Genomic DNA, 57,671 nt, shown 5'->3' with positions numbered 1-57,671 from the left:
CCTTTCGACGATTTACTCGATCTGGGTGATTATTGCCGGGACTGCTGATATCAAAACTTTTACTTTTGGAGTCATCCTGTTAGGTAGCGGAATTATTTTTTACGGAAAAGTAGCACCACAAAGATGGAAGATAAAAAAAGAAGCAACTGAATAAAACGGGGAACCTGCCAGTGTGCAGGTTCTTCTTTTTTTAAAAATTTTTGCTTCCTCTATTAACCTGTACCCCTCCTGTTCTTTTTCCTTTACAATAATAGTAATAGATTCACATGAAGGATGATGAGAGTGGACGTTACGATGAAAAAAGTTGTCGAGGCAAGTTATTTAACAGCTGATTCAGCTGCACATTACCGAACGATCTTACGTTATTTTTACCATCAGCATGAAAGAATGAGGGATTTCATTTCCCCTGAGGAACTTCTAGATTACCTTCGGACTATTCCAATGTTTGGCGATTATCAGGAAGAACAGCTGCATCAGCAGCTAGCCCAGCTTGTAAAATGGAACAACTTAATCGCACGGCAGGATATGACGAATGCAAAGACGGTTGAGGAATATAAGAAGAAGCGGTTTCGTTACCAATCAACACCTTATACAATTGAAATTGAGCGGATGCTGATTGTGCTTGAGAAGAAGGTAGGAGATACCTTCCAGGGATCGTTGGAACGGTCGCAGTTTGATCGATTGTTGCAGTCATTAGCAAACTTGCAGAAGGAATTAACAGGTGATCTGTCAAAAAAACCAGAAGAGTACCTCAGAATTTGGGAGGATGTATTCCGCTATTTCCAGACGATCCGAACAAGTACAGCCGACTATATCGCATACATTAATAGCGAACAAACAGACCAACGGATGCAAACAGAGGCTTTTCTGGTCTATAAAAATCAATTCACGACTTATTTACGGGATTTTATTGTTTCCTTACAAAATACCGCTTTGCAAATCAGGGAAAGACTGGATGAGCTGACTCTAGATAAAATGTCTGTCTTTTTCGAAAAGCTGATTGAACATCGACAATCCATTCCGAGGTTGGAGGATGTTCGTTCATCGGTTGAGGAATGGCGAATGGAGTATCTCGAATATTGGGATTCCTTAAGACAATGGTTCCTTGGATCAAGCTTACAGCAAAGTGAGTTAGATGTATTGCAATGGCAGACAAATGAAATGATCAGAAGAATGACTCGTTATGTACAGCGTATTGGCGAAAGACAGCAGCATTTCCGCAGCCGAAAAAATGATTATCTGCACTTGGCTAAGTGGTTCGTTAGCACGGACACGATAGCAGAGGCTCACAAATTATCTTCCGTTGTATTTGGTGCGATGACGATCAAGCATCTTCAGCTGGAAGAAGTTAGTACCGATAATATACATAGTGAAACATGGGAAGAAGATCCGGTGTTACTCCCACTCAAACCGCGGACGAATCGTTATCGAGAAAGGACGAAGCCGGGTTCGATGGTATCAAATACAGAGAGAAAACGTCAGCAAAGAGAGCAGTATTTAGCTGAGAGAAAACAAGAGAGGCTATTAATTGAAAGACATATCGACGAAGGCGTCATCAGGCTTTCAACGTTAGCTACAGTCGAGCCTTTTGTTAGAAAAGTGCTGTTAAGCTGGATTGGAAAATCGATGGCCAGCAAGGATGGAAGAGTAAAGACCGATTATGGCATGATCGTCAAGGTGTCGATTGATCGTGAAAAATCGATTCACCTTCATGCGGAAGACGGAACTTTACGGATGCCTGATGCGTTGTTCACCTTTGAAGGGGAAGGAGGATCCGGAGCATGAAGCCTGAGCAAACACTCGATTTCGATGAAAAAGCTATTCTTGGAATGGATCTTTTATTCCATCATTATTGGATCCTTCGCAGCGAACAGCCCGAATGGTATCAGCTTATCCGGGAACGTGAGAAGGTGCTGCGCCGTTATATCAATGAAAAATTCGGCTTGAGGCTGATCGTGCATCAGCATTTCATCAAATTAGAAAAGATCCCGGTTGAACCCGAAAGATGGATGGGGGTTACAGAATTTCAGGAACCGATGGATTATGCCATTTTCTGCTGTGCGCTTTCGTTTCTTGAAGGCAAATCGGTCGATGAGCAATTTCTGTTATCGGAATTGAGCCAGGAAATTCAAGCTGACTACCCGGGGGATCTTTCCCTTGACTGGACGATGTTCATACATCGTAAATCTTTGATTAGAGCAATCAAGGTGCTAATTGATTTCCAGCTGATCAGGACAATTGATGGCGACATCAGCAGGTATGATCATAATGAGGAGCAGGAGGTCTTATATGAAGCAACGGTTTATAGCCGTTATTTTATGAGAACCTATCCTGATGATTTTACCAGCTATCAGCACTGGGAAGAGCTTTTGCATGAAGATTGGCGGCTCAACCAGGAGGATGAACGGAGAAAACGAGTGTATCGGAAATTATTCTTTTCCCCTGGACTTCACCGGTTGGATCAGCAAGATCCTGATTTCCTCTACATCCGGAATTTCCGTAATAGGCTCTCAGAAGATATTGAGAATCATAGTGATTATAAACTGCATGTATACAAAAACACTGCATTTCTTTCGACTGATGCCTTAAGACAATACCGGCAGTTATATCCTGATTCCAAAGCTTCGACCGATTTGATCCTCCAAATCTCCAAACATCTTCATGATCATCCGGAGAAGTATAAGCCGCGAGAAAATGGGGAAATCATTTTGACGGAGGGGGAAATGGATGCGATCATCCTTGAACTGCGCGATCAATATGAGCGGGGATGGTCTAAATACTTTCGTGAAAAAGGCAATAGCAGTATTCGTGCGGAACTGGTCGAGGCTATGAAAGATTGGATGATGGCTGAGGTAGAAACAGAAAGTTCATTGATAAAAATAAAACCACTGCTGGGTGTTCTTGCTGGAACATTCCCGAGCGATTTTGAAGGGAGCGAGAAGGAATGAACAATACAAGGTGGATGATGAACCGAGCGGGATTGTTGAATTTTTGGTATTACGATGAAGAAGTATTCCATTTTGAAAAAGGCAAACTATTATTGCGTGGCTCGAATGGTTCTGGAAAATCGGTTACGATGCAAAGTTTTTTGCCTGTCTTGCTAGACGGAAAAAAATCTCCTGATCGGCTGGATCCATTTGGTTCCAAAGCGAGACGGATGGAGGATTATCTACTCGGAGAAAAGGAAGTCGTTGACCGAGATGAGCGAACTGGTTATTTGTTTATGGAATACAAAAAACAAGGTACGGAACAGTATATCACTACCGGGATTGGCATGCAGGCGAAGCGCAATAAGGGAATCAAGTCATGGTATTTTTTGTTGACCGATAATCGCAGAATTGGACATGATTTTCAGCTTGCCCAACAGCATACTGGTGAAAAAATCCCATTATCTGCAAAGGAATTAGAAAACCGGATTGGGCAGGGAGGGTACGTTGTTCATTCTCAGCGGGAGTATATGGAACTGGTCAATAAATATGTATTCGGATTCCAGTCAATCGATGCATATGAGGACTTGATCAAGCTTTTGATTCAGTTGCGAAGCCCAAAATTATCAAAGGACTTTAAACCGACGGTCATATATGAAATTCTCGAATCAGCTTTGCCGCCATTAACGGATGATGAGCTGCGCCACCTATCTGATACGATTGAAAGTATGGACCAGACTCAACAGCAGCTGGAGCAACTGCAAAGGGAAGCGGAATCCATCACAAGGCTGGAATCGGCGTATGACACCTATAATAAGTATATTTTGGCTGAACGGACACTGCAATGGGAGAAGGCTTTGCAAAAAAGCAAGAATGCAGAAGCCAAAATGAATGAGTACAATACACAGAAACAACAGCTAGAGCAGGACATAGTCAGACTAAGGGTAGAGCTTGGAAGAAGTCAACAGCAGAAGCAGGTGGCCGAACAAGAAAGTCACTCCCTTCAGCAGCATGAAGTCTGGTCGCTGGAAAGAAAGCGAACAGAGAAAGTAGAAGAATCTTCAGCAGCAGAAAAAGAAATTCTTAGTTTGACTAAGCGTATAGAAGACGTGAACCGGAAACTTCGTGACGAGTTACAGAAGAAGCAGGCCGCCGAAGATGAACTTTTTCGATATGCTGAAAAAGAAAAGGAACTATTAGGTGAACTTTTAATAGATAGCGATGCTAGTGGTTTTCTTCAGCACAATGTCAATGTGGCAGACTTCAACAGGACGAAGGAAAACGGATTTGATTTCACGGTTTGGCAAAAAGAAGCGAAAGGTCATCTGGCATTGATTGCTGAACTCGAAAAGCTGGCTGTTGAATCTGAAAGGTTAGGTCAAGAGCAAAACCGGCTGCAAAGGAATTCATCGGAAAAGAAGAAGGAATTGGACAGCCTGCAAAAGGACCTTGACCATTACCAAAACTGGTTTGAAGAAGAGCATCAAAAGCTCGAAAATGATGTGTTTCTTTGGATCGAAAATCACCCTAAACTATCTTATCCAAATGAGCTGCGTCAAGAAATTGCTCGTGCACTTCAAGGGTTATATGATAACAACCGCTTTGAAGTTGTTCGGTCCCAACTTTTTACTGCCATCCAAGCTTATGAAGCAGAGGTGAGGAAGGATGAAGCACTGACAAAGGACAGGATCGAGCAAAAAGAAAAAGCGATAACCGAGGCAGAGGCAGAACTTATCCGGATTAAGACCCAAAAGATGGTCGAACCCGCAAGATCTTCAGGAACGATGGAACAACGTGGCAAACTTAGCGAGGAAGGAGTTCGTTTCCTTCCGTTTTATAGCGCAATTGAATTCCAGGAGCATGTAACGGAACAGGAAAAAGAACGGCTTGAGGCTGCATTAATGAGAACAGGGATTTTAGACAGTCTGCTTACGGATGAACCAGTTTCTCCAAGGGAAGATGCTATTTTGATGCCTGAACCGCGATTAATGGGCTATACGCTAGCAGACTACTTGGTTCCTGACCTGGAGGATGATAGTTCCTTAACACCAGAGTTTGTTGACCAGGTGCTGCGTTCCATTCCCCTGCAAGCTGATGGGTCTGGCTTCCATATTGATGCTGACGGAACCTACTCCATTGGCTGTTTAGTAGGGCACGCTCCGATTGAGGGGCCTTCAAAATATATCGGCAGGACATCGAGGAAACGGCATCAGCGGGAGCTTATCCAACAGTGGATGGAAACGATTCAGGAGTTGAATGAGGAACTTGCGGACTTAAAGCAAGAGCTAGCAATCCTCGGGTCGGAACTAGTTTCGATTGAAATGTGGAAGCGAGAAATGCCAGAAGATGCGGTTTTGATGGATCTCCATGAGCAAATCTTAAATAAGCAGCATCAATTAAAGAATGAAAGAATCATGCTGAGCCGGATTGATGAAGAATGGAAGCTTGTGTATGACAAGTACACAGAAGTGAAGCGCACGATACGGGATAAGGGCATGCAGTTAAATATTTCCATGACATTGGAAGATCTAGGTGATGCACTTACTTCAGCACAAAGCTATATCGATTTTTTACATGAATTAAAAAATAATGATGTTAAGGTATTCGCAGCCAAAAAACATTTGCAAACGAATGTCCAACGGATTGCCGAGTTGGAAGAAGATCTTGATGTGTTAAATGGAGAACGGGGCCGAAAGGAAAGCCAGCGTGAAAAGATACTAGCGCTAATGGAATCGATCGACCTGCAGCTGCAATTGAAGGGGATCGATGAAGTAAGAAACAGGATACGTGAAGTCCAGAGGGTATTGAATGAAACGGAAGAAGCAATCGACCGAGTGCGGAGTGCTTTGCCTCAAAAAGAGTCAGACCTAGAACGCAACGAGGAAAAGCTCGCAGACAGCCAAAAAGATTTATTCTTTTGGAAGCAGATGAGTGAAGAATGGGGCAAAATGGTCGAAGAAGAAAAAAGAAGAAACTTCTTTCCGTTTGATGAAACAGCGGAATTCGGAAATATTTTGGAAAAGCATGAGCGATCTAAATTATCCGAATTGCTTACGAAGGTATTTATTAACGAGCAAGTACACTTAACGGAATACAGAATGTTTGAATATACCGAAGATGCTGAAATGCCGCTGTGGTTTGCTGAACCACAGGCCGATAAGTATGAGCCATTCATCAATGAGTGGCAGCAGCTAAAAGGCCGACGTCTGATTCAAATGGAATACCGCGGCCAGCGTGTCAGTCCTTATTATGTTTCTGCTGAGCTGAAAAAGGAGCTGGAGGAACAGCAGGGCTGGCTGGATGAACAGGATCGCAAATTGTATGAGGATATCATTTTAAACAGTGTCGGCATTATTTTAAGAAATCGGATTCAACGCGCACAGCAATGGGTGAAGGAAATGGATAAAATCATGGCAGATCGTGATAATTCTTCCGGACTGATCTTTTCCATTGCATGGAAGCCCCTGACGGCTGAATCTGAACAGGAATTGGATACAAAGGATTTGGTACAACTTTTACAGCGGAACAGCAAGTTTTTGAATGAAGAAGATCTCCAAAGAATTACGAAACACTTCCAATCACGAATCGGCAAAGCCAAGGAATTGATCCAGCTCAGAAATGAAGGTTCCACGCTGCATCAAGTTTTAAAAGAAGTACTCGACTACCGAAAATGGTTCACATTTGTGCTCTCGTTTAGCCGAGTGAATGAACCAAAGCGTGAGCTGTCAAATAATGCTTTCTTCAAGTTCAGTGGCGGTGAAAAAGCGATGGCAATGTACATTCCGTTATTTACCGCGGCTTACTCCCGATACAAGGAAGCAGGCGATATGGCTCCTTTCATCATCTCACTTGATGAAGCATTTGCTGGTGTGGATGAGAATAATATCCGTGACATGTTCGAGGTCGTCGAACAGCTTGGTTTCAATTACATCATGAATTCTCAAGCGTTATGGGGGGATTATGACACCATTTCCAGCCTGGCAATTTGCGAATTGGTACGGCCGAAAAATGCTGATTATGTCACGGTCATCCGCTATCAATGGGACGGAAAACAAAAGTCACTAGTCTTTGAGGAATCTATTGAGGAAATGATGATAAATGAATAGCAGATTTCGCGTTTTTAAGGAAGAACCGGGATTTATGAAGCTGTTCAGCTTGTTTCGTGACAAATACCGATCATTAGGCCGAAGTGGTGGATTCGTTAGCTTGAAAGGATTTGAGGAACCGGAGATCGAATCGATCGCCGGTTTCCTTGGCCTATCAGCTGCCGTCCTTCATGAAAAAGGCAGGATTGGTCTTGCCCAATTTGAAAATGAATTAGCGAACACCGGGTATTCTGATGTTAAGCTCATTGATCTGCTAGAAGCAATATTTGAAGAGCCACTGTTGTCTAAAAAAGAAGCAGCTGAAAAAATCCGGGGGCGGGAGAATGATTTTTTGGATTCTTTAAAAGAGGTTATGCCTAATGCAGATTGGTGGATTTCATGGCTCGGATCGAGAAGTTCCGATTCAAGATGGATTTGGTCTCTTTTTCATCAAAATGAACAGCAGCTTGCTGAAACAATGAAAAAAGTATTCTTTGCGTTTCAGTCATTGCCTGGTGAGGGACAATTCGAAAGGTTGCCGTTCTTTTCACAGAGGTCAACAGGCAATCCTCATTATTTTGATATCGCTAATATTGGCGGCAGATTACTGATTCATACACTTTCGGTCTATAAGAAAATAGCCGATCCAGAATTTCCCTTTCCAAAAAGCACGGAAGAAATCAATGATTTGCTTGCAGACTTTGGCTTACTAAGGGATGATCTTTGGAATTTTGTAACGGTAAACGGGTTCGTGGCATGGACACAGAAGGGGGTTCATCCTGTCTGGGAGGCAGCTGTCCAAACAGAAACAGTGTTAAATGTCCCAATGAAAGAACTCGGAAAGCTGGAAAAAATCCAACCTGCTTCCGGCAGCGCCGTTTGGATTGTCGAAAATTCCAGTGTTGCCTCGACGATAATGGATGCAGTACCCTACGCTCCCGTAGTATGCACACATGGACAGCTGCGTGCAGCAGGCTGGAGGCTTCTCGATAAATTGACCGCGGTCAATTGTACGTTGTTTTATTCCGGTGACCTTGATCCTGAAGGTATACTGATTGCCGACCGTTTAAAAAAAAGATACCAAAACCAGCTTGTATTGTGGAGAATGGACGCTACGGATTATGAAAAAAGTATTTCAGAAGAGGATGTTACCGAACGTATTTCAAAACTAGCAAGTGTTGATCCGCAAATTTGGAAGGAAATGATTCCTCTATTAACGGAAAAGAAAAAAGCGGGCTATCAGGAAGCGTTGGTGGATTTGCTGATCGGTGATATAAAGAAATACAGGGAATAAGCTTTGCTGTCGAAATCGTCCGAACTAGAGCCAAATTCGGACTGGTTTTGTCGGAAAAAGGGGAAAAGCTGTCCGAACTAGAGCAACTTCGGACAGTTTTTAACAAAAAAGCTTGCAAATAATGTTGATAGACTTTGTATTTTTCCTTTAATACCGACCATATAATAGGACTAACTTTCTGTAATAAGAGGTTTTTCGTTTATTGTAGGCGGATCTTGAGAGGTGGACCTCTTATTTATAGCTAATAAAAATATCATTCCGATGATACAAAGGGCACCTAGCCATTGAAAAATTCCAAATGGTTCTTTTAACCAAAAGACTGTCGTCAGTACGGCGGCTAGTGGTTCCATGCTGCCTAAGAGGCTTGATTCTTTCGGCTGCAGGCTTTGCAGGCTTTCGATATAGAACCAAAATGCAACCATTGTACCGAATAGGATGACGAAGATTAAATAAAGATAAGCTTCCAAATCTAGTGTTTCAATGTCTATTTGCCACGGTGGATGGATGAAGCCTAATGCAAAACCACCGATGATCATAGCCCATCCGACAACTACAAGCGAATCGTATTGTTTCAGTAACGGAACGGCATAAAGAGTATAAAATGCTAGTGCTATTCCAGATAAAACACCCCAAACAATAGCAGTTGCAGGCACTGATAATTGTGAAACGGACCCGTTCGTCAATAAAAAAAAGCTTCCCAAAAGCGCCAGAGTGACTGTCCACATGTCTGTTCGTGTGAAAACTGTCAGTTTGCGAAGAAGTAAGTATACAATGATCATAACTGGCGCCAGATACTGTAAGAGTGTCGCTACAGCAGCGTTTCCATGTTCAATGGAGGCCATATAGGTGTATTGAACGGATAACATACCAACTAAACCGAAGATGATAAAATGGAAGACAGTCTGGCGATTTTTCCAGACATCAAATATTTGGGAACGGTCCGCTCTAAAAAATTGAATTGCCAGTAGTAAAAAGCCCGCTATCAGCAGTCGGGTTGTAACCAACCAATTTACATCAATCTGATATTCGTCAAACAGCTTTTTTGCCACTGTTCCGCCGATCCCCCAAAATATCGCTCCCGTTATGACGAGGAAGATTCCCTTTCGCCTGTTCATCGATTCCCCCCCTTTTTCATGACAATAATTATAGTATATGACAGTTTCTATGATAAGTAGAGAAACTCACAAATAATACCTGAAAAAAAATACTATCTCAGAGAACCAATATTGCTTTTTACCCTCTACTATGAAAAAAGGATCAAAATTTGAGTTTCTTCAACATCTTTTGTATAATAGTAACAATGCGTATTTCGATCCTTTTATGTGACCCTCATGAAAACACGCCTTTTTGATTGATTTGATAACCCCTTATTATATCAAAAAGTCAGTTTTCGTGCTGGTTTCCCTTACCATTTTGTCTCTCTCTAAGAGGCTCTTTTATTGAATTATCAAGGATGTCACTTGGTGGTTCCCCCTTTATTTGCCTTTTCTAAACTTCCTGGCAATAAAATTCAATTAATGGTAAACCTATTTGTATGGACAATTTTACAAGAAAGAAGTGACTGGATGAATCCGATAGTAGAAGTGAGGAATGTTTCCAAGATTTTTGGGAAATCTCCTAAAGCATCAATTGATCTATTGAAGCAAGGAAAATCGAAAAAGGAAATTTTGAAACAGACAGGACAGACAGTTGGCGTTAATAATGTCAACTTCGAAATATACCCTGGAGAAATTTTTGTGATTATGGGTTTATCTGGAAGTGGGAAATCTACCTTAATCCGAATGTTCAACAGGCTTATTGATCCGACGATTGGGGAGATTTTTATTAACAATGAAGATATCGTCAAGATGAACAGTGCTCGATTAAGGGAAATCAGACAGAAGAAAATGAGCATGGTTTTTCAAAATTTCGCCTTGTTCCCACATAAAACGATTCGGGAGAATGCAGAGTATGGTCTAGAAATCAAGAAAGTACCCGTGGAAGAACGGCGAGAAAAAGCGATGAAAGCTTTGGAGAGTGTAGGCTTAAAAGGCTATGAAAACCAGCTTCCATCCCAGCTGAGCGGCGGCATGCAGCAGAGGGTTGGTCTTGCACGGGCGCTTGCCAGTGATACCGATATCATCTTAATGGATGAAGCCTTTAGCGCTCTTGACCCTTTAATCCGAAAAGACATGCAGGATGAATTGATTGAAATTCAAGAACAATACAAGAAAACCATTATTTTCATTACACATGACTTGGATGAGGCATTGCGGATCGGGGATCGAATTGCATTGATGAAGGACGGGAGCATCATTCAGCTTGGAACACCAGAACAAATTATGATGCAGCCTGCTAATGAATTTGTCGAAAAATTCGTTGAGGATGTTGATTTATCCAAAGTTTTAACAGCTTCACATGTTATGAAACGGGCGGAAAGAATCAGTGTTGACAGAGGTCCGCGGGTTGCTCTTGAAATTATGCGGAACCAAGGGTATTCCAGCATATTTGTTGTCGACCGCCATCGAAAACTGCTTGGGGCTTTGACCGCAGAGCAAGCCCGGCAGGCCATCGACCAGAACCTATCAATTTCTGCCGTAATGACAACTGAAATTCCAACGGTTACGGAGGATACATTATTGGCCGATCTTATGGATACGATGGCAACATCAAGTTTTCCAATCTCTGTAATTGATGAAGAAAAAAGAATGAAAGGAATCATCATCAGAGGTGCAGTCATAGGTGCTTTAGCCGGCAATAAAGATTCACTGAACGAAATGGAGGGAGACTTGACATGAATTTACCCAAAATCCCTCTTGGAAGTTGGATCGATTCCTTTGTGGAATGGATTACTATAGCATTTGCTGGTTTATTTTCCTTTATTACTGCGACAATCGATGGGTTATTGAACCTTATCGTTAATGTAGTAGGCGCAGGACCCCCGATTGTTTTCATCATCGTTCTTGCCTTATTGTTGGCCTATACAAGCAGATGGCAATTGGGAATCTTTACGTTTGTCAGCTTGTTATTGATAAATAATTTGGGATACTGGGAATCAGCGTTACAAACACTGGCGATTGTTCTGGTGTCGGGATTTCTGACAATCCTAATTGGGATCCCATTAGGAATTTGGAGTGCTCAAAATAAAACAGTGCAAAGAATTGTTATGCCGATTCTGGACTTCATGCAAACAATGCCTGCATTCGTATATTTGATTCCCTCCATTCTGTTTTTTGGAATCGGAGTTGTGCCGGGGATTATTGCTTCGTTTATTTTCGCAATTGCTCCAACCATCCGCATGACCAATCTTGGGATTCGCGAAGTTCCTAATGATCTGATTGAGGCGTCGGATGCCTTTGGTTCGACAAGCAGCCAAAAATTGTTCAAAGTCCAAATGCCATTGGCCACTCCAACCATTTTAGCTGGGGTTAACCAGAGCATCATGCTCGCTTTGTCGATGGTCGTTACGGCGTCGTTAGTTGGAGCACCTGGTCTTGGTGCAGATGTTTACCGGGCCGTCAGCCAAATAAACGTTGGTCAAGGGTTTGAAGCAGGGATATCGATTGTCTTTATTGCAATCATCCTCGATCGCCTGACGCAAAATCTGCGCAAGCCGGCATACGGCCATATCATTAAAGGGAAGTATGTTTTTTCTATTATCGTCGCACTTATCGTTGGAACCCTTGTTGTACAAGGCCTTGCCACTGAAAAGGATTTACCGGGAGATCCAAAGGCAATCGGTGGACAAACCAATTATGAAATAATCGGGATTGAACCTGGAGCAGGAATCATGAAACAGGCGAACAGCTCGATAACGGAATATGGACTGGATAATTGGAAGCTTGTAGAAGGATCTTCAGCAGCGATGATTGCAGAATTAAAGAAAGCCTATGAAAACAAGCAGCCAATCATCATCACCGGCTGGTCACCTCATTGGATGTTTTCAAAGTTTGATCTAAAGTATCTTGATGACCCGAAAGGTGTATTTGGCGGGGCCGAAGAAATCCATACTATCGTCAGGAAAGGCCTTGAACAAGATGCTCCAGGTGCTTATAAAATCCTTGATCAATTTTCCTGGGAGACGGGCGATATGGAAGCAGTGATGGTCTATATCGAAGAAGGAATGTCTCCAAGTGAAGCTGCTGAAAAATGGATTGCTGAAAATCAAGAGAAAGTATCTAAATGGACAAATGGTGCCGACAAGGGAAATGGCAAAAAAATGAACCTTGTCTATGTGGCTTGGGATACAGAAATCGCCAGTACGAACGTCATCGGCAAGGTTCTTGAACAGTATGGCTACGATGTCTCCCTCAGCCAGGTTGAAGTTGGTCCGATGTATGCCGGTGTTGCGAACGGCAGTTCCGATGCACTCGTTGGAGCTTGGCTGCCAAGTACCCATGAAGAATATTTTAATACCTACAAGAACGATTTCGTCGATCTCGGACTCAATCTAAAAGGAACAAAAAATGGCTTAGTCGTTCCAAAATATGTAGAAATTAATTCCATTGAAGAGTTAAAATAGCCTTGCAAGCAGGGGACAGTTCTAATTGACTGTCCTCTTTTTTATTGGTTTAAGGGGGCAATCAATCGCGAATTTATTTGCTTATACGGAAATAGAAGGAAAATGTCGAAATTTATTCCAAAAGTTTTATGATAATGATTGACAAAATCAGACAGAAAACTCAAAATAAAATTAGAGTAAAATTTTGGAGTTTTCGAACTTACCTCATGTGAAGCAGAAGGAACACACTTAGACCAAGGGTGACCTCTGCTTTTTTCATTTTCTAACGGAGGGATTATATGAATTTTATCGCTCACATTCGTGAAAGTGACAAAACGATTCAAACTGTTGAAGAACATTTGTTGGCAGCTAAAGAGTTAGCAGAAACATATGGAGAAAAGCTAGGGGTAAAGCATTTAACTGGTTTAGCTGGAATGCTGCATGACCTTGGTAAATACTCGAATGAATTTAGAGAATACATATTACAAGCAGTTAATAATCCTGCAGCACCTCCTAAACGTGGAAGCGTTGACCACTCAACGGCAGGAGGGAAATTATTATACGAATTGTTTCACAAAGATAATATTTCAAGATATAAGGGAGTTGTTGCTGAGATTGTCGGTAATGCCATCCTGTCGCATCACTCGTATTTGCAAGATTTTTTGAATCCGGAATTGGAATCTAATTATTTAAGTAGAGTACGCGATAAGGATTTAAAAGACTTTGAAATAACAAAGAAACTATTTTTTGAAAACGTTATCAGTGAGCAAGATTTTCATCATTTTGTGAATAAAGCAGCAATTGAATTAGAAGCGTTTTTGGCAAAAGAAAGTTCGGAAAACACTGAAAAACAATTAATGTTTTTAACAAAATTTATTTTTAGTTCGTTGATTGATGCAGACCGTACGAATACGAGACAATTTGAGGGAAATCGAACCAATGAAAAAACCATTGATCATGAAAAACTATTTTCTGTGTATTACGAGAAAGTTATCAATAAAATCAATACGTTCAAAAACGACTCTAACGCTGATCACCCTATTAATGTTTTAAGAACTGAGATGTCAGACCAATGTGATGTATTTGCGGAGAAACCATCAGGGATTTATACATTATCAATACCAACAGGCGGGGGAAAAACATTAGCAAGTTTACGTTATGCACTAAAACACGCCAAACTTTTCAATAAAAAAAGGATTATTTACATTGTTCCCTACACCACTATTATTGAACAAAATGCGCAAGAAGTTCGAGATATTTTACATGATTCAGGAAATATATTGGAACATCATTCCAATATAATTGAAAACGAAAATGAGAACGATGAATTGCAAGACGGGTTTATGAGTGTTCAGCAAAAATTAAAAATCGCAAAAGATAATTGGGATTCTCCCATTATTTTTACTACGATGGTTCAATTTTTGAATGTTTTTTATGCAAAAGGAAGCAGAAACATAAGGAGGTTACACAATTTAGCTGAATCGGTAATTATTTTTGACGAGGTACAGAAAGTTCCAATATCCTGTGTTTCTTTATTTAATCAGGCTTTGAATTTTTTAAAAACATATGCACAGTCTAGTATTGTTTTATGTACTGCAACTCAACCAGCGTTGGATTTTGTGGAAAATAAGTTAGAAATAAATCCGGATGCTGAGATTATTGGTCATCTTGATCAAGTAATTGAAGCTTTTAGGCGAGTAGAGATTATCGACTTGGCAACAAATCAAACCTTTACTAATGAAAAATTAGCAGATTTTATTGAGGCTAAAATGGAAGACGTCCAAAGTGTTTTAATTATATTAAATACAAAGACTGTCGTTAAAAACTTATACACAATTTTAAAGGAAAGGAATATCCAGGCTTCTGCTTATCATTTAAGTACTTCCATGTGTGCAGCACATCGAAATAATATATTAATTAAAGTTAAAGATGACCTTCTTTCCAAGAATAAAATCATTTGTATCAGTACCCAGCTAATTGAAGCTGGAGTCGATGTGAGTTTTGAATGTGTCATTCGCTCCTTAGCTGGTTTGGATTCTATTGCCCAAGCTGCTGGACGATGCAATCGACATGGAGAAAAAGATATTCAAAATGTTTATGTTATTGATCATGAGGAGGAAAACTTAAAACATTTAAAGGAAATTAGCGTGGGCAAACAGATATCAAAAAAAATTTTAGTCGATCTAAACCAAGATGCTTCAAATCATGGCGGACATATTCTATCAAAGCTCGCAATGGAAAGGTATTTTAAAGAATTTTACACTAAGTTTTCATCCGACTTAAATTATTTTATTCCTGGTTTGAATAAAACGATGACCGAATTATTGACGGCTAATAAAAATAAAAGCGGATTTTATCAAGCTTACAAGGCGAGGAATGGAGGCGTTCCTCCGTTATTTCTTGTCAACAGCTATAAAACGGCAGCAGAGCATTTTCAAGTTATTGAAGATTTGACAACATCTGTGATTGTACCTTTTGAAGATGGCAAAGAGATCATCGCAAATCTAAACAGTGATGGTTCCATTGATGATCTTACTCGATTACTACGCAAAGCCCAGCATTATACAATCAATCTTTTTAAATATGAACTGGACCAACTATCTAAAAATGATGGATTAGTGAGTTATTTGGATGGGAAAATTTTTGTGTTAAAAGCAGGAGCTTATGACAGAGAATTTGGACTTAATTTAGAAAACGATAGTCAGTTACCTTTGGAATATATTTGAAAAGCCTATCTATAGATAGGCTTTAACAAATAATATACTATATATTTCAATCCGCGCTAAGAAGAAAGCGACAACTTAATTATATCATATTAAAGAAAGTTTACAAAAAGTTCATATAATATATCATTTACATTTTTCTCAAAGAGGAGTATTGTTTAATTATAAAAAATATTTAGAATTTTTGGAGGTGAAATGATGAGAAATATGATTGAATTCGAAGTCTATGGAAAATATGCCTTATTCACAGATCCTTTAACAAAGATGGGGGGAGAAAAACTATCCTATCAAATCCCGACTTACCAGGCACTTAAAGGAATTGTAGAATCAATTTATTGGAAGCCTACGTTACTGATGGTTGTGGATGAAGTAAGGATAATGAATCCGATCCAAATGGAATCTAAAGGTATTCGTCCCATTGAATATGGGGGAGGAAATACACTAGCAAATTATACTTACCTAAAGGATGCTCGTTATCAAGTACGCGCACATTTTATCTTTAATCCATATCGACCAGACATGGCATTTGATCGAAACGAAAACAAACATTTTAATATCCTGAAACGATCTCTCCGAGCTGGAGGGAGAAGAGATGTTTTCTTAGGAACAAGGGAATGTCAAGCATATGTAGAACCTTGTGTTTTTGGCGAGGGGGAAGGTTTCTATGACCAAGGAGAAATCCATTATGGAACGATGATACATGGGATTAACTACCCTGATGAAACGGGAAGAAATGAAATGGAAGTTCGACTGTGGAATCCGGTGATGAAAGAGGGAATTATCAAGTTTCCACATCCAGACCAATGCACTTTAATAAGAAAAATTACAGAAATGCATCCAAAGAATTTCACAACTATCCAATCAGCAGACGAGCTTTTGAGTCAATTAGAGGAGGGAGGGAATAAATGAGTTGGTTATTAAACTTATATGAAACGTACGAATCAAATTTTGATCGAGTAGGAGTAGTTGAAAAGAAATCGAATGATCGAGAATTTACACTTTTGCCAATTTCTCATACAACACAAAATGCACATATTGAGGTAACGATCACAGAAGATGGAACTTTTCATTCCGCAAGGATACTAGATAAAAATGAAATGAACACATTAATTCCATGCACTGAAGGATCCGCAAATCGAGCAGGATCAAAAATTGCTCCTTATCCACTTCATGATAAGTTAAGTTATGTGGCAGGTGATTTTGTTGCATACGGTGGCAAAATAAAAAAAGAGGAACCCTTTACATACTATATCGCACAATTAAAAGAATGGGCAGAATCGCCGTATGCAGTATCAAAAGTGAAAAGTATTTATAACTATGTATCAAAAAGAACTTTAATTAAAGATTTAGTTGATTCGAAGATATTATTTCTCGATGGCAGTGGCTATTTAATCGAAACATGGGATAAAAAGTATGAGTCCACCTACGCAGAAAAGCCAGCTATTTTTTCCGTTGTAACTGGTGGGCAGGAAAGTGCTTTTATTCGATTTACTGTTTATTCTTCTAAAAAACTTTTAACAGAAGTTTGGAAGGATCAAGAAATGTATAATTCGTTCATTCGTTTTTATCAAGATTTATTAGGGGATAAAGATCTTTGTTATATAACAGGAAATTTTTTGCCTAGCACGGATAAACACGCCAATAAAATACGTAATTCGGGTGATAAAGCAAAGCTAATTTCAGCTAACGATACAAGCGGTTTCACATTTAGGGGGCGCTTTAATAAAAGTTCTGAAGTGGCAAGTATCAGTTATGAAGTGTCTCAAAAAGCACATAATGCGTTAAAATGGTTGATTAATCGCCAAGGGAAAGTGATTGATCAGCGGGTATTTCTTGTTTGGGGCAATGATGATCTTTCTATTCCTAATGTCACCGAAGATACTTTTTCAATTGATCCTGTGCCAATAGAAAGAGAAAAGATATCTCATACAAATCAAGAGTTTGCCAGAGAAATCGCGAAAGCTTTCGATGGGCACAAAAATAATTTAACGCTAAAATCAGAGGTTAATGTTTTATTACTTGATTCTGCCACTACAGGTCGATTAGCTGTATTATACTACCGTAATTTACACAAAGAGCTTTATTTAGAGAGGCTGAAAAACTGGCATTCTACTTGTGCTTGGATTCATCGCTACCGTAAAAATGACAATGGTGAATACGTCCATTTTTTTGGAGCACCGGCAACAAAAGACATTGCGTTTGCAGCATACGGACCAAAAGCTAACGAGAAGATTGTGAAAGGATTAATGGAGCGACTGCTACCCTGCATTATTGATAATAAAGTTATTCCATTAGACATTGTTAAAAACGCAATGAATCGGTCCTCCAATCCTGTATCAATGGAGAAATGGGAGTGGGAAAAAACGTTAAGTATTACTTGTGCATTGATTAATAAAATGGAGGGGTACAATGTGACATTGGACAAGGAAAATAAGGAACGGGATTATTTATTTGGTAGGTTGTTAGCGATTGCAGATGTACTAGAAAGAAGAGCTTTAGGGCCTGATGAAAACCGTTCAAGCAATGCAATTCGATATATGAACTCTTTTTCAAAAAGTCCTGCAAGAACATGGAAAACAATTCAAGAAAGTCTGCAGCCATATCAAGCAAGACTAGGTACAAAATCTCGATATTTATCCAGCCTTATAGATGAGGTAGCTTCCCAAATTGATTATGCAGATTTTAATAATAAACCATTATCAGGAAAATATTTATTAGGGTTTTATAGTCAACGGCATGAGTTGTATCAGAAAAAAGAAAATATAGAATAATAAAAAGGAGAATGAAAAAATGACAATTTTAGATCACAAAGTTGATTTTTCTGTAGTTTTGTCTGTAACAAAAGCGAATCCAAATGGAGATCCGCTTAATGGTAACCGTCCACGGCAAAATTATGATGGCCATGGTGAAATTTCAGATGTTGCCATAAAACGAAAAATCAGAAATCGTTTGCAAGACATGGGAGAATCTATTTTTGTACAATCAAATGACCGGTGTGTAGACGATTTTAAAAGCTTAAGAGAAAGAGCTGAATCAAACCCGGAATTATTGAAACTGTTAAAATCAAAAACTTCTACCAATGATGAATTTGCAAAAATTGCTTGCAATGAATGGATTGATGTAAGAAGTTTTGGACAGGTTTTTGCTTTTAAAGCTTCTGGTAGTGGAAGTGCGGTTTCAGTAGGTGTAAGGGGGCCGGTTTCTATCCATACTGCAACCAGTATTGATCCGATTGATATTACTAGTATGCAGATAACGAAAAGTGTCAATTCAGAACCTGGAAAAGAAAAAGGATCAGATACAATGGGTATGAAACATCGGGTGGATTTTGGGTTATATGTTTTTTACGGTAGTATTAACACACAGCTTGCTGAAAAAACGGGTTTTACAAATGAAGATGCAGAAAAAATCAAACAAGCTCTTGTTACACTTTTTGAAAATGATACATCTGCTGCAAGACCGGATGGAAGTATGGAAGTACACAAGCTAATTTGGTGGGAACATAATTCAAAGCTTGGTCAATATTCGTCAGCAAAAGTTCATCGTTCTATAAAAATTGAATCTAAAATGGACGAGCCGAGATCTTTTGATGATTACTCTATCGCAGTTGAGCATTTGGAAGGTTTAGAAGCTGAGATCATCGATGGTTTATGATGAAGAAAATGATTATTTGATGCTGTCAGGAATTCAACATTTTCAATTTTGCAAACGACAATGGGCGCTAATCCATATAGAGCAGCAGTGGGAAGAAAATGTTCGGACGGTAGAAGGACAGCATCTTCATCAAAAAGCGGATCAGCCATTTATTCGAGAAAAACGCGGGGATAAACTTATTGTTCGAGCGATGCCAGTTAGGTCGAACGAGCTAAAGATAACTGGAGTTTGCGATGTTGTTGAATTTATTCGAGATGAAAAAGGCGTTGAAATTAGCGGTTCAGAAGGAAAATATACCGCGTTTCCTATTGAGTACAAACGTGGGAAACCCAAATTGGACGATTCAGATGTCTTGCAGTTAACGGCACAAGCGATTTGTATTGAGGAAATGCTCTGTTGTGAGGTTAATCTGGGCTATATGTTTTATAATGAAATTAAACACAGAGTCAAAGTGCCATTAACGGAAAAATACAAATTGAAAGTAAAGACAATCGCTGCAGAAATGCATGAATATTATGATCGAAGGCATACGCCGAAAGTGAAAACAGGTTCATTTTGTAAAAATTGTTCCCTTCAAAATATTTGTTTACCGAAGTTAATGAATAAACAGTCTGTGAAAAGTTTTATTGATGGGAAGATCAATGAATGAAAAAATTATTAAACACGTTATTTATAACACAACCAGACGTTTACTTATCATTAGATGGGGATAATATTGTTCTTCTTAAAGAAAAAGAACAGTTAGGCAGGCTTCCTCTTCACAATTTAGAGGCAATCAACTCTTTTGGATATACTGGCGCTAGTCCGGCATTAATGGGTTACTGTGCTGAGAAAAACATTTCTATCGTTTTTTTTACGATGAACGGCAGATTTCTTGCAAGAGTCATAGGGAAAAGTAGAGAAAATGTTGTATTAAGAAAGAAACAATACCGAATATCTGATGATGAAGTAGTTTCTGCTAAAGTGGCGCGAAATTTTATTGTTGGGAAAATTTTCAATCATAAATGGATTCTTGAAAGAATAACGAGAGACTATCCGTTGCGAGTAGATGTGTCCCAATTCAAAGAGGTTTCAAAACAGTTGTCGGAGATAATTATTCAAGTTAGAAACTGTGAAGATTTAGAAAGGCTAAGAGGCCTTGAAGGACAAGCAGCCATTAGTTATAACAAAGTATTTAATCAAATGATTTTGCAGCAAAAAGAAGATTTCTCTTTTCAATTCCGTTCTCGTAGGCCACCTACTGATAATGTGAACGCCATGCTATCATTTGCTTATACTTTATTATCAAATGACATGGCGGCTGCTTTAGAAGGTGTAGGACTTGATGCCTATGTTGGTTTTTTACATCGAGACCGTCCGGGTAGAGCTTCTTTAGCATTAGATCTTATGGAAGAGCTTCGCGGTGTCTATGCTGATCGGTTTGTTCTATCATTAATCAATAAAAAAATTGTTAGTAAAGATGATTTTCATCAAAAAGAGAATGGGGCTGTTATAATGACAGACGATGCCAGAAAAAGGTTTTTAGGAGCTTGGCAATCCAGAAAACAGGAAAAAATTACGCATCCCTATCTTGGTGAAAAAATCTCCTGGGGATTAGTACCTCATGTGCAATCATTATTATTAGCCCGTTTTTTACGGGGTGACTTAGATGAGTACCCACCTTTTTTATGGAAGTAGGTGGATATTTTGTTAGTACTAATCACTTATGATGTCAGCACAATTAGTAATACTGGTCAAAAGAGACTACGAAAAGTTTCAAAAATATGTCAAAATTATGGACAACGAGTCCAGAATTCCGTTTTTGAATGTGTTGTCGATTCAACCCAATTCGCAGCTTTAAAAATTGAACTTGCGAATGTTATCGACAAAGAGAAGGATAGTCTTAGGTTTTATCAATTAGGCAATAATTACAAAAATAAAGTGGAACATTTAGGTATAAAAGAGTCGGTGGATGTAGAAGGTCCATTAATTTTTTAAGTGCGAATGGGAAGCGAACATGATTAGCTAAGGGGATTCGCACCTAAAATAACTGTTTGTTCTCCCGTTATTTGTAAAATATGTTTATGTCCTCTAATATTTTGGAGGAAATAGTGTGTTTTTGATCAAAATCCTCCCATAAATTAGGAGTCTATGGCCAAAAATCGCTGTCGCACCCTGTACGGGTGCGTGGATTGAAATTTTCCCTTTAATCATAGCTCCACTTGAAAATGCAGTCGCACCCTGTACGGGTGCGTGGATTGAAATTTGATTATGTGATTACCAGAAGCTCCATTATGTGTCGCACCCTGTACGGGTGCGTGGATTGAAATTCCAATGATATTATTTTGAGCATAACTACCACACTGTCGCACCCTGTACGGGTGCGTGGATTGAAATGGGAAACGTTTCCGTCTTGGCTTCCAATTGCTTCGTCGCACCCTGTACGGGTGCGTGGATTGAAATAATATTGCGTTTGCTTGATTGGCGTATTGGCTTAGTCGCACCCTGTACGGGTGCGTGGATTGAAATTAGTTTAACCGCATCTAATTCGTTTATTGCTGCTGTCGCACCCTGTACGGGTGCGTGGATTGAAATATCCAGTTTTTTGTCAATTGTGTCAACTGGTGCTAAGTCGCACCCTGTACGGGTGCGTGGATTGAAATAAAACAGAAATATCTGGAAATGCTTCTTTAATCGTCGCACCCTGTACGGGTGCGTGGATTGAAATGGTAACATACTAGGCTCTGCATCGAATATGTTCGTCGCACCCTGTACGGGTGCGTGGATTGAAATTTCAAACTCAATCCATACATAGTCGCCTTTCCTCGTCGCACCCTGTACGGGTGCGTGGATTGAAATTTACCAGTAATCTCAACTTTGAAGTTGAAATCACGTCGCACCCTGTACGGGTGCGTGGATTGAAATCCTTTCAGCAGTTTCACCCACGAAATCTTGACGTTGTCGCACCCTGTACGGGTGCGTGGATTGAAATTTCTGCTTGCTATCCGCTAACATAGTATGTAACGCGTCGCACCCTGTACGGGTGCGTGGATTGAAATTTTCCATGCTCTATACTCTGCTTTCAAGTCACGGTCGCACCCTGTACGGGTGCGTGGATTGAAATGGATCACACGAATTTTTAGAATCAATCCTAATCAGTCGCACCCTGTACGGGTGCGTGGATTGAAATCTTCGAACGTCTGGAGAGAGTCGCTGTACCAACGTTGTCGCACCCTGTACGGGTGCGTGGATTGAAATTCGATCTTTTATTTTATTGGCTAAACTATCGTCCGTCGCACCCTGTACGGGTGCGTGGATTGAAATTTAATATTGTTCGTGTGGGTATATCTGTCCCATGTCGCACCCTGTACGGGTGCGTGGATTGAAATCAAAATCCTAATTGATAGCCTGTAGTAAATTCTAGTCGCACCCTGTACGGGTGCGTGGATTGAAATTTTATCTAATATTAGTAATGTTATGGATCACTATTGTCGCACCCTGTACGGGTGCGTGGATTGAAATCCAACAATATGGAATCAGGCTGGAGACCAATAATTGTCGCACCCTGTACGGGTGCGTGGATTGAAATCACCTGATCTGTGATTTGGTATTGTCATTGAACCCGTCGCACCCTGTACGGGTGCGTGGATTGAAATCCATTACCAATTGTCGGTAGATTCATATACCGACATCGCACCCGTATAGAGTGCGAGGATTGAAGTGAAGAATCAGATACTATGGTATCTGATTCCGATGTTTGGCATTGTGTTCGTGTCTTTTGTTCTAGGTGAGGTGCTATTGAATTCTTGACGGTTCCTTATTTATGAAGGCTCACTATTGGTTAATCGCTTGTCGATTGTCAAAGACTTCTATTATTCCGATTAATTAAGTAATTAATGAATTAAAGGTTCTTGCAGGTGTGACTTTTGCTATACTCCATTGAGTAATCTATATGCTATGTTAATAGTGTTAAATACGTCATAAAGGAGTTTTTTTATGAGTTGTGGATGTTCTCAATTGAAGGATGGCAAAGCCATTGTCGACCATGTGAAAAGCAAAGGAAAAGAAAAAAATAAGCCGCGCATTGCCCATCAAATCGCCTGTGAATGCGGTGAAATGTTCACGATGGAAACGGTGATCACTAATTGCCCTAGCTGCGGCATGACATACGGCGTTACCCCGTGCAGTTCCGGGGATATCAATAAAGTGAAAGCAGCAGGAGTTCTGTATGCTTAATCATAACCACCCTTCCAAAGGGTGGTTTGCACAAAGGCTATAAGCCTATATTACCGGCCAGCGTCTAAAGGCGCTGGCTTTCATATAGAGCATTCAAGCCTCATTGCCTTTGCCTCTTTTGCATACCCCTTAAAGGAGTTCTTGTATTACTTGCCACCCTTAAAAGGGTCTTCGTATTCTTTCACACTTAATTTATCGAGAGCAATATCATGCTTTTCTTGCTCCTGTAAATACTTCCTTATTGTGGCCTCATTGAGTCCAACTGTACTAACATAATATCCTTCAGCCCAAAAATGACGATTTCCAAACTTGTATTTTAAATTTGCATGCTTATCAAACATACTTAAGATCTTTGCTATATAATTTGGCAGAAAAATGCAGGCTAAAAACGGTGCCATTTCTCGAATTATTTCTTGGGAAAGCGCAAAATATGACTTTCTTTTCAATCTTTGTCGAGTTTTAGGAATAGAATTTCCTCTGTGGATCTCTTGTGTAAACACCTTCACATGTATTCGCCTTTGGTTCATAGTAACAATGTTGTTTGTACTGTCCTGACCTAGGTTGATCATACCATGTAGGTGGACATGGTGCGTACGGATTGAAATACCAGAGTGCATACTTGGAAGGATGTTGTCTCCAATAATCCAAAGTTTGCTTTGCCAATCTTTTTTCCACACTTCTTGCCCTGTTATAAAAGACATTTCCTTTCTGTACTGCTTCAAACGAATAATTTCCACCCTGGATTTGGAAGATAACAGACGGTATCGTACGTAGATCTGTAAAATCCAGGCAATTGGATAATAATCGATTAACTATTACATTGCCCACCATCATCATTCCCAACTTACCTTCACCCTCGGCTTCTGCCCTCATCATCCTTGCCATCAATGCAACATCACTGTCTGTATACTTAACCCTTGGCATTTTAATCACCTCTACATAAGTATATTTATTACAGCCCGTCATCATGATAAATGAAAAAGTATGGGAGAAAAGGTTACACGGAATGTTTTTGAAAAAACATTTTTCGCTTATACATTAACTAGAGTAAATAAAATGATTTTCATACATGATAGTGATCTCTTTAGTTAAAGAAAAGAAATTTGTGTTTCTATAATATTATCGTTCCGAACTAATCTACTAGAACAATTAATATACAAAAATAGCATCTTATTTTTAATATTAAAAATTTTCTAAAATTAATCTTTACAGAAGTAGGGATTTTGTTATATAGTGTTACCAATATACAGGATCTTACGAAGGGGTGATAGTGTGAACCAAAGTGTCAACAGTTTACAATCAACATTTTTCACGGAAAAAGTGGTACTGGTTACAGGAGCTGCACATGGAATTGGCAAGGGAATCTGCAAAGCGTTTCTAATGCACGGGGCAACTGTGATTGCTACGGATAAATTGAACAAGGAACTTGCGGAAGTAAAAAGAGAACTTAATGATTTTAATAAAAATGAGAACCGTTTCGATACATATTCTTGTGACATCACAGAAGCCAAAAGTGTGAAAGAGTTGGTGGAGAATACAATTCAAAAATATAAAAAGATTGATATTTTAGTAAATAACGCTGGCGGTGTCTGTGGCCAAATTCATCAGCCAGTTGAAGAAGTAACCCCGGATCAGTGGAGAAAGATAGTTGCTGTCAATTTGGATGCTGTTTTTTATATGACAAAGGAAGTTGTTCCCTATATGAAAAAGCGGCATTATGGCCGGATCATTAATATTTCAAGCGGGGCTGGACGCAGTACAAGTCTCACAGGAATTCAAGCCTATGCAAGTGCTAAGGCGGGGCAGATCGGTTTCACGAGACAAATGGCTCAAGAACTTGGCCCATATGGAATCACTGTCAATAACGTAGCACCAGGATTTGTCATTTCAAATCCTTCTACCAAAAAACAGTGGCAAAGAATGACGGAGGAGGAACAGGCAAATCTAATCAAATCCATCTCAGTGAAGCGACTAGGAGAACCTGAAGATATTGCTCATCCGGTGCTGTTTTTTGCATCAGACTTTGCAAGCTATGTGAGCGGTCAAACCATTTCAGCAGATGGCGGTCAACAACTTTTTTAGGAGGTGTCTAATGGAAATCACAGTGATTGGTGCAGGCGCTATTGGCGGTGTACTAGGAGCCCATCTTATCAAGGCAGGCAATAAAGTAACATTTTGCGAAAAAGATCAGGAACATGTTTATGAAATGAATAGCAGCGGTCTACGAATCGAGGGACCGGATGAAACATTTACAGTAGAATGTGATGCTTATACTCCACAACAACTAGCAAAAGGAAACAACATTCTTGATACAGTTTTCCTTTGTGTTAAAGCACAGCATACAAAAGAAGCACTTGAGCCATTTTTACATCTTATTAAAGAAGAAACCATAGTCGTTTCTTTCCAAAATGGGCTGTGCGAGACTGAAATTGCCAGATTAATAGGAAAAGAAAAAACGATTGGCTGTTTCGTTAATTTTTCGGCGGACTACTTAGCGCCAGGCAGAATTCTTTATGGTGGAGTCGCAGCCCTCTATCTAGGGGAATTAGATGGAAAAATTAGTCAGCGAGTAATGAATTTGCAAAAAATACTTGAGTGTTGGGGGCCCGCCCAGATTACGGAAAATATTTGGGGTTATCTCTGGGGGAAAATGTCCTACGCTGGACTTTTATACGCGACAGCGTTAGTTGATGAAACTATGGCGGCCGTTGTAAGGAAAATGGACCTTAGGGATACATTGATGGAGCTTTGTTCCGAAATACTGGAGGTTGCCGATAAAGAGGGCGTTAAGTCTATCGGTTTTGATGATTGGGTTCCCGAACTTGTCTACCCCAGAGAGAGTCGCAATCAACAAGTTCTTGACAACCAGCTTGAAAAGCTTGCACAAAGAATGGCGTCAAATAAGAAAACAAAAAGTGGAATCTGGAGAGATCTTGCTGTCCGAAAAAGAAGAACAGAAGTTGATTCTCAATTGGTTCCCATTTTAGAAATAGGAGCAAGCCATCAGATACCTATGCCGTTAACGGAATTATTAGTGAAATTCATCAAAGAAATAGAATCTGGTACGCTCCAAATGGATTGGAGTCATTTATACAAACTTAAAGCCTTATATGAAAGTGGAGAAAAATATGCTGTTAAATCATGAAAATCTTTCTGACCATGTAGCAAAAATCATTAGAAAAATGATTCTAAACGGTTCATTAAAACCTGGAGAGAAAGTGAATCAAGCTCAGCTAGCTGAAAGTCTTAATATTTCAAGGGGACCGATAAGAGAGGCATTGAGATCGTTACAAAATGAAGGTTTGATCAAGCATGAAACGAATAAAGGAACGCACGTTACGACGCTTTCGTCTCAGGATGCATATGAGATTTATACGCTTAGGGCATTGCTTGAAGGCAAAGCAGCAGCGCTTGCAATTCCAAATTTAAACGGCAACGATTACAACAAACTGGAAGTTCTGATCGAAGAATTCAAAAATGCGATGGACGAGAAGGACTTGGAAACGGAAGCCAAATGTGACATCGATTTTCACCGCTTAATTGTCAATGCTTCCAAACATACAAGATTGATTCACATGCATCAGCAGCTGGACACACAAGTGGGAGCTATGTTTTTAACTGTTGCAAATACCCTTCCTATGAGAGCTGCTCTTGTAGTAGAAAACCACAAGAAATTACTGGATGCATTAAAGTCAAAGGATACAGTTAGGGTTAGCAGAGAATTTTCTAATCATTATGTCCACGCACTGAATGAACTAAAAGAAGGATATGACCTTCTGACAATATAAAGGTGGTGTCTTCATGTTACTCGAGCTGAAAAACGTGTCTCTTTCTCTTAAAAGAGATGGAAAATACGTGAAAATCCTAGATGAAATTTCTCTTCAAGTAAATAAAGGAGAAACAGTAGGAATTGTAGGGGAGTCAGGATGTGGAAAAAGTATGACGGCATTATCGATCATGCGCCTATTGCCAGAAAAAGCAAAGCTTGAAGGAGGCATCCTTCTTGAAAAAGAAGAAATATCTTCCTATTCTAAAAGGAAACTGGAAAAAATCAGAGGTGATAAAATGGCAATGATTTTCCAAGATCCTTTGACATCCCTGAATCCCCTTCACACAGTAGGCAGGCAGATTGAAGAAACGCTAATTCTTCATACGGATTTGAACAAGGAGCAACGAAAAAAACGTGTTATTGAGCTTTTAAACGAAGTAGGTTTGCCAAGAGCTGATGAAATTGCTTCGGATTATCCTCATCAATTATCTGGTGGAATGAGACAGAGGATCATGATTGCTGTTGCCATGGCATGCAACCCGAGTCTTTTAATCTGCGATGAACCAACGACTGCACTTGATGTAACTGTCCAAGCACAAATTCTTGATCTTATGAACCATCTTAAAGACGTGAACGAGATGGGAATTATTATGATTACCCATGATCTCGGTGTAGTTGCAGAGGTATGTGACCGCGTCATTGTCATGTACGCCGGAAAAATTGTCGAGCAGGCTGAGATAAAAGAGCTTTTTATAAATCCAAAGCACCCCTATACAAAGGGACTTCTTGATTCCATACCAAAACTTGCGATGAAAAAAACAAAACTTGGATCTATCCCGGGTATGGTTCCTTCTCCAGATAAAATGCCCAAAGGATGTCGCTTTTATGAACGTTGCAGCTCAGCAATGGAGATTTGCCGAGAGAAAACTCCTCCAATGAACTTGGTAGGAGAAGAGCATTTAGCAGCTTGCTGGTTATTTGAAGAAAAGGAGGGAGAAGCAAATGCCTCTTCTAGAAATAAAGGACTTGAAGCAACACTTCATCATTAAAAAAGGATTTCTAGGCGAGAAGAAGAAAGTGAAAGCCGTCAATGGAGTAAGCTTTAAAATGGAGCAAGGTGAAACGTTAGGAATTGTTGGTGAATCCGGGTGTGGAAAATCAAGCCTTGGCCGAACAATCCTCCAGTTAATTAAACCCACCTCCGGCGAAATTATTTTTAGCGGAAAAAATATCACCCACCTTCCAAGGAAGGAAATGAAAGCCTTGCGAAAGGATATGCAAATTGTCTTTCAGGATCCCTATGCTTCACTGAATCCAAGAAATACTGTTCGGACAATCCTTGAAACCCCTCTAATTGTTCATGGTGTAGGAAGCAGACTGGAAAGAGCAAAAATAGTCGAAAGCTTGATCGATAAAATAGGGATTCGTAAAGATCAGCTTGACCGATACCCTCACGAATTCTCTGGAGGACAAAGGCAAAGGATTGGAATTGCCCGTGCGCTCACATTGAACCCCAAATTAATTATAGCAGATGAGCCTGTTTCAGCACTTGATGTATCGGTTCAGTCTCAGGTACTGAATCTAATGGTTGATCTGCAGAAAGAATTTAATTTGAGCTACTTGTTTATCTCTCATGACCTTTCCGTTGTACAGCATATATCTGACAGAGTAGCTGTAATGTATTTAGGTAAAATAGTGGAAATCGCTGATGTAGAAGAGCTCTATCGAAATCCGTTACACCCCTATACAAAGGCTTTGCTGACTGCTGTTCCTCTTCCTGATCCAACAAAAAAGCGTGACAGAATTATTTTGCAAGGAGATCTGCCAAGTCCAACTAACCCTCCAACAGGCTGTGCTTTTCATACACGCTGTCCAGTAGCTACTCCTGAATGCAAAGTAGAAACGCCTGAGCTCAGGGAAAAAGTGATGGGACACTGGGCTTCTTGTATCCATGTACATCCTGAGCAGAGTTCCAAATCAAAAGTGAACATTTCTTAATCTTGAAGGAGGAGAGCTAAATGGATGCATTACGTTATACGCTAAAAAGAATTCTGCTCATGATTCCCATTCTAATCGGAATTAGCATGTTAACGTTCTTTATTTCGAATACTATACCCGGAGATCCAGCCCGTTTGGCTGCTGGTCCATATGCAGATGCAAAAGTAATCGAGGAACTACAGGAAAAAATGGGACTGAATGATCCAGTGTATATTCAATATTTCCGTTACATGAAAAGTTTGTTGCAAGGGGATCTTGGGAATTCTAACTATTCACATCAGCCAGTCATGGAAGATATCAAACAGTATTTCCCGGCAACCCTGGAATTAACTTTCTTCTCAATGTTTATCACAATTTTGATTGGTATTCCTTTAGGTGTAATAAGTGCGAGTAAGAAAGATAAAATTGCGGATCAATTTGCCAGAGTATTGGCACTTATTGGGGTAGCGATGCCGGCATTTTGGTTGGGTATCATCCTTCTATTATTCTTTTACTTAAAGCTAGGGGTATTGCCTGGTTCTGGCCGTCTAGATACAGGTCTAGCTCCCCCTGAAACGATTACAGGTATGTACACCATCGATGCCATTCTCACTGGGAATTGGACAGTTTTTACATCAGCGGTAATTCATTTAATCCTACCGGGCATCACACAAGCAGCTGTTACAATCGGGATGATTACAAGAATGACACGGTCTTCCATGTTAGAAGTTTTAAGGAGCGATTATATCAGAACAGCATTTGCAAAAGGAGGATCAGAAAAGCGGGTGCTGTATGGCCACGCATTAAGGAACGGGATGATGCCGATCATGACACTCCTCGGCATGACTTTTGGCCACTCACTCGGAGGGAGTGTCCTTGTTGAATCGGTATTCTCATGGCCCGGACTAGGAAAGTATGCAGTCAATGCCATTACCTATCTAGACTTTCCAGCTGTTATGGCCGTAACGATTCTTATCGCTGTTCTGTTCATTATTGTAAACCTTGTTATCGATATTCTCTATCAAGTTGTCGATCCTCGACTTAATTATGAGTAAAAGGAGGTAGGAAAAGTGAGCAGACGGATTCTGCAAAGTCCTTTAACAATAGTAGGGATTTTTCTAGTAGCACTAATCATTATATTAGCTATATTCGCACCATGGATTGCTCCAAGGGATCCCCTAGAGGTAAATCTTGGGCAAAAATTGCTGCCTCCTAGTTCAGAGCACTGGTTTGGAACAGACGAAGTTGGAAGAGATATTTTAAGCCGGATTATCTTTGGTACAAGAATCTCATTAAAGATAGGATTAATGGTCGTATTAATATCCTTCCCGATTGGGACCATCCTTGGAGCCGTCGCTGGCTATGTTGGTGGTATAGTAGACCAGATCATTATGAGGCTTACGGATATCTTTCTTAGCTTTCCAGGTATCATCCTATCAATGTCTATCGCCGCAGCTCTTGGACCATCGATTGAAAATGTTCTGCTAGCATTGGCTATCACCTGGTGGCCATGGTATACACGGATTGTTCGCTCGTCTGTCCTATCCATTAGGAGCTCAGAGTTTATTGAATCCGCCAAAGCAATTGGAGCAAATCCACTCAGAATTCTTTTTAAAGAGATCATTCCTAATGCTATTGCTCCAGCTAGTATTCAAGCGAGTCTAGATTTAGGTTTCGTTATTCTTGCAGCAGCAGGACTTAGTTTTATCGGTTTGGGAGCGCAGCCTCCGTCTCCTGAATGGGGAGCCATGTTATCCTCAAGCAGAGAAATTTTACGGGATGCCTGGTGGGCAGCTACATTCCCCGGTTTGGCGATTCTGTTGACTGTCTTAGGATTTAACTTATTGGGTGATGGTATGAGAGATTTGTTTGATCCCAAAAACAGGTAAATATATTAAAGGGTAGAAAGGGGGGATTTTTGCTTTTTGAAGCTTAGCAAGTAGAAAGAAAGTTCACTAAAAAAACTGGGGGGAAACTAATGAAGAGGAAAAGTATTTTATTTAAGGTGATGACCATGGCGTTGATCCTATTGCTTGCGTTGACTGGATGTAACAAATATAACCAGGATTCGACAACACCTGCAGGGGGGGGAAACAAAGATCAGAAGAATGAAACGCCAGCAGAACCTCAGGGTTCAGGAAATCCAGAAGTCTTCAATTTCGCCACCAACCAGGATATACCTCACCTTGACCCACATGGCACTGCTGCTAATACCTCATTTCGTGTTACTTATATGCTTTATGATCGGCTTGTAACTTATGATGGTACAGATACAGAAGTAAAACCTCAAATTGCAGAAAAGTGGGATATATCTGATGATGGATTAACGTATACATTTTACCTGAATAAGGAAGCGAAGTTCCACGACGGATCTCCGGTTACGGCTGAGGCTGTTCAATATTCATTTACCCGGGCAATTGATATCGGGAAATCTGCCGCCGGTCAATTTCACAAGGTTATTTCAAAGGATAGCTTTGAGATCGTTGATGACTACACAATCAAAATCACTTTAGATCAACCTTTTGCACCTTTCTTGAAAACGTTGGGGACCGTTTTTGCCAACATCGTGAATCCAAAGCTTGCTGATAACCACGGCAATGATCTTGGCGAAAGTTATCTTGCTGATAAAGAAATGGGTTCTGGTCCATACGTTCTGGAAAGCTGGGATCGCGGCCAAAAGATAGTTTTAAAAGCAAATGAGGATTACTGGGGAGAAGTACCTAAGTTAAAAACCGTCAATATCATGATTGTCAATGAACCTTCAACCGCAAGATTAATGCTGGAAAAAGGAGAAGTCGATTTACTGGACTACACTATGCTTTCTCCTGATGTTATGAAGCAGATGGAAGGGACAGAAGGAATCGATATTATCACACAACCTGGGTACCAGATTGATGATATTGCAATTAACATGGAGAAGAAACCCCTTGATAATGTTAAGGTACGACAGGCATTGGCATACGCAGTAAACTACGATTCTATTAATAATGATATTCTTCTAGGAGCCGGTAAGCGTATCGGCGGAATCATTCCTGAGGGAATGTTCGGTTATAATCCAGATGTAAAACAATATGATTTTGACCTAGATAAAGCGAAAGCTCTTCTCGAAGAAGCTGGACTTGGAAATGGTTTTGAAACGGAAATCTTGATCTCTGAGAATAATGAGGTGCGTAAGAACATTGCAGTCATGATGCAATCAGACCTAAAAAAGATAGGCATAGACCTTAAAATCAAAACATTGGCATGGCCGACTTTCCTAGAAACCGTTACTTCTGGAGGCCATCAATTAGCACTGGCTGCATGGACACCAGATTATGCTGATCCTGATTATAATCTCTGGTATTTTGCTCATTCTTCCAGCAAGGGTCCCGGCTTTAATCTAGCGTTTTATGAAAACAGTAAAGTCGATCAGTTGCTTGAAGAAGGCAGAAAGACTGTTGATGAAGGTAGACGGGAGGAGGTTTATCAGGAAATCCAAGCTATTATGAGTGAAGAAGTACCGTATATCTTCCCTGCACAGCGATTAGTACAGGCTACACAAAGATCATGGGTAAAAGGGTATGAAATCAACCCGATGAATACATGGTATGTACCGTTCCAGAAGATGACGAAGGAATAAATGATCAACCGACCGCAGAACTTCATCATATGTATGTGGTCGGTTTGTTTCATCAAAGTCAGGAGGGAAAAAACAATGTGGAGTTTTGGAAATTTCGATGTTGATAAAGGAAAGAAAATTAAAGGGTACCTGGAGTTTGAGGATATGGAAGAAAAACTTCCTGTCTTTCTCATTAATGGAGAAAGGGAAGGGCCAACCGTGCTTGTGTTAGGTGGTATACATGGATGCGAATATACTTCCATTGACGCTGCATTGGAACTAGCAAGGGAATTGAAACCTAGTGAAATAAACGGGAAATTAGCAGTTATCCCTATAGCCAACCCAGCAGCGTTTTACTCTAGAAGTATTTATGTACACCCTGAAGACCAAAAAAACCTTAATCGGATGTTCCCTGGAAAAATTGATGGAACAGTCTCCGAGAGATTAGCATATTCCCTAAATAAAACTGCGATTCAAGCAGCTGATTATTTGATTGATCTTCATGGTGGAGACATGATTGAAGCGCTTGTTCCCTTTACTATCTTTCAAGTTACTAATGACAAAGTTTTAACAGAGCAATCAAAAAAATTAGCCTCTTTGTTGGGAATTGAATACGTAGTTGGTTCAACCGGTCAGGTTGGTGGATCTACCTACAGTTCAGCGGCAGAGCAAGGAAAAGTTGCCATTATTGCAGAGGCAGGTCAACAAGGCATACTAGATCATGGTAAATCTAAACTTCTTCAAGATGGGGTGAAAAACGCCTTCCGTTCAATAGGCATGATGAATGGAGATGTATTAGTATCTCAATCGAAACAGTTGCGAACCTTTAACTGGTCATTTGCCGATTACTCAGGTTTATGGTATCCAACAGTCGAGATTGGTCAAAAGGTAAAACAAGGAGATTTGATTGGAAAAATCACCAATGAATTTGGGGATACCGTAAAGGAATATCATGCAGGTGCTGGCGGGATCATCCTTTTTCTCGTCACAGCACTGGCGATTAATAAGAATGATCCATTACTGGCGATTGGTAATGAATAATGAAATGGTCTGAACTATCGATTTTAGAAGTGGCTGATTTATACAGGAAAAAAGAATTGTCTCCGGTTGAATTTGTCGGCAGAACTTTTGAAAAGCTTCATGAACTCGAATCTGGACTGAACAGTTTTATTACGGTCTTGGAATCTGAAGCGATGGAAGCAGCGGAAGAAGCTGAGAATGTATTTTTAAGAAATGAAACGAAACATGTTTTATACGGCATTCCGTACAGCGTGAAGGATCTCTATTATACAAAAGGTGTCAAAACGACATGCGGGTCCCGGATTCTGAAAGATTATATTCCTGATACCACTGCCCCATTGGTATCAAAGTTGAACAATTGCGGTGCAGTTCTCATTGGAAAAACAAATATGTTGGAGTTTGCCTATGGAATTGTTCACCCTGATTATGGCCAGACAAACAATCCGTTTGATGTGTCAAAGACTGCAGGAGGATCCAGCGGTGGATCGGCTGCATCGGTGGCCGCCGGGATAGGGTTATTTTCCCTTGGTTCAGATACAGGAGGATCGATAAGGATTCCCGCTTCTTATTGTGGGATCTCAGGGCTTAAACCTACAAAGGGTATGCTATCGCTCGAAGGAATATTTCCTTTATCACCCTCACTCGACCATGCAGGTCCCATGGCAAGAAGTTCCGAAGATATATTGGTGATAATGGATGCACTTGTGCCGGACTTTCTAGCTGCAAAGTTTCCAAACAATCATCAAAAGATCATTGGAATTCTTCCAGCAGAAAAAATATCAGAAGTTACAGCCGAGGTAGCAAGTATTTATAAAGAGGCATTGGAAAAAGTTCAGAAACTGGGATGGACTTTACAGGAAATCGACTTAAAATATTTAGATTTTACAGAAGAGATGGTTATGAATGTGCTTTTACCTGAAGCGGCTATCATTCATGAAAAATGGATCTCCCGGAAAAACGAATATGCTCCTTTAACCTATAAACAGATTGAAGCTGGTATAGTACATCGATCGCTTGATTACTTAAAAGCGAAAAATGAATTAGTGAATGCCAGGGAGGATGTAGATCGAGTATTGAAAGACGTGGATTTTCTGCTCACTCCTACAGTACCTTATCCTGCCCCTGATGAGGACCCCCCCCTTGAGGGAGATAATGAAATGAAATTTACCGGGCTATTCAATGTAACAGGACATCCAGCTATCACGATTAATGCAGGGTTTACTAACAGCAAGCTTCCGGTTGGACTACAGCTTGTCGGCGGATGTTTCGAGGACAAAAAAATGATTGAAGCAGCAATGGAAATAGAGCATATGCTATCCAATCAATGAAAGGAAACTAGATGCATGTCTGCTATTTTAAAGTATCTTAAAGAGCACAATAACCAAATTACTGACACTTTGTTTCGGTTGACAAAGGCCGAGTCGCCTTCCCACACAAAAGCATTGGTGGATGAGTGTGGTAACATCCTCAGAGAGGAATATGAGAGACTGGTAGGCGGTTCCGTTGAAAAAATCGAAAAAGGAGAAGTAGGCAATCAATACAAATTTACGTATGGAACTGGGGACGAAGAAGGTCAAATTCTAGTAATTGGGCACATGGATACGGTTTGGGACGTGGGGGCACTGCCAATAAAACAGGAAGGAGACCTGCTTTATGGTCCAGGTGTCTTTGATATGAAAGGCGGTCTCACGATTACACTTTGGGCATTAAAGGCTTTGAAAGAAACGGGTGCTCAGCTTAGCAGAAAAATCATCTTTCTGGTTACTAGTGACGAGGAAATAGGAAGTATCCATTCGAAGGAAATCATTCTAGCAGAAGCAAAAAAAAGCTCCGTCGTATTTGTTCCGGAATCAAGTATCGGACCGGATGGGGCAGTAAAAACCGAAAGAAAAGGAGCAGCGCAGTTTCTCATGAAAGTGGAAGGGATTTCCGGGCATGCAGGGATCAATGCGTGGGATGGTGCAAGTGCTATAGAAGAACTGGCTCACCAAATACTAGATTTAAAAAAACTAGCAAATCGTGAAGAAGGAATTTCAGTTAATATCGGTGTTGTGAATGGTGGAACTCGAGGAAATGTCATTGCAAAGGAAGCATTTGCAGAAATTGACGTTCGTATTACGAAAAAGGCACAGGTAGAAAAGATTACAGAAGCAATTTTGAATAGGCCAGTTTTTATTAATGGAACAAATGTCGAGGTGCTTGGAGAAATCGATCGATACCCTCTTGAACGGACAGAAGCAGTGATTCAATTATATGAGGAGCTGAAGGGAATTGCTTCAGCCCATGGATACGATTTGGAGGAAGGAGCATCCGGCGGCGCAAGCGACGGGAATTTCACCTCTGGGATTGGCATCCCAACAATCGATGGACTTGGTCCACTTGGGGATGGAGCCCATTCAGAGCAGGAACATGTCGATTTGTCTAATCTTCCATACAGGTCAGCCCTGCTGGCTGAGATTATCCAAAAATATGCTAACAAATAAGAAGGAAGTGCTGATTAATGTACATGATGGATTTAACTTCAGCGAAATATAAAGAGATAAAAAAGTCTGTGGATACAGTATTACTGCCTATTGGGATGATTGAAATGCATGGGCACCATTGTTCGCTTGGAACGGATGTTTGGATACCACGTGAATTTGTTCGGCGCTTGGACGCGAAAATTGGAGATCGAGTAATGATGGCACCTGAAGTTGCTTACGGTCATTCTTGGAGTCTTGCTCCCTTTGAAGGAACAATAGATATTTCTGCAGAAGCTTTTTCACATTATGTCTTCGAAATTGGAAAAGAGTTCCACCGGAATGGATTTGAACAAATAGTTTTGTTCAATGGGCATGGTGGAAACATTCCAAGTTTGGCTATTGTAACAGAAAAACTTGCTGATTTAGGAATGAACGTATTAACTATTAATTGGTGGGTGGATTATCGTGAACAAATCCTTGAAATTACGAAAGGACCTGGTCACGGAGGGGAAGATGAAACTTCCTTAATTCTGGCCATTGATGAAAAACTTGCTGATCCTACACTTGCTGGTAACAACCAAATAAAGATGAATCCGAAAATTAAGTTCGAGAAATCTGGCCTGAAATTATTTAAAGATGGCTATTTAGGCAATGCTGGAGCAGCAACGGCTGAAAAAGGTGAAAGATTATATGAAATGATGCTTGAACTTGTCATATCCGATCTGGAAGATCTATGGAGGGTAGCATATGAATCGCTCTATTAAGGAGGAAAAAAAGATGTTGAGATGGTCAGATGAAGCAGTTGGAGAAAAAATTGTGAATATCGTTGTCAGTTTGAATGAGCAGGCCCAAAAATTATATAGCCAGGAAGTAGCTACAGCTAGTTATAGTGACGTGAAGCCTTCGCTTTTTAGCTTTGATAAGATTGGTGATGAACTGGATGAGGTAGAAAATGCACTACTATCGAAAGAAGGCCATGAAGGAGAATATATGAGAGCGATGACGAATGGATTCCGTTATTTTGCTCGAAGTCTGCAGGGTGATAATGTCCCATATGACGAACTAATTGCCAACATCCAAGAATTGCCGACCACCTTAATAACCAATCAGCAAATAGAGCATGCAAGAGATCTTGTTGAAAAAGGTTTGTCAGATATTGGATATAAAGGAAACTTATTTGAAAAAACAGCGGCCTGGCGTTCCGATACATTGATTGATCCTGAACAGGTGACAACTGTAGCTGAAAAATTTCGTGAAACTAGTAAGCTAGGAACAATGAAGAGAGTGGTTGAACTGCCAGAAGAAGATGGAATCGATTGGATTAAGTCGACCAGGGGAGTTTTTTGGAGCGGATATTCAAAGTATACAGGTAGCTTCCGAGGGAATTTAACTTTTAATATTGACCGGCCATGGACAGAGCCAATTCTAGCACAAATCATGGCACATGAAGGCTATCCTGGACATCAGGCATTCTACTGTCGGTGGGATTACTTATACCAGCAAGGAAGACTACCACTTGAAGCTTCGTATTACCTAATCAACAGTCCAACCAATGCATTGTTTGAAGGTGGACCTGAAACAGCCTTGAGTTTTCTTGGCTGGGATGATGTAAATGAAGAAACTCCTGGTGTGACAGATGAACAAAAACAACAGTATTTGCTTGCAAGGAATTATCTAGATTACCAAAGGATGTTTACAACTAACGCCTGCTATCTGTATAATCTCGGCCAGGTATCCAAGGAAGAAACGATAGATTATTTAATTAACAGAGGTGGCATTACCGAGATTGAAGCAAACAACGCCTTCCGGTTCTTCTCGGATCCTATACAAAAAACTTATTTCCCTTGCTACTATTATGGCCGCTGGATGGTAGGGAATGCCTATAAAGAAACTCCTAAAGAAAAACGAAAAGAGTATTTCACTATTCTCTATGACACACCACATACAACAAAAACTTTTATCAAAGCCATCAGCAAGCTTCACGGGGAAGAATTTAATGCATTTCATACGATGAAACAATAAAAACGGGAGACTTTTTATTAAGCTCCCTTTCTTTGTAATATTTCTAGTCTGTATGAAAGTATTTTATCCGATAACTAAAAAATCGATGAATATATTGGAATTATCCAGAAATGAATTCCTAGAATCGGAATAAAGGGGTGGAATCTTGGATAAGTTGACGGTAGTGGAAAGAGAAATCCTATCTCTTATAGATTCAAATCAATTGATGGATTATAACAAGGAAATTGCCAAAGAAGTAAGGCTGTCAGGATCTGAGGAAGAGCTCCGCGCTTTCAAGTTTGTTCAAAAGACTTTGAAAAGTTTCGGCTTAGAAACGGAACTTTCTTTTCATGAAGCATATATTTCTCTGCCGGGAAAAGCGAGATGCATGATAGGGGATATCGAACTTCCTTGTATTACTCATTCCATGGCTCCGTCCACTGAAGAAGGTGGGTTAAGAGGCGAGCCTGTTTACATTGGTAAGCTTGAGGAACGTAAACTTCCTCAAATTTACAGGAAAATCCCTGTTATTGAAGGGATTGCAAGTCCGGTTGAAATAGGAAAGCTTTATGAAGCGGGTGCTATTGGAGCTATTTTTATTAATGGACCTTACACACATGAGATGATTGTTTCGACTGTTTGGGGAAGTCCAACTACTGAAAACATCTCTCAATTGCCGAAAATTCCTGTCGTTTCTATTAATGATGACAGTGGGGAAATTCTTTTACAACTCATTAAAGAGGGCAAGGACCAGGTGGAACTACAAACCGTGGTTGAAACAAAATGGACAGCAATACCAACATTGACTGCTGAATTGAAAGGCAAAGAAGAGTCTGACCATTTTGTTTTATTTAGTGGACATATTGATTCGTGGCATTATGGAGCAATGGATAATGGCTCAGCAAATGCTACAATGTTAGAAGTGGCAAGAGTGCTTTCAAACTACCAAGAGCAGATGAAACGGTCGCTACGTTTTGCTTTTTGGTCTGGACATTCACATGGAAGATATGCCGGATCACAGGCATACTGCGACCGTCATTGGGAAGAAATTCACGAAAATTGTGTCATGCATTTTTATATTGATTCTGTAGGAGGAAAGGGAGCTACCATTCTAAGCGAAAGCAATTGCATGAGCGAAACGAAGGATATAGCGTCCCATTATGTGAAAGAGATTTCCGGACAGGATTTTATCGGAAGCAGATATGGAAAATATGCAGACCAATCCTTCTGGGGAGCGGGGGTACCTTCATTGTTCATGGGGATGTCAGAGCAACCGCTATCAAATGATCCGAAATCTCAAAAAGTGTTTCAAGTTTTTGCTGGTAAGGAGGCAGGAGGATTTGGCTGGTGGTGGCATACCGTTGAAGACACAATCGATAAAATAGATCCTGAGAATCTAAAACGAGATTGTGAAATTTACACCCTCTCTATTTTTAAAGTATTAACTGATTCTATACTGCCTATTAATCAGCTGGAAGCAGTAAAAGAAATCAAAAAAACAATGAGAGATTATCATGCTGTTGCAGGGGAGAAGATTGATTTTAGTTTATCGCTAGAACGCTTGAACCAACTAGAGGATACTCTTTCCAAAGCATATACCATTTTGTCGTCATCGGATCTGCCGCCTGAAAAACAGAAAGAAATAAATAAGAGAATTATAGCAATCTCTCGCATTTTGGTGCCTCTTAACTATGTTAAATCCGATATTTTCGAACATGATGCAGCTATAGGTACACGACCAATACCAGCACTTTCTCAAATTTACAAAATTACTGACTACGAAAAGGGAACACAGGACTACCATTTACTGCAGACATCGATAATTAGACAGATTGCGAAAGTGAACTATTATCTAAAAAGATCACTCGTTGAGGCTAGAGATTTATTAACTACAGTATCAAAATCGAATAGGCTATAATAATCAACCTCCAAATAAAACCACCTGCCAGGCGATTATGCACCTGGCAGGTGATTTATTTTTGAACTCCGATGAAAGGTAAACTGGTTTTTTCCAGCTTTTTTAGAAGCATACAGTGCTTTGTCTGCATAACTAATGACAGTAAAGGGATCAAGATCGTGCTCTGGCCAAATTGCGCATCCGATACTGCATCCAACCGTAAGCCGTTCATCCATGATGTGATAAGGTTGGTTTATGTTATGGATGAGTTCGTTCGCAATATTTGCAAGACCAGATTCTCCTGACTCTGATGGTGTATCGAGTATTACAAGGAACTCATCGCCGCCGAGCCTGTAAATCTTATCCGTCTTACCTGTACTTTCTTTCAGTCTATTCGCTACTTCCTGAAGCAATAAATCCCCAGCATGATGTCCATGCGTATCATTGATGTTCTTAAAACCGTCCAGATCCAAGTACATAAAAGACAGAGACTGATTCGTCAATTTTGCTATTTTCATAAAATGATCAAATGCTACACGGTTACCTAATCCGGTTAATTGATCCTGATTGGCGAGGGTTTCCATTTTTCCTAAATTGGACTCGGTCTGGAGCAAAGAGTCTACGAGATCCCGAATAGAACCGGATAGAAGTTCAAGGTCTTTTATTCCTTTTATATAAGGAATGACTGCTTCATTCCCCGTTCTCAGGCTATGGGCTGCTTTTGAAATTTTCTTTAAAGGATTGGTAACGTAACCGGCAAGAAACCAGCCGAAGATTGCAAAGATGACAGCAGAAATCGTGCCTATTATGATAATGTAGGATTTCAGATGATCAACAGGCGAAAACGCATGCTCTGTAGGGATGCGGACAATTACTTTCCAGCCGAGACCAGTATAATCATAATTTCCATCCCCGACGGCAAATCCAGTCAGATATTCTTTACCATCTGGCCATTTTTCCACAAGCCAGCTGTTAGCTCCCTTTTTTGCACGATCAACGCTTTGGATCTCAAGAACTTTTCCCAACATTTCGTCTGGTCCCAACAGAATGGTATCGTCCAAACCGCTCACCACAAACACTTCCGCTCCACTTAGTTCATCTTTTAAAGGTTGGACAACCGCATCCTTTACTTGCTCTAACCATTCCCAGCTTAAATGCGCTGCCAGCACTCCGGTAATATTTCCATTTTTATCAGTCAAAGGCCTGCTGATATCGACGAATTGCAAAGGTTCTTCAGAGGTGCTTGACAGCAGGTTCGTAAGGAGGAAGGCATCATGGACATCCCCCGTATATGTTCCTTTTCTTCCTTCTTGATAAACTGGTCGATTTGATATGTCAGTGCCAACCAGGATTTGGTCTGACGCTGCAACCACCTTACCGGCTGAGTCAGTCATTCCAATCCAGGAAAATACGTGTATGCTTGATTTTAGTTGATCCATTAATGCTTGAGCTGTTTGGAGATCCTCCTGTGATCTAATATCATCTATTTGGCTTAAGACTTCAACCTCTCCAATGCGTGACCACATGAATGAATCAAGCTTATCTGCCATAAGAAAGGCAGTAGTAGACAGACTATTCCCAATTTCTCTTTTGATTGTTTCCCCCGAATGTCTGCTGATCGCTATGCTCAACAGCATGGTAAGCGCAATAATGATGACACCAAAAAATAGAGCCATATAGGCTCGAAGATTGATTTTCATATAAAAATTCCTTTCGTGCACATGCAAAAAATCTCTACTTGTTTATTTCGACATATTTTGCAGATTCTTTAGTAGAGTGTTATGTAAATTTTTAAACGAGTCCCCAGATGGATGGTCATGCCAATTCGGGCATATGGGCTTGTTTTTCCGGTTCTGGGACGAACGAGAGTATGATCATGCCAATGACAAAGAGAATGACGAGGCTGAAAACACCAATGCTTGAATTTCCTGTAAGCTGTGCTGTCAGACCAACCATAAGCGGTCCCATAATCGAAGCGAACTTCCCAAAGATATTATAGAAACCAAAAAATTCATTTGCATTTGCTTTCGGGACCAATTTTGCAAAATAGGAACGGCTTAGTGCTTGGATGCCACCCTGTGAAGTCGCGACAAGCATTGCTAGAATCCAGAAATCAGTCGTGGTTTCAAGGAAGTAGGCGTAAATACAGACAAAAATATAAACGATGATTCCAACATAAAGCATTTTTTTCCCAGTAAACCGTTCGGATAATTTACCAAACAAAATTGCAAACGGCCAGGCAACAACTTGCGTAACGAAAAGGATGATTAATAGGTTGGTAGAACTGATTCCTAGATCCGTTCCATAGGCTGTTGACATCGTAATAATTGTTCCCACACCGTCAATATAAAAGAAATAAGCTAATAAAAATAGAAATAATGCCTTATATTGGCGAATTTCCTTGAAAGTTTTCCCTAAACGTCTAAAGCTTTGCAGAACCAACTGGGGTTCACGCTCGATATAATGCTTCTGCTGGACATTTTTAAACAAAGGAATCGAGAAAAGCCCCCACCATAACGCAGTGATAAGAAAAGACGTCTGGCTTGCCAAGGTCATCGAAACCGGCAATACCTTTGTCTGAGCGAGAATAATGATCGCGATGCTGATGATAAACGGGATCGTACTTCCGATGTAGCCCATTCCATACCCGCGTGCAGACACTCGATTCATCCTTTCATCGGTCGTAACGTCCACGATGAACGCATCGTAAAACACATTGGACCCGGTCGAACCAAGTACTGCTAATGTATAAATCACCAGAAGCATGAGCCAGTTTTCGTTTGGCACAAAAGCTAGTCCAGCAGTAAATACAAGTCCCAATGTGAAGAAAATAGTGAAGAATCGTTTCTTCATTCCTTGGTAATCTGCGATCGTTCCGAGAATCGGTCCAATCAAGGCGAGAATGAAGGTGGCGATGGCAATCGTATATCCAAGATAAGCTGTTGAATTCGACAGGCTAACACCTGCTTCGGTTGCAGAAGCCTTGTAAAACAGTGGGAAAACAGCTGTAGAAATGATGATCGAATAAGCCGAACTAGCCCAGTCATAGCGGATCCAACTGCTTTCTTCCTTCGAAAAACTTTTCATCTTTTTGCCCCCAATACCTTTATATTTTTGAATTGCACGTCCCACTTGAATTCGCCTTTAAATCTGGAATTACCTCTATTTTCATTTTTTACAGATCCAAAAGGTCTTCGATAACCCGGCCGTCTGTATCGCCAAGGTCCAGTCCAAGCAAACGCGCAAAGGTAGGACCTTCGTCCACAAGATGCATGGAACGGACGGAAATTCCGGGGCGAATTCCTTTTCCTGCTGCAAAGAAAACGGTGTGATAATCAGCTTTTTCAGGGGAATAGCCATGACAGGCAAGCGTATATTTTTTGCTCAGGGCATCCTGTTCGCTGACATCTTCTATGTAAGCACCGTCGAGGGCCTCGCTAAAATAGAAGCCTCGGGCCGCTTCAAGCATTTTAAAGACGGTACCATCTGCACCCATCCTATTTGCTTCCTGGCCGGTGATAATTTTTTCGATTCCGTTGGATTGGTCTAGAAGTAGCTTAGACAGCAGTTCTGTTACCGTCTTTTTAGTGTCAATATCGTTCTCCTTATTTACGTAAATATACGCTGATCCGTCACAGCTTTTGCAGTATGCTTTCCATTCTGTCACTTTGCCGGCACCATTAACGTGGATTAGTCCCAGTTCCTTTAATAAAACGTTCAATTTCACGACTTTAGACTCATCAAGGGCACTGTGATCACCGAGTAGAACAAAGGTAGTGTTTTCAAAAATACCGGCTTCCTTGGTGGCATCAAGGATTTTACCCAATCTTTGGTCATGACGGTACAGTGCGTCCTGTGCTTCTTTTGATGAAAAGCCGTGCATATGTCGTTGAGAATCCAGGTCGACAAAGTGGACCAGCATCAGATCAGGCTTCTTCCTTTTAATTGTTTCCACTGTGGCTGCCAGTACAAAATCATCTAACTCTGGCTGACTGAGTCCTTTTCGAATGTGGCCAAATTTAGAATTCATCTCTAGTTGATACAGGGGACTTCCGTTGAATAGAGAAACAGGAATCTGGTGATGCCAACGCCTATTCGCAAAAATTTCGGGCATATTGTAGTCGATGTCGGCTTTTGCCGTGACAGGCCAGAGCAGGGCAGCTGTTTTCATACCTGCCTTTTTCGCCTCATCATAAAGGGTTGTCCCTCTAATATGGCGACGATGCCAATACCAGTCCGGCGAAATTCTCCCCGGCTGGATGAATGTATTGTTCACGATGCCATGACGATTAGGGAAGTTCCCCGTCACAATTGTCGCATGACACGGATAAGTCACAGAAGGATATATTGTTTCTACTTTTGTACAATAGGAACTTTTTTCAATGAATGCTTTGAAATTAGGCAGCTCCCTGAGCAACGGGACATCATGCTCAGAAAGGCAGTCGAATGAAATAACAATTAAATGGTCTGTCAGTTTTGTCATGGAGACCTCCGAATGATGGATATATTCTTAATATATCATCATATAGAAAATGCTGCAGTTCTTTTTAGAACATCCACACAAGGCAGACAGATTAACCAAGACAGCGTGGTCGGCAGCTGCATATCGGAAAAAGACCGAGCGGGTAGTATTATTATAAAAAGTGGTGATCCTTTTGGATTCTCCACTTTTTATAATATGGTATAGAAAGTGATGTTATGTTATTTTGACAGGTTTGGGGAAGTTGAGCGAAAAGTTGTCAAGAAAACCATGTTATTTTGACAGATTCGGCGGGAGCAGGGGCAAAGCTGTCAAATGAAAACCACCAATTCACATTGGTGGTTTTCATTTGTTACCGTTTCTTCTTTTTACCAGGATCCGTAGCTAAGACTGGTTTCGTTTTCGATTCAAGTGCTAGCTGTACATGGAATGTTTTCTCGTCAATTGCCACTACTTTGGTAACTTTCCCTTTCCATCCCTTGATTTTCACATCATCCCCAACAGTCGGAATCTGTTGGCGGAGCTGATTGAGAAGCTCCTTTCTATTTTCAAAAAAATGGACAACATACATAGCAAATCACCTGTTTTCTATAAATTCCTATCACTAATTTATGGACGGGTTGCTAGGTTTAGAACAGATTGGTAGTACGAATTTTAATAGGTGGCAGAAAGTTTTCTGAAACAGTTATAAAAGGAAAAATGAGTGATTTGTCGAATAATACTTTGTTAGGAATTGACGAGGAGGAGTATGAATGTTTTTATACAAAATAGATGACGAATTATCATTAAAGCAGGCAGAATTGAATGACGCAGAACGACTTTTTGAATTAACCGAGAGTGGCCGGGAATATTTAAAAATGTGGCTGCCATGGCTTGATTTTACAGTGACTGTTGATGATACAAGGGAGTTCATCAAGGGCTCGATGTTAGGTTATGCCGAAAACAGAAGCTTAACGACAGTGATTATATATAAAAGCGAAATTGTGGGTACTGCTGGATTTAATAACATCAATTGGTCAAACAAAACAGCGTACATTGGCTATTGGCTAGGGCATGACTATCAGGGAAAAGGAATCATGACCAGAGTGGCTAAGGGATTGACTGACTACGCTTTCCAACTTCTAAAGTTGAATAAAGTAGAAATCAGGGCAGCGGAGGAAAATAAAAAGAGTAGGAGTATTCCCGAACGGTTAGGATTTGTGAAGGAAGGAAGAATCAGGCAGGCAGAATGGTTGTACGATCATTATGTAGATCTCATCGTATACGGTGTTTTAGCTGACGAGTGGGATAAACATCAATAAAATAGAAAAAAAAACATTTTAAAAAATCCGGTCTGGTCAATTTTCCGCCAAGTTGGTTATAAAACAGTTTTTAAGTAACCATAATATTATTATGTAAACTTCTGCACACAAAAAAACCTCAGAGAAACCATACTCTGAGGTTTTTAGTGTTGTTAAAATTGAAAAAGCCAAGAGTCATTTATTTAAGGCAGCAAAAAGATATCATGAAAAGGCGGACTGTCGAGTTTTGACTGTTTTAAATATCCTTCCTCTACTAAAGCATCCAACCCTTTTTGGATTTCCTCTGGTTTGACTCCAAATAGATCTGCAACCTTTACGGTTGAGATGGTCATATACTTTGGTTTTTTGGCTGATGACTGAATCATTGTTTGAACACGTTGCAGCAATTGGTTGGTATCCATGAAATCACCTCATTTTTTTAAAATATTGTCTGATGCTAAATAATTTTCCCTGTAATGTAAATATTATTTAGAGAAATGAAAAGGAGTTGAATGTTCTGTGGCATACCTTCCACCTTACAAAATTGCACAACTGACCGTTGAAAATGGACAGAAAAAAGCGAATCTTCCTTTTTCAAGTGTACTCGTATTAGGTTTTCTCGGCGGAGCTTTCATATCCCTTGGCTACCTGCTTGATATTCGGGTTATTGCCAGTCTGCCAGAGGAATGGGGTTCCCTTAACTCATTGATCGGTGCGGCTGTTTTTCCTGTAGGACTTATTTTGATCATCATTGGTGGCGGGGAGCTGTTGACAGGAAATATGATGGCTGTTTCCATGGCTTATTTGTCAAGACGAATTTCGTTAGGATTACTATTGAAGAATTGGTTTTGGATTACTATATTTAACTTTATTGGAGCCTTGTTTATTGCTTATTTCTTCGGCCAGGTTGCGGAATTGACATCTGCTGGCCCTTACCTTGACAAAACGGTGGCGATTGCCGGCGGGAAACTAGAAGATGGTTTCTTTCCATCACTCGTCTCGGCAATTGGCTGTAATTGGCTAGTTGGCTTAGCTGTTTGGCTTGCATACGGTGCCGAGGATATCGGCGGTAAAATCCTGGCGATCTGGTTTCCAATCATGGCGTTTGTTGCGATTGGTTTCCAGCACGTTGTCGCCAATATGTTCGTCATTCCAGCAGCAATCTTCTCTGGCTATTACAGCTGGATTGATTTTATCAGGAATTTTATTCCGGTATTTCTTGGCAATGCAATAGGGGGCTCTGTATTTGTCTCGATGTTTTATTGGATTGCTTACCGTGGAACTATGGAAACGGAATCCCAGAAGGAATCAAAGCGAAAGCCAAACCATGCGGGAACAAAATGGTTTACCTTCCCGAAAGCAGGATTAAGGAGGCAAGGAAATGAGTAATTCAAAATTTACCATTGAAATCAACGGCAAAGAATACAATGCCGTGGAGGGACAGCGAATTTTAGAAGTCGCAAGGGCGGAAGAGGTATTTGTTCCTGGCGTCTGCTACCATCCAGACTTGGGAACCATCCAGACATGTGATACATGCTATGTGATGGTGGATGGGCAATTGACACGGTCCTGCACGATGAAGGTCGCGCCAGGGATGAAAATCGATACGGTGTCTGATCAAGTGAAGAAAGCCCAGTATGAGGCGATGTCTAGAATTCTTAAAAATCATGAACTGTATTGTACCGTTTGTGATAATAACAACGGCAACTGCACAATCCATAACACAGTAGAAGATATGGGACTAGCCCATCAGAAGTACCCATTTGAAGCAAAACCGTATCCACCTGATAATTCTCATCCTTTTTACCGTTACGAGCCTGATCAGTGCATTCTTTGCGGACGTTGTGTGGAAGCCTGCCAGGATCTTCAGGTGAATGAAACCCTCACGATTGACTGGAGCCGGGAAGTGCCAAGGGTTATATGGGACAATGACGTTCCGATCGACCAATCCTCTTGTGTTTCCTGCGGACATTGTGTGAATGTATGTCCTTGTAACGCTCTCATGGAAAAATCAATGCTTGGCAATGCTGGATTTTTGACGGGGATTGCTCCAAATATACTAGCCCCAATGATCGATATGACCAAAGAAGTGGAACCTGGATATCGTGAAATTTTTGCTGTATCTGAAGTGGAAGCAGCAATGCGAAAGGCTCGAATTAAACGGACAAAGACAGTCTGTACTTATTGCGGAGTCGGATGCAGCTTCGAGGTCTGGACGAAGGACCGGGAAATCTTGAAGATTCAGACGAAAACAGAAGCTCCAGTTAATGGAATCTCAACTTGTGTAAAAGGAAAATTCGGCTGGGATTACGTAAACAGTGAAGAACGGCTAACAAAACCGCTCATTCGGAAAGGGGAAGAATTTGTTGAAGCAACATGGGATGAAGCACTCTCCCTGATTGCCGAAAATCTATCTAAAATTAAAGAAGAGCATGGTCCAGATGCGATTGGCTATATCGCTTCATCCAAATGCTCAAATGAGGAAAACTTCCTGTTTCAAAAGTTTGCCCGTGGAATCATGGGGACCAATAATGTCGACAATTGCTCCAGATACTGTCAGTCTCCAGCGACGACTGGATTGATGCGGACTGTAGGCCTTGGCGGAGATTCAGGAACCATGGAAGATATCATGGCTTCTGATCTTGTCATCGTAGTAGGCGCTAATCCGGCTGAATCACATCCTGTTTTAGCGACTAGAATCAAGCGTGCCCACAAGCTCCATGGACAAAAGCTTGTCGTCGTGGATTTAAGGGAGAATGAACTGGCAGAGCGTGCCGATTTATTTCTTCATCCAAAGCCAGGAACTGACATCATCATGCTGAATGCGATTGCCAAATACTTTCTTGATCAAGGCTGGGAGGATGCAAGTTTTCTTCAAGAGCGTGTCAATGGTTTAGAAGAATACAAGTCGTCGCTTAAAAAATTCTCCCTTGAATATGCGGTGGAAAAAACCGGTCTCACTATGGAACAGCTGCTTCGTCTTGTCAAAATGATCAAGGAAGCAAAATCAGTCTCGATCCTCTGGGCTATGGGTGTTACGCAGCATATGGGGGCATCGGATACTAGCACCGCTATTTCCAATTTGCTGCTGGTAACTGGAAACTATGGGCGGACCGGTACAGGAGCTTATCCATTACGGGGGCATAACAATGTCCAGGGAGCATGTGATTTTGGGACACTTCCACCATGGATGCCTGGGTATGAGCCGGTAAATGATGAGACAGTCCGGGCTAAGTATAAGGCAGCGTGGGGAGTCGATTTGCCTGAAAATCCTGGTTATGACAACCATCATATGGTGGAGGCCATTAGCAAAGGGAAGATGAAAGCACTCTATCTATTTGGCGAGGATATGGCCATAGTGGACGCCAATTCAAACTATGTCCATTCAACTTTTGAAAAACTCGACTTCTTTGTAGTCCAAGATATGTTCTTCAGCAAAACCGCTCAATTTGCGGATGTTGTGTTACCTGCTGCACCAAGTTTAGAAAAGGATGGAACGTTCACGAACACTGAAAGGCGGATTCAGAGGTTCTACAAAGTATTTGAACCACTGGGAGACTCAAAGCCGGACTGGCTTATTTTCCAGGAACTAGCAAACCGACTGGGAGCAGACTGGAACTACCAGCACCCCTCTGAAATTATGGACGAAGCGGCCAAGCTTGCCAATCTATTCGCGGGAGTTAGCTATCAACGACTGGAGGAATGGGAATCGCTTGTATGGCCGGTAAAAGCGGATGGAACGGACACTCCGTTGCTTTATACCGAAAAATTCGCTTTCCCAGATGGAAAGGCAAGGCTCGTGCCTGTTGATTGGACTATACCATTTGACCCTGGCGCGGATTTTGATTTGCATCTCAATAACGGACGCATACTTGAACATTTCCACGAAGGCAATATGACTAACAAAACCGAGGGGATTGTGCACAAAGTACCTGATGTATGGCTCGAGATTTCACCTGAGCTTGCAGCTGAACGAAGTCTCGAGGATGGAGCACTTGTCGGGCTGACTTCGCCGTATGGCCATGTTGAAGTTCGGGTTATTGTAACGGACAGAGTAAAAGGGCATGAATTGTATTTGCCAATGAATACTGCCGATGATAACGAGGCTGTGAACAGGCTGACAAGCAGCTATCACGATATCATTACCCATACTCCTGCCTATAAGGAAATGGGAGTGAAAATGGTGGTGTTAGAACTTTCAGGAGTGCCGCCGCTTCCGAAACATAACCACCGTTATGGCAATCGAATTCCGCAGATCAGCGTGAAGGTAGAGGAAAAATGGCAGCGCTCCGACTATACACCCATTTCAGAAATAGATGACTTAAAGGAGGGATTTTATGGCGAAAGCGATCAGGCTAATTAGTAGACAGGTCCGGAATGAAACGGAAGAACGAGCTCAGGCAGCGGAAGAAATCTTGAAGTCGCTGGCTGACAATAAGGATGCCGTCCTGTCAATGATTGAAATGGCGAAAGAACTTCATGAAATGAAAGTCTTTGAGACAGCAGGAGCATTGTTGAAGCAGCGAAATGAGGTGGGAGTCATTGCCATGCAACAGGTCAATCAGCCTGCCGTGCACAATGTCATTAAAAGCGGTTTCGGATTGTTCCAATTTCTTGGCGGATTGCAGCCAGCCCAGCTTGAGACCCTTTTAAATGGTGTTACGCTTGGGTTGAAGCGAATGTCGCAAACTGGAGAACAAGGCAAGAAGCAAAGCCTCTGGAAAATGAGAATCAGGCTACGAAGTCCAGCAATCCGGGCTGCGATGACCACGATGGTAGATTTTATGGAGGGAATGGGGGAGGCCTTCCTAAGGAGCAGGGAAAAACGCGAATAGGGGGGAGTCACTGTGCAAGAAAAAATTTTCAAAATCAGTAATTTACATTCCGACGAAGATGCTCGTAAATTGACAGGAGCGATGCTTGACGTCTGGGGAATTTCCCAGGCAGAAGCAAGCACGCAGCACAAAACAGTTACCATCAAATTCGACGAAAGAATGTCTTCACAGGAAGACTTTAAACAGGCGGTGCGGGAAGCCGGTTTTGATCTGATTAGTGAATAACTACATTAAAAGAGGTGACAAAGATGAGAATATGCGAAGTTTGCGGGAGAAAAGAAGGCTTTGAAGAATACAAAGAAGATCTGTTCCAAGCTGTGATGCTCCATGTTTGCGACAGCTGCCGTGAGGATCGGAAAACTCAGCCGTTAGGAGATTGGGCATATTGATCGCGGAAGCAATTGCGGGTAATAGGTCGAGCGACAAATGAAGCTGAACCGAGGTGGCAGACGATGGAACCTATTGAAGTGAAACGGGAAATCATCCGGTACGGAAATGGACTTGCAGAACGAGTGGAAGACAGTATTGTTACAGAACACCCAGTGACAATCAAAATCAATGGCACAGAGTTTGCTACGATCGTTTGTTCACCTGATTTTATTGAGGACCTTGTCATCGGCTTTTTGGCATCTGAAGGCGTGATTCGAAAGTATGAGGATTTAGAAACGATCTGGATAGAAGAAAAGTCTGGCACAGCCCATGTTAAAACGAAAAAGATCAATCCATATTACCTTACTTTCCAAGGGAAAAGATATATTACATCCTGTTGTGGAGCAGGAAGGCAGGGCTACGTTTTTATTAACGATGCTCTGACTGCGAAAAAGATGGATCAAGTAAGAGTAACGATTTCATCTCAGGAATGTTTTTCTTTGATGAAGGACATGCAGGAATCATCCCAAGTGTTTCAAAATACGGGAGGAGTTCATAATGCGGCACTTTGCCAATCAGATAAAGTAATAATCTCAAGAATGGATATTGGCAGGCATAATGCTTTGGATAAAATTTATGGTCACTGCCTGAAAAACAGCATTCCACTTTCGGACAAAGTTCTTGCCTTTAGCGGGAGGATTTCTGCGGAAATCCTCCTAAAGGCATCCAAAATTGGCTGCGAGATTGTATTATCGAAATCTGCGCCTACAGAACTGGCCTTAAAGCTTGCAGAGGATCTGGGCATTACTACAATCGGCTTTGTTCGAGATGAATCCCTTAATGTGTACACTGGACAGGAAAGAGTATTCTTGGATTAATCCAAAGGAATTGGAAGTTATTTTTTGGATAGTTTAAGTTTTTCCCAAAATATACACGGTTGTCCTCATTGATATCTGGGTATATAACCTGTAAGAATGAGGAGGGATGTCTCATGAGTAAATTACTAAAAACAGCTATCAAATGGGGACCTGTTCTATATCCGATCGTCAAGAAAATAATGGACAGCAGGAAAACTTCCAAACTTTCCTCCAGATAAAACCAATGAAGGCCGTACAATGTCTGAAAAATGGCGATGTACGGTCTTTCTATGTATAATATCTATTTAGACCCGTTGTTCATGTTATAATAATGAAATAAAATAAATTTTTTCGTTTTTAAAGGAAGGTATCTATGGTTGAGGATCATATAACGAGAATTGAAATGAATGGCAAGGAATACATATTAATCGGTACGGCGCATGTATCGAGGCACAGCGCAGAGCAGGTAAAGGAAGTTATCGAGGCTGAGATGCCAGATTCCGTATGTGTGGAGTTAGATGAACAGCGTTATAAAACGATTACGGAAGGCTCTAAGTGGCAGGAAATGGATATCATTCAGGTCATTAAGGAAAAAAAGGCCTCGTTGTTACTGATGAATTTAGCTATCTCTTCGTTCCAAAATCGAATGGCGAGGGAACTTGGCATCAAAGCAGGCCAGGAAATGATTCAGGGGATTGAATCAGCAAAGGAAGTCGGTGCCCAGCTTATTCTAGCTGATCGTAATATTCAGATTACTTTTTCACGAATCTGGGGCAATCTAGGATTAAAAGGGAAGGCTCTCCTGCTTAGTCAAGTTATCACCAGCATCTTCAGCAAAGACAGCATCTCTGAGGAAGATCTTGAAAAGCTGAAGCAACAGGATACAATCAACGCTATGCTAAATGAGTTTACCGAGGCTTTTCCTCGTTTAAAAAAGCCGTTGATCGATGAACGCGATCAATATTTAGCTCAAAAAATTAAGGATGCACCAGGACAAAAAATTGTTGCTGTCCTTGGTGCAGCCCATATACCTGGCATCAAGGAACAGATTAAAAAAGACCATGACCTGAAAAAACTAAGGGAGGTTCCGCCAAAATCCAACTGGCCAAAAATCATCGGATGGAGTCTTCCAGTGTTTATTCTGGCAATCATCGTCTATACATTTTTAGCTAATCCTTCTGCGGGTTTTTCCCAGACGTTCAGTTGGATTCTATGGCATGGGAGCCTTTCAGCTCTGGGAGCAGCCATTGCCATGGGACATCCGTTAACCATCCTGACTGCATTTCTAGTAGCTCCGATTACATCGTTGAACCCGTTGCTTGCAGCAGGCTGGTTTGCCGGGCTAACACAAGCGTATATCCGCAGGCCAAGCGTGAAGGACTTCGGATCCCTTTCCGAGGATGTTTTCAGTGTAAAAGGGTTCTGGAGAAATAAAGTCAGCCGTATTTTGCTGATTGTTGTCCTTGCCAATCTTGGTAGCTCCATCGGAACTTTCATTGGTGGTGCCGATGTCATCCGGGTATTTCTAGAAAATTTATAAAATGACGGAACGGAACCATTAACAGGTTCCGTTTATTTGTGGCTTGACGAATAATTCTAAAGAAAAAGTGAAGAGAATGTGAAAAAACAAGATTAAATATGAACATTTTGTGACATTTTTTCGTAAATTCTGTTAATATTAACAGTACAAACGAAAAAGTGGAGGAATGAGAAGTGAGGAAACTTCTTATGTACTTTTATTTCATTGTTGGTATTTACTGTATTGTAAGCGGATTCTTGGCGGTGGTCTCGCATGGATTCCAACATGTTATCCTGTCACTGTGTCTAGCTGTCTTTAATTTTGGGATGTTTATTTTGTTTAAAAAAGAAGGGAGGATTCCTCAGCTTAGGTTAATTAAAGGACATAAAAGGGAAATAGCATAGACTTATCGGTTGATCTTTAAAATCAAAACAAAAAAACCAGACTCAGTGAGAGCCTGGTTTTTGTTTCTAATGCGAATGTCCGGACGTCATGACCCAGATAGAGCCTGCAACTATAACCACTGCAATGAACGCTGAATAGATAATATTGATATTGTTTGCGATTCGATCATTGCTTTCGTTGATGTGCATGAACATATATAGCTGGATACCGGCTTGGATAACTGCCAGTGTTCCAATGATCCACATAACGGCCGTCATGGAGAGGGAACTTTGCAGAGCAATCCATGCTGCTCCGAACGTCAAGACAAGCGACATGAAAAATCCGATGACATGACTGATTGGGAAGCCCTTAGAATGATTATCCATATTACATCACCAACCCTCTTAAATATACGAAAGTGAAGATGAAAATCCAAACGACGTCAAGGAAATGCCAGTAAAGCCCGAAGATAAACGTCTTGCGGGCAGTCACTGGAGTCAACCCTCTTTGCAGCATTTGGATGATCAGCAGGATAGCCCAACCGATCCCGATCGTAACATGCAGTCCATGCGTTCCCAGCAGGACGAAGAAGCTGGAAAGGAATGCGCTTGTTTGCATCGTTGCGCCTTCATGTACATAGTTTATGAACTCGCGGATCTCCATGAATAAGAATCCACCGCCGAGTAATAATGTAAAGACAAGCCACATCAACATGCCTTTCTTATTGCTGCGTCGCATCTCAAAAATCGAAATTCCCATCGTAAAACTGCTCGTTAATAGCAGGAAGGTTTGAATCAAAACGTCTTTTACGATAAAGAGATCACTCTGTCCTGGACCTCCTGCATGGCGTTCACTAAGGACACCATATACGCCAAAAAGAGTAGCGAAAAGTACTATTTCTGCTCCAAGGAAGATCCAGAAGCCAAGAATATTCATTCTATTTTGTTCTGTTTGGTATTCGAGCGGCAAAGCGGCGTTAACTTTAGCTGACATGGTTCTTCACTCCTTTGTTCCCGCCTTTTCTCCATTTGCGTTCAGTTTCAGAGATCTCATCCTTGTGAACATGGAAGCCTTCATCATAGTCAAACGAGCGGAAAGCCAATCCGACAAAAATTCCAAGTGCGGCAATGCCCGCAGCAATTGTCCATTCAAATACAAGCAGGAATCCTGAGATTCCGAACACTGCACCCATGTAAATCGGGATCCATGTGTTGCTTGGCAAGTGGATTTCTTCCACTTCATCTTCAGAAAGCGGCTGAAGTTCATTGTTCTTTTTCATATGCCAGAACGCATCAAGCTTCGTTACTTCAGGAAGGGAAGCGAAATTATATTGTTGGACAGGAGAAGCAGTTGCCCACTCTAGTGTCCTTGCATCCCATGGATCATTTCCAATATTGCGGTCCGCATGGCGAGCACTCCAGTAAATATTATATACAAGAGCGGCAAACCCTGCTGCAAGAATGATCGATCCAACAGCAGAAAGTAGCATCAGTGGCCCAAAGCCAGTTTCAGCAGAGTAGGTGTATGCACGGCGGACTGCACCATCAAGCCCTAAGAAGAACATTGGCATGAATGTAACATTAAAGCCAATCACGAATAGCCAAAAATGCCATTTTCCGATTTTTTCATTCAGCATGTAGCCGAACATTTTCGGCCACCAGTAATAAAGGCCAGCAAAGATCGGGAACACAACACCAGGAATCAAAACATAATGGAAGTGTGCAACCAGAAACAACGTGTTGTGATATTGATAATCAGCTGCTGCCATAGCAAGCATGACACCTGTCACTCCGCCAATCACAAAGTTTGGAACAAATGCAAGTGCCCAAAGCATGGAAGTCGTAAACTTGATCCGTCCTTTTCTCATTGTGAACAGCCAGTTGAACACCTTCACACCAGTTGGAATCGCAATTGCCATTGTTGTGATCGAGAAAAAGGAGTTCACAGCTGCATTATTGCCCATTGTGAAGAAATGGTGTACCCAAACAAGCATGCTTAGAACAGATATCAGCACAATGGAAACGACCATTGATTTGTAACCAAAAAGCGTTTTGCGGGCGAATGTAGAGATAATATCTGACAGCATCCCGAACGCTGGCAGGACGACAATATACACTTCTGGATGTCCCCATAACCAGAACAGGTTTGCCCATAGCATATCCATCCCGCCACCGGAAATGGTAAAAAAGTGTGCCCCAAATGTGCGGTCAAATGTCATCAACGCTAGCGCAACTGTAAAAATAGGAAAACTAGCAACAATAATGATCGATGTAATGAACGAAGTCCAGGTGAACATTGGCATCTTCATCAATGTCATGCCTTTGGTTCTCATTTTTAACACTGTAACTATGAAGTTAATACCGGTCATCAAAGTTCCAGCACCAGCTATTTGCAAAGCCACAGCATAAAAGTTATTCCCGATGCCTGGACTGAATTCTTTGCCGGCAAGAGGGAAGTAGGAAGTCCACCCAGCATCTGGGGAACCACCGATAATGAATGAAAGGTTAAACAGCGCAGCAGCGCTTGCAGTCAGCCAGAAACTAAGTGCGTTTAGCTGAGGAAAAGCAACGTCCCGAGCACCTATCTGTAATGGCACTGCAAAGTTCATGAGACCGATCAACAATGGCATCGCAACAAACAAGATCATGATGACACCGTGAGTCGTAAAAACTTCATTGTAATGCTGTGCATTCAAGAATTCATTTTCCGGAACTGCTGTCTGACTTTTCATCATCAATCCATCAACTCCGCCGCGGAAAAACATCACGACACCAAGCAAAATATACATAATACCTATTTTCTTGTGATCAACAGTTGTCAGCCATTCAGTCCAAAGGTAATTCCATTTTTTAAAATAAGTGATTCCGGCTATTGCTCCAACTAACGACAGAGCAATCCCGATCTGTGAAGCAAAAATCAGTGGATCGCCGGTTACGAAAAATTCATCCCATTTAATGCCCACTGTGCCCACCTCCGTTTGGATCCTCAGCTTCTGAGTCTTTCTGATTCATCGTTTCCGAGTTGTTACTGTCTGTATTTTTGTACTTGTAATTATTCTTGTCTTCAAAAATTTTACCTGGCCAGCCATGTCCTCTGTCATACAATTCAGGGTTGGTGTAATTCTTGGAGTGAGGATCGGAATGATCAACCCATTCAAGATGACTATTGGAGAATGTCTTGCGGCCGAAGTGTGATGGCTCCAGCATTTTCTCATACTCTTCAAGAGTCATTTTAGGTGCCGTTTCTTTTACGTCCTTAATCCACTGGTCAAAATCTTCCTGTGTCTGGGAGAGGACTTCGAATTCCATTCCTGCATAGCCTTGGCCATTGAAGTTTGTATTTCTGCCTACAAATGAGCCAGGGTTGTCAGCGACAAGGTAGAGCTGGGTCTCGGCATGGGCCATAGAGTATTTTTGGCCGCCAAGTGCAGGTACCCAGAAGCTTTGCATCGTACCTGCGGAAGTCAATTTAAAATCAATTGGACGATCTTCAGGAATATTCACATAGTTAACTGTCTCAATCCCTTGTTCTGGATAGCTAAAAATCCATTTCCAGTCAGCGGAAGTGACATTAATAACAAGCGGTTTTTTATCTTCGTAGCCTTTAGGTATTTCGTCTATTGCATAAATTGTTTTGACAGTTGGGATGGTTAAGGCAACGATAATCAAAATAGGAATCACTGTCCAAATAATTTCCAATGCTGTGCTTCCGTGCTCTTCCGGTGGCTCATAATCCAAATTGTCTTTTCGCTCGCGGTATTTCCAGACAATAAAGGCGAACAGTCCAAAAACAACCACTGTAACAAGTAGCAACAAAGCTATCGAAAAGTTGATTAGCTCAAGAAT

The 57,671-nt window shown here is 41.0% G+C and carries 50 protein-coding genes, 1 pseudogene and 1 CRISPR repeat array (2 of these 52 running past the window's edge); of the genes and pseudogenes, 39 read left to right on the top strand and 12 right to left on the bottom strand.

The features are described 5' to 3' along the window. The 5 genes from J2S25_RS07325 to J2S25_RS07305 form a co-directional block, all read left to right on the top strand. Positions 1-154: the final stretch of an amino acid permease gene (locus J2S25_RS07325; protein ID WP_044390809.1), read on the top strand. The gene continues 1,265 nt to the left of window position 1, outside the view; the window shows 154 of its 1,419 coding nt (coding positions 1,266-1,419); the start codon falls outside the window, past its left edge; it ends in the stop codon at positions 152-154. Between the two features lie 140 nt (positions 155-294). Beyond that, positions 295-1,785 carry a TIGR02677 family protein gene (locus J2S25_RS07320; RefSeq protein ID WP_431305956.1) on the top strand — a complete coding sequence of 497 codons (1,491 nt, stop codon included), beginning with the start codon at positions 295-297 and terminating at the stop codon, positions 1,783-1,785. Further along, positions 1,782-2,948: a TIGR02678 family protein gene (locus tag J2S25_RS07315; RefSeq protein ID WP_044390812.1), complete on the top strand. Its 1,167-nt coding sequence runs from the start codon at positions 1,782-1,784 to the stop codon at positions 2,946-2,948. Before J2S25_RS07320 ends, J2S25_RS07315 begins: the two co-directional genes overlap by 4 nt. Continuing rightward, a complete protein-coding gene (locus J2S25_RS07310) occupies positions 2,945-7,033 on the top strand; it encodes a TIGR02680 family protein (RefSeq protein WP_307191580.1) in 4,089 nt (1,362 codons plus the stop codon). Before J2S25_RS07315 ends, J2S25_RS07310 begins: the two co-directional genes overlap by 4 nt. Continuing rightward, complete coding sequence (locus J2S25_RS07305) at positions 7,026-8,306, top strand: TIGR02679 family protein (RefSeq protein ID WP_307191579.1); 1,281 nt, start codon at positions 7,026-7,028, stop codon at positions 8,304-8,306. Before J2S25_RS07310 ends, J2S25_RS07305 begins: the two co-directional genes overlap by 8 nt. A 170-nt stretch (positions 8,307-8,476) precedes the next feature. Here J2S25_RS07305 and J2S25_RS07300 read toward each other — a convergent pair whose 3' ends face one another. After that, entirely contained in the window at positions 8,477-9,421 is a 945-nt protein-coding gene (locus J2S25_RS07300) for an EamA family transporter (protein ID WP_307191578.1), read from the bottom strand. 450 nt (positions 9,422-9,871) lie between these two features. Here J2S25_RS07300 and J2S25_RS07295 point away from each other — a divergent pair, with 450 nt between their 5' ends. The 10 genes from J2S25_RS07295 (at position 9,872) to J2S25_RS07250 (ending at position 23,378) form a co-directional block, all read left to right on the top strand. Then, on the top strand, positions 9,872-11,083 hold the full coding sequence (locus J2S25_RS07295; RefSeq protein ID WP_044390830.1) for a quaternary amine ABC transporter ATP-binding protein: 1,212 nt from the start codon (positions 9,872-9,874) through the stop codon (positions 11,081-11,083). Beyond that, positions 11,080-12,807 carry a glycine betaine ABC transporter substrate-binding protein gene (locus J2S25_RS07290; protein WP_307191577.1) on the top strand — a complete coding sequence of 576 codons (1,728 nt, stop codon included), beginning with the start codon at positions 11,080-11,082 and terminating at the stop codon, positions 12,805-12,807. Before J2S25_RS07295 ends, J2S25_RS07290 begins: the two co-directional genes overlap by 4 nt. A 278-nt stretch (positions 12,808-13,085) precedes the next feature. Then, positions 13,086-15,512 carry a CRISPR-associated helicase/endonuclease Cas3 gene (locus tag J2S25_RS07285; RefSeq protein ID WP_044390818.1) on the top strand — a complete coding sequence of 809 codons (2,427 nt, stop codon included), beginning with the start codon at positions 13,086-13,088 and terminating at the stop codon, positions 15,510-15,512. 195 nt (positions 15,513-15,707) lie between these two features. Next, positions 15,708-16,418, top strand: a complete 711-nt coding sequence (cas5c, locus tag J2S25_RS07280) for a type I-C CRISPR-associated protein Cas5c (protein ID WP_307191599.1) — start codon at positions 15,708-15,710, stop codon at positions 16,416-16,418. Next, entirely contained in the window at positions 16,415-18,280 is a 1,866-nt protein-coding gene (gene cas8c / locus J2S25_RS07275) for a type I-C CRISPR-associated protein Cas8c/Csd1 (protein WP_307191576.1), read from the top strand. The genes cas5c and cas8c overlap by 4 nt, the downstream gene beginning before the upstream one ends. Positions 18,281-18,299: 19 nt before the next feature. Then, complete coding sequence (gene cas7c / locus J2S25_RS07270; RefSeq protein WP_044390822.1) at positions 18,300-19,163, top strand: type I-C CRISPR-associated protein Cas7/Csd2; 864 nt, start codon at positions 18,300-18,302, stop codon at positions 19,161-19,163. Then, positions 19,153-19,812: a CRISPR-associated protein Cas4 gene (gene cas4 / locus J2S25_RS07265; RefSeq protein ID WP_307191575.1), complete on the top strand. Its 660-nt coding sequence runs from the start codon at positions 19,153-19,155 to the stop codon at positions 19,810-19,812. The genes cas7c and cas4 overlap by 11 nt, the downstream gene beginning before the upstream one ends. Continuing rightward, positions 19,809-20,840 (top strand): type I-C CRISPR-associated endonuclease Cas1c, encoded by a 1,032-nt coding sequence (cas1c, locus tag J2S25_RS07260; protein ID WP_307191574.1) that lies wholly within the window; start codon positions 19,809-19,811, stop codon positions 20,838-20,840. The genes cas4 and cas1c overlap by 4 nt, the downstream gene beginning before the upstream one ends. A gap of 9 nt (positions 20,841-20,849) precedes the next feature. Then, positions 20,850-21,140, top strand: coding sequence for a CRISPR-associated endonuclease Cas2 (gene cas2 / locus J2S25_RS07255; RefSeq protein WP_044390826.1), 291 nt, complete (start codon positions 20,850-20,852; stop codon positions 21,138-21,140). Positions 21,141-21,309: 169 nt separating this feature from the next. After that, positions 21,310-22,798: a CRISPR direct-repeat array (repeat unit 32 nt; unit sequence GTCGCACCCTGTACGGGTGCGTGGATTGAAAT). 340 nt (positions 22,799-23,138) lie between these two features. Further along, positions 23,139-23,378 carry a hypothetical protein gene (locus J2S25_RS07250; RefSeq protein ID WP_044392162.1) on the top strand — a complete coding sequence of 80 codons (240 nt, stop codon included), beginning with the start codon at positions 23,139-23,141 and terminating at the stop codon, positions 23,376-23,378. A 146-nt stretch (positions 23,379-23,524) separates the two neighbouring features. Here J2S25_RS07250 and J2S25_RS07245 read toward each other — a convergent pair. Further along, positions 23,525-23,725 (bottom strand): annotated as a pseudogene (locus J2S25_RS07245) (transposase); the annotation flags it as partial. A gap of 112 nt (positions 23,726-23,837) precedes the next feature. Beyond that, positions 23,838-24,302 (bottom strand): cell wall hydrolase, encoded by a 465-nt coding sequence (locus J2S25_RS07240; protein WP_307191573.1) that lies wholly within the window; start codon positions 24,300-24,302, stop codon positions 23,838-23,840. Positions 24,303-24,650: 348 nt separating this feature from the next. On the opposite strand from J2S25_RS07240, the gene J2S25_RS07235 reads away from it, so the two are divergent. The 14 genes from J2S25_RS07235 to J2S25_RS07170 all read left to right on the top strand — a co-directional run bounded on the left by J2S25_RS07235 (position 24,651) and on the right by J2S25_RS07170 (position 40,123). Further along, on the top strand, positions 24,651-25,460 hold the full coding sequence (locus J2S25_RS07235; protein ID WP_307191572.1) for an SDR family NAD(P)-dependent oxidoreductase: 810 nt from the start codon (positions 24,651-24,653) through the stop codon (positions 25,458-25,460). A 10-nt stretch (positions 25,461-25,470) separates the two neighbouring features. Further along, entirely contained in the window at positions 25,471-26,523 is a 1,053-nt protein-coding gene (locus J2S25_RS07230; RefSeq protein WP_307191571.1) for a ketopantoate reductase family protein, read from the top strand. Then, on the top strand, positions 26,507-27,166 hold the full coding sequence (locus J2S25_RS07225) for a GntR family transcriptional regulator (protein WP_044392165.1): 660 nt from the start codon (positions 26,507-26,509) through the stop codon (positions 27,164-27,166). The genes J2S25_RS07230 and J2S25_RS07225 overlap by 17 nt, the downstream gene beginning before the upstream one ends. 13 nt (positions 27,167-27,179) lie before the next feature. After that, complete coding sequence (locus J2S25_RS07220; RefSeq protein ID WP_044392167.1) at positions 27,180-28,196, top strand: ABC transporter ATP-binding protein; 1,017 nt, start codon at positions 27,180-27,182, stop codon at positions 28,194-28,196. Beyond that, positions 28,150-29,145: an ABC transporter ATP-binding protein gene (locus tag J2S25_RS07215; protein WP_044392169.1), complete on the top strand. Its 996-nt coding sequence runs from the start codon at positions 28,150-28,152 to the stop codon at positions 29,143-29,145. Before J2S25_RS07220 ends, J2S25_RS07215 begins: the two co-directional genes overlap by 47 nt. Before the next feature lie 20 nt (positions 29,146-29,165). Continuing rightward, the gene (locus J2S25_RS07210) at positions 29,166-30,179 is read left to right on the top strand and encodes an ABC transporter permease (protein WP_307191570.1); all 1,014 of its coding nucleotides are present in this window, start codon (positions 29,166-29,168) and stop codon (positions 30,177-30,179) included. A 15-nt stretch (positions 30,180-30,194) separates the two neighbouring features. Then, on the top strand, positions 30,195-31,013 hold the full coding sequence (gene nikC / locus J2S25_RS07205) for a nickel transporter permease (protein ID WP_044392173.1): 819 nt from the start codon (positions 30,195-30,197) through the stop codon (positions 31,011-31,013). 89 nt (positions 31,014-31,102) lie between these two features. Beyond that, complete coding sequence (locus tag J2S25_RS07200) at positions 31,103-32,743, top strand: ABC transporter substrate-binding protein (protein WP_307191569.1); 1,641 nt, start codon at positions 31,103-31,105, stop codon at positions 32,741-32,743. 144 nt (positions 32,744-32,887) lie between these two features. Further along, complete coding sequence (locus J2S25_RS07195; RefSeq protein ID WP_044392235.1) at positions 32,888-33,763, top strand: M14 family metallopeptidase; 876 nt, start codon at positions 32,888-32,890, stop codon at positions 33,761-33,763. After that, positions 33,763-35,070, top strand: a complete 1,308-nt coding sequence (locus tag J2S25_RS07190) for an amidase (protein WP_052806975.1) — start codon at positions 33,763-33,765, stop codon at positions 35,068-35,070. Before J2S25_RS07195 ends, J2S25_RS07190 begins: the two co-directional genes overlap by 1 nt. A gap of 15 nt (positions 35,071-35,085) precedes the next feature. Continuing rightward, complete coding sequence (locus tag J2S25_RS07185) at positions 35,086-36,225, top strand: M20 family metallopeptidase (RefSeq protein WP_044392175.1); 1,140 nt, start codon at positions 35,086-35,088, stop codon at positions 36,223-36,225. A gap of 17 nt (positions 36,226-36,242) precedes the next feature. Further along, positions 36,243-36,968, top strand: coding sequence for a creatininase family protein (locus J2S25_RS07180; protein WP_307191568.1), 726 nt, complete (start codon positions 36,243-36,245; stop codon positions 36,966-36,968). 13 nt (positions 36,969-36,981) lie between these two features. Further along, positions 36,982-38,226 carry a hypothetical protein gene (locus J2S25_RS07175; RefSeq protein ID WP_307191567.1) on the top strand — a complete coding sequence of 415 codons (1,245 nt, stop codon included), beginning with the start codon at positions 36,982-36,984 and terminating at the stop codon, positions 38,224-38,226. Between the two features lie 145 nt (positions 38,227-38,371). Then, positions 38,372-40,123, top strand: coding sequence for a M28 family peptidase (locus J2S25_RS07170; protein WP_241768439.1), 1,752 nt, complete (start codon positions 38,372-38,374; stop codon positions 40,121-40,123). Between the two features lie 35 nt (positions 40,124-40,158). Here the strand turns inward: J2S25_RS07170 and J2S25_RS07165 are convergent, their stop codons facing one another. The 3 genes from J2S25_RS07165 to J2S25_RS07155 form a co-directional block, all read right to left on the bottom strand. After that, entirely contained in the window at positions 40,159-41,802 is a 1,644-nt protein-coding gene (locus J2S25_RS07165) for a diguanylate cyclase domain-containing protein (protein WP_307191566.1), read from the bottom strand. Between the two features lie 115 nt (positions 41,803-41,917). Then, the gene (locus tag J2S25_RS07160; protein ID WP_307191565.1) at positions 41,918-43,189 is read right to left on the bottom strand and encodes an MFS transporter; all 1,272 of its coding nucleotides are present in this window, start codon (positions 43,187-43,189) and stop codon (positions 41,918-41,920) included. A gap of 88 nt (positions 43,190-43,277) precedes the next feature. After that, a complete protein-coding gene (locus tag J2S25_RS07155) occupies positions 43,278-44,585 on the bottom strand; it encodes an alkaline phosphatase family protein (RefSeq protein ID WP_044392187.1) in 1,308 nt (435 codons plus the stop codon). 12 nt (positions 44,586-44,597) lie between these two features. On the opposite strand from J2S25_RS07155, the gene J2S25_RS07150 reads away from it, so the two are divergent. Continuing rightward, positions 44,598-44,789, top strand: coding sequence for a hypothetical protein (locus tag J2S25_RS07150; RefSeq protein WP_044392189.1), 192 nt, complete (start codon positions 44,598-44,600; stop codon positions 44,787-44,789). A 145-nt stretch (positions 44,790-44,934) separates the two neighbouring features. Here J2S25_RS07150 and J2S25_RS07145 read toward each other — a convergent pair whose 3' ends face one another. Then, positions 44,935-45,153: a hypothetical protein gene (locus tag J2S25_RS07145; protein WP_044392191.1), complete on the bottom strand. Its 219-nt coding sequence runs from the start codon at positions 45,151-45,153 to the stop codon at positions 44,935-44,937. 181 nt (positions 45,154-45,334) lie between these two features. On the opposite strand from J2S25_RS07145, the gene J2S25_RS07140 reads away from it, so the two are divergent. After that, positions 45,335-45,883 (top strand): GNAT family N-acetyltransferase, encoded by a 549-nt coding sequence (locus J2S25_RS07140; RefSeq protein WP_044392193.1) that lies wholly within the window; start codon positions 45,335-45,337, stop codon positions 45,881-45,883. Between the two features lie 182 nt (positions 45,884-46,065). Here J2S25_RS07140 and J2S25_RS07135 read toward each other — a convergent pair whose 3' ends face one another. Beyond that, entirely contained in the window at positions 46,066-46,284 is a 219-nt protein-coding gene (locus tag J2S25_RS07135; protein WP_044392195.1) for a hypothetical protein, read from the bottom strand. A 97-nt stretch (positions 46,285-46,381) separates the two neighbouring features. On the opposite strand from J2S25_RS07135, the gene J2S25_RS07130 reads away from it, so the two are divergent. From J2S25_RS07130 to J2S25_RS07095, 8 genes are all read left to right on the top strand, one after another. Beyond that, positions 46,382-47,251: a formate/nitrite transporter family protein gene (locus J2S25_RS07130; RefSeq protein WP_084221744.1), complete on the top strand. Its 870-nt coding sequence runs from the start codon at positions 46,382-46,384 to the stop codon at positions 47,249-47,251. Then, positions 47,244-50,225, top strand: coding sequence for a formate dehydrogenase subunit alpha (gene fdhF, locus J2S25_RS07125; protein ID WP_044392196.1), 2,982 nt, complete (start codon positions 47,244-47,246; stop codon positions 50,223-50,225). Before J2S25_RS07130 ends, fdhF begins: the two co-directional genes overlap by 8 nt. Then, positions 50,200-50,697, top strand: coding sequence for a helical membrane plugin domain-containing protein (locus J2S25_RS07120; protein ID WP_044392197.1), 498 nt, complete (start codon positions 50,200-50,202; stop codon positions 50,695-50,697). The genes fdhF and J2S25_RS07120 overlap by 26 nt, the downstream gene beginning before the upstream one ends. A gap of 12 nt (positions 50,698-50,709) precedes the next feature. Next, positions 50,710-50,922, top strand: a complete 213-nt coding sequence (locus J2S25_RS07115; RefSeq protein WP_044392198.1) for a heavy-metal-associated domain-containing protein — start codon at positions 50,710-50,712, stop codon at positions 50,920-50,922. Between the two features lie 23 nt (positions 50,923-50,945). Next, positions 50,946-51,086: a hypothetical protein gene (locus J2S25_RS07110; protein WP_157841618.1), complete on the top strand. Its 141-nt coding sequence runs from the start codon at positions 50,946-50,948 to the stop codon at positions 51,084-51,086. Positions 51,087-51,149: 63 nt separating this feature from the next. Beyond that, positions 51,150-51,944: a formate dehydrogenase accessory sulfurtransferase FdhD gene (fdhD, locus tag J2S25_RS07105; protein ID WP_044392199.1), complete on the top strand. Its 795-nt coding sequence runs from the start codon at positions 51,150-51,152 to the stop codon at positions 51,942-51,944. A 113-nt stretch (positions 51,945-52,057) separates the two neighbouring features. Then, positions 52,058-52,162 carry a small protein YxzF gene (gene yxzF / locus J2S25_RS20145; RefSeq protein ID WP_241768440.1) on the top strand — a complete coding sequence of 35 codons (105 nt, stop codon included), beginning with the start codon at positions 52,058-52,060 and terminating at the stop codon, positions 52,160-52,162. 134 nt (positions 52,163-52,296) lie between these two features. Continuing rightward, the gene (locus J2S25_RS07095; RefSeq protein WP_044392201.1) at positions 52,297-53,463 is read left to right on the top strand and encodes a TraB/GumN family protein; all 1,167 of its coding nucleotides are present in this window, start codon (positions 52,297-52,299) and stop codon (positions 53,461-53,463) included. Between the two features lie 449 nt (positions 53,464-53,912). Here J2S25_RS07095 and qoxD read toward each other — a convergent pair whose 3' ends face one another. The 4 genes in view from qoxD to qoxA are tightly spaced (at most 1 nt apart) and all read right to left on the bottom strand, a layout consistent with a single transcriptional unit that may run on beyond the window. Continuing rightward, on the bottom strand, positions 53,913-54,212 hold the full coding sequence (gene qoxD / locus J2S25_RS07090) for a cytochrome aa3 quinol oxidase subunit IV (RefSeq protein WP_044392203.1): 300 nt from the start codon (positions 54,210-54,212) through the stop codon (positions 53,913-53,915). A 1-nt stretch (position 54,213) separates the two neighbouring features. Continuing rightward, a complete protein-coding gene (gene qoxC / locus J2S25_RS07085) occupies positions 54,214-54,819 on the bottom strand; it encodes a cytochrome aa3 quinol oxidase subunit III (protein ID WP_044392204.1) in 606 nt (201 codons plus the stop codon). Then, positions 54,809-56,788: a cytochrome aa3 quinol oxidase subunit I gene (gene qoxB / locus J2S25_RS07080; RefSeq protein WP_044392205.1), complete on the bottom strand. Its 1,980-nt coding sequence runs from the start codon at positions 56,786-56,788 to the stop codon at positions 54,809-54,811. Before qoxB ends, qoxC begins: the two co-directional genes overlap by 11 nt. Then, positions 56,778-57,671 carry the 3' portion of a cytochrome aa3 quinol oxidase subunit II gene (gene qoxA, locus J2S25_RS07075; RefSeq protein ID WP_044392206.1) on the bottom strand. The gene runs 117 nt beyond the window's last position, so the window shows 894 of its 1,011 coding nt (coding positions 118-1,011); its start codon lies off the right edge, out of view — the gene reads right to left on this strand; its stop codon occupies positions 56,778-56,780. The genes qoxB and qoxA overlap by 11 nt, the downstream gene beginning before the upstream one ends.

This window comes from Mesobacillus stamsii, from assembly GCF_030814065.1.
In the GTDB taxonomy this organism is placed as follows: Bacteria; Bacillota; Bacilli; order Bacillales; family Cytobacillaceae; genus Mesobacillus; species Mesobacillus stamsii.
Note: the sequence above shows the minus strand (reverse complement) of the source record. Positions and strands in the feature narration are given on the sequence as shown.

Bases quoted from the DNA above. Each gene is read 5' to 3' on its own strand.
- J2S25_RS07215 (WP_044392169.1), top strand. From the start codon at position 28,150: ATGCCTCTTCTAGAAATAAAGGACTTGAAGCAACACTTCATCATTAAA.
- cas5c (WP_307191599.1), top strand. From the start codon at position 15,708: ATGAGAAATATGATTGAATTCGAAGTCTATGGAAAATATGCCTTATTC.
- qoxC (WP_044392204.1), bottom strand. From the start codon at position 54,819: ATGTCAGCTAAAGTTAACGCCGCTTTGCCGCTCGAATACCAAACAGAA.
- cas1c (WP_307191574.1), top strand. From the start codon at position 19,809: ATGAAAAAATTATTAAACACGTTATTTATAACACAACCAGACGTTTAC.
- J2S25_RS07220 (WP_044392167.1), top strand. From the start codon at position 27,180: ATGTTACTCGAGCTGAAAAACGTGTCTCTTTCTCTTAAAAGAGATGGA.
- J2S25_RS07190 (WP_052806975.1), top strand. From the start codon at position 33,763: ATGAAATGGTCTGAACTATCGATTTTAGAAGTGGCTGATTTATACAGG.
- yxzF (WP_241768440.1), top strand. From the start codon at position 52,058: ATGAGTAAATTACTAAAAACAGCTATCAAATGGGGACCTGTTCTATAT.
- J2S25_RS07195 (WP_044392235.1), top strand. From the start codon at position 32,888: ATGGAAGAAAAACTTCCTGTCTTTCTCATTAATGGAGAAAGGGAAGGG.
- cas7c (WP_044390822.1), top strand. From the start codon at position 18,300: ATGACAATTTTAGATCACAAAGTTGATTTTTCTGTAGTTTTGTCTGTA.
- J2S25_RS07140 (WP_044392193.1), top strand. From the start codon at position 45,335: ATGTTTTTATACAAAATAGATGACGAATTATCATTAAAGCAGGCAGAA.
- J2S25_RS07135 (WP_044392195.1), bottom strand. From the start codon at position 46,284: ATGGATACCAACCAATTGCTGCAACGTGTTCAAACAATGATTCAGTCA.
- J2S25_RS07155 (WP_044392187.1), bottom strand. From the start codon at position 44,585: ATGACAAAACTGACAGACCATTTAATTGTTATTTCATTCGACTGCCTT.
- J2S25_RS07110 (WP_157841618.1), top strand. From the start codon at position 50,946: ATGAGAATATGCGAAGTTTGCGGGAGAAAAGAAGGCTTTGAAGAATAC.
- cas8c (WP_307191576.1), top strand. From the start codon at position 16,415: ATGAGTTGGTTATTAAACTTATATGAAACGTACGAATCAAATTTTGAT.
- J2S25_RS07225 (WP_044392165.1), top strand. From the start codon at position 26,507: ATGCTGTTAAATCATGAAAATCTTTCTGACCATGTAGCAAAAATCATT.
- J2S25_RS07305 (WP_307191579.1), top strand. From the start codon at position 7,026: ATGAATAGCAGATTTCGCGTTTTTAAGGAAGAACCGGGATTTATGAAG.
- J2S25_RS07285 (WP_044390818.1), top strand. From the start codon at position 13,086: ATGAATTTTATCGCTCACATTCGTGAAAGTGACAAAACGATTCAAACT.
- qoxD (WP_044392203.1), bottom strand. From the start codon at position 54,212: ATGGATAATCATTCTAAGGGCTTCCCAATCAGTCATGTCATCGGATTT.
- J2S25_RS07300 (WP_307191578.1), bottom strand. From the start codon at position 9,421: ATGAACAGGCGAAAGGGAATCTTCCTCGTCATAACGGGAGCGATATTT.
- J2S25_RS07145 (WP_044392191.1), bottom strand. From the start codon at position 45,153: ATGTATGTTGTCCATTTTTTTGAAAATAGAAAGGAGCTTCTCAATCAG.
- fdhD (WP_044392199.1), top strand. From the start codon at position 51,150: ATGGAACCTATTGAAGTGAAACGGGAAATCATCCGGTACGGAAATGGA.
- J2S25_RS07200 (WP_307191569.1), top strand. From the start codon at position 31,103: ATGAAGAGGAAAAGTATTTTATTTAAGGTGATGACCATGGCGTTGATC.
- J2S25_RS07290 (WP_307191577.1), top strand. From the start codon at position 11,080: ATGAATTTACCCAAAATCCCTCTTGGAAGTTGGATCGATTCCTTTGTG.
- J2S25_RS07230 (WP_307191571.1), top strand. From the start codon at position 25,471: ATGGAAATCACAGTGATTGGTGCAGGCGCTATTGGCGGTGTACTAGGA.
- J2S25_RS07180 (WP_307191568.1), top strand. From the start codon at position 36,243: ATGTACATGATGGATTTAACTTCAGCGAAATATAAAGAGATAAAAAAG.
- J2S25_RS07185 (WP_044392175.1), top strand. From the start codon at position 35,086: ATGTCTGCTATTTTAAAGTATCTTAAAGAGCACAATAACCAAATTACT.
- J2S25_RS07150 (WP_044392189.1), top strand. From the start codon at position 44,598: ATGATGGATATATTCTTAATATATCATCATATAGAAAATGCTGCAGTT.
- J2S25_RS07295 (WP_044390830.1), top strand. From the start codon at position 9,872: ATGAATCCGATAGTAGAAGTGAGGAATGTTTCCAAGATTTTTGGGAAA.
- J2S25_RS07160 (WP_307191565.1), bottom strand. From the start codon at position 43,189: ATGAAAAGTTTTTCGAAGGAAGAAAGCAGTTGGATCCGCTATGACTGG.
- J2S25_RS07320 (WP_431305956.1), top strand. From the start codon at position 295: ATGAAAAAAGTTGTCGAGGCAAGTTATTTAACAGCTGATTCAGCTGCA.
- J2S25_RS07120 (WP_044392197.1), top strand. From the start codon at position 50,200: ATGGCGAAAGCGATCAGGCTAATTAGTAGACAGGTCCGGAATGAAACG.
- fdhF (WP_044392196.1), top strand. From the start codon at position 47,244: ATGAGTAATTCAAAATTTACCATTGAAATCAACGGCAAAGAATACAAT.
- J2S25_RS07165 (WP_307191566.1), bottom strand. From the start codon at position 41,802: ATGAAAATCAATCTTCGAGCCTATATGGCTCTATTTTTTGGTGTCATC.
- J2S25_RS07095 (WP_044392201.1), top strand. From the start codon at position 52,297: ATGGTTGAGGATCATATAACGAGAATTGAAATGAATGGCAAGGAATAC.
- J2S25_RS07315 (WP_044390812.1), top strand. From the start codon at position 1,782: ATGAAGCCTGAGCAAACACTCGATTTCGATGAAAAAGCTATTCTTGGA.
- J2S25_RS07310 (WP_307191580.1), top strand. From the start codon at position 2,945: ATGAACAATACAAGGTGGATGATGAACCGAGCGGGATTGTTGAATTTT.
- cas4 (WP_307191575.1), top strand. From the start codon at position 19,153: ATGGTTTATGATGAAGAAAATGATTATTTGATGCTGTCAGGAATTCAA.
- J2S25_RS07250 (WP_044392162.1), top strand. From the start codon at position 23,139: ATGAGTTGTGGATGTTCTCAATTGAAGGATGGCAAAGCCATTGTCGAC.
- J2S25_RS07210 (WP_307191570.1), top strand. From the start codon at position 29,166: ATGGATGCATTACGTTATACGCTAAAAAGAATTCTGCTCATGATTCCC.
- J2S25_RS07240 (WP_307191573.1), bottom strand. From the start codon at position 24,302: ATGCCAAGGGTTAAGTATACAGACAGTGATGTTGCATTGATGGCAAGG.
- J2S25_RS07175 (WP_307191567.1), top strand. From the start codon at position 36,982: ATGTTGAGATGGTCAGATGAAGCAGTTGGAGAAAAAATTGTGAATATC.